Annotated in this window: 70 protein-coding genes, 2 rRNA genes and 2 other annotated features (2 of these 74 cut by a window edge); all 72 genes read left to right on the top strand. The window is 45.5% G+C overall.

The features are described 5' to 3' along the window. Window positions 1-827: ribosomal RNA gene (locus LG330_RS00590) — 23S ribosomal RNA — on the top strand; it begins 2,100 nt to the left of the window's first position. Between the two features lie 185 nt (window positions 828-1,012). Beyond that, window positions 1,013-1,128: ribosomal RNA gene (gene rrf / locus LG330_RS00595) — 5S ribosomal RNA — on the top strand. Between the two features lie 458 nt (window positions 1,129-1,586). Beyond that, window positions 1,587-2,048: a CtsR family transcriptional regulator gene (locus tag LG330_RS00600; protein WP_404406698.1), complete on the top strand. Its 462-nt coding sequence runs from the start codon at window positions 1,587-1,589 to the stop codon at window positions 2,046-2,048. Window positions 2,049-2,066: 18 nt separating this feature from the next. Further along, window positions 2,067-2,615, top strand: coding sequence for a UvrB/UvrC motif-containing protein (locus tag LG330_RS00605; protein ID WP_404406700.1), 549 nt, complete (start codon window positions 2,067-2,069; stop codon window positions 2,613-2,615). Continuing rightward, window positions 2,605-3,684 carry a protein arginine kinase gene (locus LG330_RS00610; protein ID WP_404406702.1) on the top strand — a complete coding sequence of 360 codons (1,080 nt, stop codon included), beginning with the start codon at window positions 2,605-2,607 and terminating at the stop codon, window positions 3,682-3,684. Before LG330_RS00605 ends, LG330_RS00610 begins: the two co-directional genes overlap by 11 nt. Beyond that, window positions 3,681-6,119, top strand: a complete 2,439-nt coding sequence (clpC, locus tag LG330_RS00615; RefSeq protein ID WP_404406704.1) for an ATP-dependent protease ATP-binding subunit ClpC — start codon at window positions 3,681-3,683, stop codon at window positions 6,117-6,119. Before LG330_RS00610 ends, clpC begins: the two co-directional genes overlap by 4 nt. Before the next feature lie 62 nt (window positions 6,120-6,181). After that, window positions 6,182-7,558 (top strand): DNA repair protein RadA, encoded by a 1,377-nt coding sequence (gene radA / locus LG330_RS00620; RefSeq protein WP_404406706.1) that lies wholly within the window; start codon window positions 6,182-6,184, stop codon window positions 7,556-7,558. 3 nt (window positions 7,559-7,561) lie between these two features. Beyond that, window positions 7,562-8,626, top strand: a complete 1,065-nt coding sequence (gene disA, locus LG330_RS00625; protein ID WP_404406708.1) for a DNA integrity scanning diadenylate cyclase DisA — start codon at window positions 7,562-7,564, stop codon at window positions 8,624-8,626. A gap of 131 nt (window positions 8,627-8,757) precedes the next feature. Beyond that, on the top strand, window positions 8,758-9,858 hold the full coding sequence (locus LG330_RS00630) for a PIN/TRAM domain-containing protein (protein ID WP_404406710.1): 1,101 nt from the start codon (window positions 8,758-8,760) through the stop codon (window positions 9,856-9,858). 12 nt (window positions 9,859-9,870) lie between these two features. After that, window positions 9,871-10,551 (top strand): 2-C-methyl-D-erythritol 4-phosphate cytidylyltransferase, encoded by a 681-nt coding sequence (ispD, locus tag LG330_RS00635; protein WP_404406712.1) that lies wholly within the window; start codon window positions 9,871-9,873, stop codon window positions 10,549-10,551. A 15-nt stretch (window positions 10,552-10,566) separates the two neighbouring features. After that, the gene (gene ispF, locus LG330_RS00640; RefSeq protein ID WP_404406714.1) at window positions 10,567-11,043 is read left to right on the top strand and encodes a 2-C-methyl-D-erythritol 2,4-cyclodiphosphate synthase; all 477 of its coding nucleotides are present in this window, start codon (window positions 10,567-10,569) and stop codon (window positions 11,041-11,043) included. A 244-nt stretch (window positions 11,044-11,287) separates the two neighbouring features. Next, window positions 11,288-12,745: a glutamate--tRNA ligase gene (gene gltX, locus LG330_RS00645; protein ID WP_404406716.1), complete on the top strand. Its 1,458-nt coding sequence runs from the start codon at window positions 11,288-11,290 to the stop codon at window positions 12,743-12,745. Window positions 12,746-12,814: 69 nt separating this feature from the next. Next, window positions 12,815-13,033 (top strand) — a binding site (T-box leader). Between the two features lie 97 nt (window positions 13,034-13,130). Continuing rightward, window positions 13,131-13,781 (top strand): serine O-acetyltransferase, encoded by a 651-nt coding sequence (gene cysE / locus LG330_RS00650; protein ID WP_404406718.1) that lies wholly within the window; start codon window positions 13,131-13,133, stop codon window positions 13,779-13,781. Further along, window positions 13,778-15,175, top strand: a complete 1,398-nt coding sequence (gene cysS / locus LG330_RS00655) for a cysteine--tRNA ligase (protein ID WP_404406720.1) — start codon at window positions 13,778-13,780, stop codon at window positions 15,173-15,175. The genes cysE and cysS overlap by 4 nt, the downstream gene beginning before the upstream one ends. Before the next feature lie 2 nt (window positions 15,176-15,177). Next, a complete protein-coding gene (locus LG330_RS00660; protein WP_404406722.1) occupies window positions 15,178-15,603 on the top strand; it encodes a Mini-ribonuclease 3 in 426 nt (141 codons plus the stop codon). Beyond that, the gene (gene rlmB, locus LG330_RS00665) at window positions 15,600-16,343 is read left to right on the top strand and encodes a 23S rRNA (guanosine(2251)-2'-O)-methyltransferase RlmB (RefSeq protein WP_404406724.1); all 744 of its coding nucleotides are present in this window, start codon (window positions 15,600-15,602) and stop codon (window positions 16,341-16,343) included. The genes LG330_RS00660 and rlmB overlap by 4 nt, the downstream gene beginning before the upstream one ends. Before the next feature lie 6 nt (window positions 16,344-16,349). Continuing rightward, window positions 16,350-16,862 carry an NYN domain-containing protein gene (locus LG330_RS00670; RefSeq protein ID WP_404406726.1) on the top strand — a complete coding sequence of 171 codons (513 nt, stop codon included), beginning with the start codon at window positions 16,350-16,352 and terminating at the stop codon, window positions 16,860-16,862. 4 nt (window positions 16,863-16,866) lie between these two features. Then, window positions 16,867-17,583, top strand: coding sequence for an RNA polymerase sporulation sigma factor SigH (sigH, locus tag LG330_RS00675; RefSeq protein ID WP_404406728.1), 717 nt, complete (start codon window positions 16,867-16,869; stop codon window positions 17,581-17,583). 77 nt (window positions 17,584-17,660) lie between these two features. Further along, a complete protein-coding gene (gene rpmG, locus LG330_RS00680) occupies window positions 17,661-17,810 on the top strand; it encodes a 50S ribosomal protein L33 (RefSeq protein ID WP_082028954.1) in 150 nt (49 codons plus the stop codon). 56 nt (window positions 17,811-17,866) lie between these two features. Beyond that, window positions 17,867-18,046, top strand: coding sequence for a preprotein translocase subunit SecE (gene secE / locus LG330_RS00685; protein WP_039806247.1), 180 nt, complete (start codon window positions 17,867-17,869; stop codon window positions 18,044-18,046). Between the two features lie 309 nt (window positions 18,047-18,355). Further along, window positions 18,356-18,892: a transcription termination/antitermination protein NusG gene (gene nusG / locus LG330_RS00690; RefSeq protein WP_404406731.1), complete on the top strand. Its 537-nt coding sequence runs from the start codon at window positions 18,356-18,358 to the stop codon at window positions 18,890-18,892. Window positions 18,893-19,338: 446 nt separating this feature from the next. Continuing rightward, the gene (gene rplK / locus LG330_RS00695; RefSeq protein ID WP_166786850.1) at window positions 19,339-19,764 is read left to right on the top strand and encodes a 50S ribosomal protein L11; all 426 of its coding nucleotides are present in this window, start codon (window positions 19,339-19,341) and stop codon (window positions 19,762-19,764) included. A gap of 103 nt (window positions 19,765-19,867) precedes the next feature. Further along, on the top strand, window positions 19,868-20,566 hold the full coding sequence (gene rplA, locus LG330_RS00700; RefSeq protein WP_404406733.1) for a 50S ribosomal protein L1: 699 nt from the start codon (window positions 19,868-19,870) through the stop codon (window positions 20,564-20,566). A 58-nt stretch (window positions 20,567-20,624) separates the two neighbouring features. Next, window positions 20,625-20,771, top strand: a sequence feature (ribosomal protein L10 leader region). A gap of 46 nt (window positions 20,772-20,817) precedes the next feature. After that, window positions 20,818-21,318, top strand: a complete 501-nt coding sequence (gene rplJ / locus LG330_RS00705) for a 50S ribosomal protein L10 (RefSeq protein WP_404406735.1) — start codon at window positions 20,818-20,820, stop codon at window positions 21,316-21,318. A gap of 66 nt (window positions 21,319-21,384) precedes the next feature. Beyond that, window positions 21,385-21,747, top strand: coding sequence for a 50S ribosomal protein L7/L12 (gene rplL / locus LG330_RS00710; RefSeq protein WP_404406737.1), 363 nt, complete (start codon window positions 21,385-21,387; stop codon window positions 21,745-21,747). A 73-nt stretch (window positions 21,748-21,820) separates the two neighbouring features. Further along, on the top strand, window positions 21,821-22,423 hold the full coding sequence (locus tag LG330_RS00715; RefSeq protein ID WP_404406739.1) for a class I SAM-dependent methyltransferase: 603 nt from the start codon (window positions 21,821-21,823) through the stop codon (window positions 22,421-22,423). A gap of 222 nt (window positions 22,424-22,645) precedes the next feature. Then, on the top strand, window positions 22,646-26,206 hold the full coding sequence (rpoB, locus tag LG330_RS00720; protein WP_404406741.1) for a DNA-directed RNA polymerase subunit beta: 3,561 nt from the start codon (window positions 22,646-22,648) through the stop codon (window positions 26,204-26,206). Window positions 26,207-26,266: 60 nt separating this feature from the next. Continuing rightward, window positions 26,267-29,866 (top strand): DNA-directed RNA polymerase subunit beta', encoded by a 3,600-nt coding sequence (rpoC, locus tag LG330_RS00725; RefSeq protein WP_404406743.1) that lies wholly within the window; start codon window positions 26,267-26,269, stop codon window positions 29,864-29,866. Window positions 29,867-30,237: 371 nt separating this feature from the next. Then, window positions 30,238-30,486, top strand: a complete 249-nt coding sequence (locus LG330_RS00730) for a 50S ribosomal protein L7ae-like protein (protein WP_039806264.1) — start codon at window positions 30,238-30,240, stop codon at window positions 30,484-30,486. A 100-nt stretch (window positions 30,487-30,586) separates the two neighbouring features. After that, window positions 30,587-31,006, top strand: a complete 420-nt coding sequence (gene rpsL, locus LG330_RS00735) for a 30S ribosomal protein S12 (RefSeq protein ID WP_039806265.1) — start codon at window positions 30,587-30,589, stop codon at window positions 31,004-31,006. Between the two features lie 47 nt (window positions 31,007-31,053). Beyond that, window positions 31,054-31,524: a 30S ribosomal protein S7 gene (rpsG, locus tag LG330_RS00740; RefSeq protein ID WP_039806267.1), complete on the top strand. Its 471-nt coding sequence runs from the start codon at window positions 31,054-31,056 to the stop codon at window positions 31,522-31,524. Window positions 31,525-31,575: 51 nt separating this feature from the next. After that, complete coding sequence (gene fusA, locus LG330_RS00745) at window positions 31,576-33,654, top strand: elongation factor G (RefSeq protein WP_404406746.1); 2,079 nt, start codon at window positions 31,576-31,578, stop codon at window positions 33,652-33,654. A gap of 132 nt (window positions 33,655-33,786) precedes the next feature. Then, window positions 33,787-34,977, top strand: a complete 1,191-nt coding sequence (tuf, locus tag LG330_RS00750) for an elongation factor Tu (protein WP_404406748.1) — start codon at window positions 33,787-33,789, stop codon at window positions 34,975-34,977. 363 nt (window positions 34,978-35,340) lie between these two features. Next, complete coding sequence (locus tag LG330_RS00755) at window positions 35,341-35,805, top strand: hypothetical protein (protein ID WP_404406750.1); 465 nt, start codon at window positions 35,341-35,343, stop codon at window positions 35,803-35,805. 253 nt (window positions 35,806-36,058) lie between these two features. After that, window positions 36,059-36,367 carry a 30S ribosomal protein S10 gene (rpsJ, locus tag LG330_RS00760; protein ID WP_039806276.1) on the top strand — a complete coding sequence of 103 codons (309 nt, stop codon included), beginning with the start codon at window positions 36,059-36,061 and terminating at the stop codon, window positions 36,365-36,367. Between the two features lie 43 nt (window positions 36,368-36,410). Next, window positions 36,411-37,040, top strand: coding sequence for a 50S ribosomal protein L3 (gene rplC, locus LG330_RS00765; protein ID WP_404406752.1), 630 nt, complete (start codon window positions 36,411-36,413; stop codon window positions 37,038-37,040). 30 nt (window positions 37,041-37,070) lie between these two features. Beyond that, window positions 37,071-37,694 carry a 50S ribosomal protein L4 gene (rplD, locus tag LG330_RS00770; RefSeq protein ID WP_404406754.1) on the top strand — a complete coding sequence of 208 codons (624 nt, stop codon included), beginning with the start codon at window positions 37,071-37,073 and terminating at the stop codon, window positions 37,692-37,694. Beyond that, window positions 37,694-37,978 (top strand): 50S ribosomal protein L23, encoded by a 285-nt coding sequence (gene rplW / locus LG330_RS00775; protein WP_374098234.1) that lies wholly within the window; start codon window positions 37,694-37,696, stop codon window positions 37,976-37,978. Before rplD ends, rplW begins: the two co-directional genes overlap by 1 nt. 34 nt (window positions 37,979-38,012) lie before the next feature. Continuing rightward, the gene (rplB, locus tag LG330_RS00780) at window positions 38,013-38,843 is read left to right on the top strand and encodes a 50S ribosomal protein L2 (protein ID WP_041120838.1); all 831 of its coding nucleotides are present in this window, start codon (window positions 38,013-38,015) and stop codon (window positions 38,841-38,843) included. 60 nt (window positions 38,844-38,903) lie between these two features. After that, window positions 38,904-39,182: a 30S ribosomal protein S19 gene (gene rpsS, locus LG330_RS00785; protein ID WP_039806285.1), complete on the top strand. Its 279-nt coding sequence runs from the start codon at window positions 38,904-38,906 to the stop codon at window positions 39,180-39,182. A 19-nt stretch (window positions 39,183-39,201) separates the two neighbouring features. Beyond that, on the top strand, window positions 39,202-39,543 hold the full coding sequence (gene rplV / locus LG330_RS00790; RefSeq protein ID WP_039806287.1) for a 50S ribosomal protein L22: 342 nt from the start codon (window positions 39,202-39,204) through the stop codon (window positions 39,541-39,543). Window positions 39,544-39,546: 3 nt separating this feature from the next. Further along, window positions 39,547-40,209 (top strand): 30S ribosomal protein S3, encoded by a 663-nt coding sequence (gene rpsC, locus LG330_RS00795; RefSeq protein ID WP_404406757.1) that lies wholly within the window; start codon window positions 39,547-39,549, stop codon window positions 40,207-40,209. A gap of 2 nt (window positions 40,210-40,211) precedes the next feature. Next, a complete protein-coding gene (gene rplP / locus LG330_RS00800) occupies window positions 40,212-40,646 on the top strand; it encodes a 50S ribosomal protein L16 (RefSeq protein WP_404406759.1) in 435 nt (144 codons plus the stop codon). Then, window positions 40,636-40,836, top strand: a complete 201-nt coding sequence (gene rpmC / locus LG330_RS00805) for a 50S ribosomal protein L29 (RefSeq protein WP_039806292.1) — start codon at window positions 40,636-40,638, stop codon at window positions 40,834-40,836. Before rplP ends, rpmC begins: the two co-directional genes overlap by 11 nt. Before the next feature lie 22 nt (window positions 40,837-40,858). Beyond that, a complete protein-coding gene (rpsQ, locus tag LG330_RS00810) occupies window positions 40,859-41,122 on the top strand; it encodes a 30S ribosomal protein S17 (RefSeq protein ID WP_039806294.1) in 264 nt (87 codons plus the stop codon). Between the two features lie 41 nt (window positions 41,123-41,163). Next, on the top strand, window positions 41,164-41,532 hold the full coding sequence (rplN, locus tag LG330_RS00815) for a 50S ribosomal protein L14 (RefSeq protein WP_039806296.1): 369 nt from the start codon (window positions 41,164-41,166) through the stop codon (window positions 41,530-41,532). A gap of 37 nt (window positions 41,533-41,569) precedes the next feature. Then, on the top strand, window positions 41,570-41,881 hold the full coding sequence (gene rplX / locus LG330_RS00820; RefSeq protein WP_404406762.1) for a 50S ribosomal protein L24: 312 nt from the start codon (window positions 41,570-41,572) through the stop codon (window positions 41,879-41,881). A gap of 26 nt (window positions 41,882-41,907) precedes the next feature. Beyond that, window positions 41,908-42,447, top strand: coding sequence for a 50S ribosomal protein L5 (gene rplE / locus LG330_RS00825; RefSeq protein ID WP_404406764.1), 540 nt, complete (start codon window positions 41,908-41,910; stop codon window positions 42,445-42,447). A gap of 24 nt (window positions 42,448-42,471) precedes the next feature. Beyond that, window positions 42,472-42,657, top strand: a complete 186-nt coding sequence (gene rpsN / locus LG330_RS00830) for a 30S ribosomal protein S14 (protein WP_036787751.1) — start codon at window positions 42,472-42,474, stop codon at window positions 42,655-42,657. Window positions 42,658-42,687: 30 nt separating this feature from the next. After that, window positions 42,688-43,086 carry a 30S ribosomal protein S8 gene (gene rpsH, locus LG330_RS00835; protein WP_039806304.1) on the top strand — a complete coding sequence of 133 codons (399 nt, stop codon included), beginning with the start codon at window positions 42,688-42,690 and terminating at the stop codon, window positions 43,084-43,086. A gap of 31 nt (window positions 43,087-43,117) precedes the next feature. Beyond that, window positions 43,118-43,654: a 50S ribosomal protein L6 gene (gene rplF, locus LG330_RS00840; protein WP_404406767.1), complete on the top strand. Its 537-nt coding sequence runs from the start codon at window positions 43,118-43,120 to the stop codon at window positions 43,652-43,654. Window positions 43,655-43,687: 33 nt separating this feature from the next. Further along, the gene (gene rplR / locus LG330_RS00845; RefSeq protein ID WP_404406769.1) at window positions 43,688-44,044 is read left to right on the top strand and encodes a 50S ribosomal protein L18; all 357 of its coding nucleotides are present in this window, start codon (window positions 43,688-43,690) and stop codon (window positions 44,042-44,044) included. 23 nt (window positions 44,045-44,067) lie between these two features. Then, window positions 44,068-44,568: a 30S ribosomal protein S5 gene (rpsE, locus tag LG330_RS00850; RefSeq protein ID WP_404406771.1), complete on the top strand. Its 501-nt coding sequence runs from the start codon at window positions 44,068-44,070 to the stop codon at window positions 44,566-44,568. Window positions 44,569-44,581: 13 nt separating this feature from the next. After that, window positions 44,582-44,764, top strand: a complete 183-nt coding sequence (gene rpmD / locus LG330_RS00855; protein ID WP_039806311.1) for a 50S ribosomal protein L30 — start codon at window positions 44,582-44,584, stop codon at window positions 44,762-44,764. Window positions 44,765-44,794: 30 nt separating this feature from the next. Next, window positions 44,795-45,235 (top strand): 50S ribosomal protein L15, encoded by a 441-nt coding sequence (rplO, locus tag LG330_RS00860; protein ID WP_134382727.1) that lies wholly within the window; start codon window positions 44,795-44,797, stop codon window positions 45,233-45,235. Next, window positions 45,235-46,536, top strand: coding sequence for a preprotein translocase subunit SecY (secY, locus tag LG330_RS00865; protein WP_404406774.1), 1,302 nt, complete (start codon window positions 45,235-45,237; stop codon window positions 46,534-46,536). The genes rplO and secY overlap by 1 nt, the downstream gene beginning before the upstream one ends. Before the next feature lie 56 nt (window positions 46,537-46,592). Then, on the top strand, window positions 46,593-47,243 hold the full coding sequence (locus LG330_RS00870) for an adenylate kinase (RefSeq protein ID WP_374098240.1): 651 nt from the start codon (window positions 46,593-46,595) through the stop codon (window positions 47,241-47,243). Next, complete coding sequence (gene map / locus LG330_RS00875) at window positions 47,243-47,989, top strand: type I methionyl aminopeptidase (protein WP_404406776.1); 747 nt, start codon at window positions 47,243-47,245, stop codon at window positions 47,987-47,989. The genes LG330_RS00870 and map overlap by 1 nt, the downstream gene beginning before the upstream one ends. Window positions 47,990-48,044: 55 nt before the next feature. After that, the gene (locus LG330_RS00880) at window positions 48,045-48,290 is read left to right on the top strand and encodes an RNA-binding protein (protein ID WP_404406778.1); all 246 of its coding nucleotides are present in this window, start codon (window positions 48,045-48,047) and stop codon (window positions 48,288-48,290) included. 27 nt (window positions 48,291-48,317) lie between these two features. Then, the gene (infA, locus tag LG330_RS00885) at window positions 48,318-48,536 is read left to right on the top strand and encodes a translation initiation factor IF-1 (RefSeq protein WP_039806323.1); all 219 of its coding nucleotides are present in this window, start codon (window positions 48,318-48,320) and stop codon (window positions 48,534-48,536) included. A gap of 38 nt (window positions 48,537-48,574) precedes the next feature. Beyond that, entirely contained in the window at window positions 48,575-48,688 is a 114-nt protein-coding gene (gene rpmJ / locus LG330_RS00890; protein ID WP_003156543.1) for a 50S ribosomal protein L36, read from the top strand. A 23-nt stretch (window positions 48,689-48,711) separates the two neighbouring features. Further along, window positions 48,712-49,077, top strand: coding sequence for a 30S ribosomal protein S13 (gene rpsM / locus LG330_RS00895; protein WP_039806325.1), 366 nt, complete (start codon window positions 48,712-48,714; stop codon window positions 49,075-49,077). Window positions 49,078-49,103: 26 nt separating this feature from the next. Then, entirely contained in the window at window positions 49,104-49,493 is a 390-nt protein-coding gene (rpsK, locus tag LG330_RS00900) for a 30S ribosomal protein S11 (RefSeq protein ID WP_039806328.1), read from the top strand. A gap of 161 nt (window positions 49,494-49,654) precedes the next feature. Beyond that, complete coding sequence (locus LG330_RS00905; RefSeq protein WP_404406781.1) at window positions 49,655-50,599, top strand: DNA-directed RNA polymerase subunit alpha; 945 nt, start codon at window positions 49,655-49,657, stop codon at window positions 50,597-50,599. Window positions 50,600-50,641: 42 nt separating this feature from the next. Beyond that, entirely contained in the window at window positions 50,642-51,022 is a 381-nt protein-coding gene (gene rplQ, locus LG330_RS00910) for a 50S ribosomal protein L17 (RefSeq protein WP_039806331.1), read from the top strand. A 611-nt stretch (window positions 51,023-51,633) separates the two neighbouring features. After that, the gene (locus LG330_RS00915; RefSeq protein ID WP_404406783.1) at window positions 51,634-52,470 is read left to right on the top strand and encodes an energy-coupling factor ABC transporter ATP-binding protein; all 837 of its coding nucleotides are present in this window, start codon (window positions 51,634-51,636) and stop codon (window positions 52,468-52,470) included. Then, the gene (locus tag LG330_RS00920; protein WP_404406785.1) at window positions 52,446-53,306 is read left to right on the top strand and encodes an energy-coupling factor ABC transporter ATP-binding protein; all 861 of its coding nucleotides are present in this window, start codon (window positions 52,446-52,448) and stop codon (window positions 53,304-53,306) included. The genes LG330_RS00915 and LG330_RS00920 overlap by 25 nt, the downstream gene beginning before the upstream one ends. After that, window positions 53,303-54,106, top strand: coding sequence for an energy-coupling factor transporter transmembrane component T family protein (locus LG330_RS00925; protein WP_404406787.1), 804 nt, complete (start codon window positions 53,303-53,305; stop codon window positions 54,104-54,106). The genes LG330_RS00920 and LG330_RS00925 overlap by 4 nt, the downstream gene beginning before the upstream one ends. Before the next feature lie 12 nt (window positions 54,107-54,118). Next, entirely contained in the window at window positions 54,119-54,853 is a 735-nt protein-coding gene (truA, locus tag LG330_RS00930; protein ID WP_404406789.1) for a tRNA pseudouridine(38-40) synthase TruA, read from the top strand. Window positions 54,854-55,268: 415 nt separating this feature from the next. After that, window positions 55,269-55,706, top strand: a complete 438-nt coding sequence (gene rplM / locus LG330_RS00935; RefSeq protein ID WP_041120856.1) for a 50S ribosomal protein L13 — start codon at window positions 55,269-55,271, stop codon at window positions 55,704-55,706. Window positions 55,707-55,731: 25 nt separating this feature from the next. After that, window positions 55,732-56,124: a 30S ribosomal protein S9 gene (gene rpsI, locus LG330_RS00940; protein WP_041120857.1), complete on the top strand. Its 393-nt coding sequence runs from the start codon at window positions 55,732-55,734 to the stop codon at window positions 56,122-56,124. Window positions 56,125-56,378: 254 nt separating this feature from the next. Next, window positions 56,379-56,528, top strand: the start of a protein-coding gene (gene cwlD, locus LG330_RS00945) for an N-acetylmuramoyl-L-alanine amidase CwlD (protein WP_404406791.1). 549 nt of this gene lie beyond the right edge of the window; the window shows 150 of its 699 coding nt (coding positions 1-150); the start codon lies at window positions 56,379-56,381; its stop codon lies beyond the right edge, outside the window.

Genomic DNA, 56,528 nt, shown 5'->3' on the forward strand with positions numbered 1-56,528 from the left:
AGCTTTACTGCAGCCTGATATTGAATTTTGGCACAGCTTGTACAGGATAGGTAGGAGCCTTGGAAACCGGAGCGCCAGCTTCGGTGGAGGCATTGGTGGGATACTACCCCCGCTGTGTTGAACTTCTAACCCGCACCCGTAATCCGGGTGGGAGACAGTGTCAGGCAGGCAGTTTGACTGGGGCGGTCGCCTCCTAAAGAGTAACGGAGGCGCCCAAAGGTTCCCTCAGAATGGTTGGAAATCATTCGAAGAGTGTAAAGGCATAAGGGAGCTTGACTGCGAGACCTACAAGTCGAGCAGGGTCGAAAGACGGGCTTAGTGATCCGGTGGTTCCGCATGGAAGGGCCATCGCTCAACGGATAAAAGCTACCCCGGGGATAACAGGCTTATCTCCCCCAAGAGTCCACATCGACGGGGAGGTTTGGCACCTCGATGTCGGCTCATCGCATCCTGGGGCTGTAGTCGGTCCCAAGGGTTGGGCTGTTCGCCCATTAAAGCGGTACGCGAGCTGGGTTCAGAACGTCGTGAGACAGTTCGGTCCCTATCCGTCGTGGGCGCAGGAAATTTGAGAGGAGCTGTCCTTAGTACGAGAGGACCGGGATGGACGCACCGCTGGTGTACCAGTTGTCATGCCAATGGCATCGCTGGGTAGCTATGTGCGGACGGGATAAGTGCTGAAAGCATCTAAGCATGAAGCCCCCCTCAAGATGAGATTTCCCACACGCAAGTGGTAAGATCCCTGAAAGATGATCAGGTAGATAGGTTCGAGGTGGAAGCATGGTGACATGTGCAGCTGACGAATACTAATCGATCGAGGACTTAACCAATATAAGAAAGTGGAAGCGACTGGTCAGCTTTGAGAGCTGGTGGAATCCTGAATGGATGAGACGTCAGTCTCAAACAGGCAGGGTGAAGCAGCCGAAAAGCTAGGAGCTGAAACTGGACTAGGTTGATTCTCGGAATCCCTTACTTTGATGAACGTATCCAGTTTTGAAGGCGCGAGCCTTTATAGTCTAGTGATGATAGCGAAGAGGTCACACCCGTTCCCATGCCGAACACGGAAGTTAAGCTCTTCAGCGCCGATGGTAGTTGGGGGTTTCCCCCTGTGAGAGTAGGACGTCGCTAGGCAAACTGAGTCTTCCCCTGAGTGGGAAGGCTTTTTTTGTCTTTAAAAAGTCCTAAAGGCATCTCGCGCAAAGAACTGGAATCTCAAGGGCATCCAGTGCAAAATGCCAAGATACCAAGGGCATTTAAGGCAAAAAGATACGACCGAAAATCAGTTGAATGTGATTTGAAATTTACAGTATGTGACCCGAAAATGCCGATGGGCCAGTGGATGTGACTTGGAAATCCCTGAATTTGACCCGAGATGTAGAGAACCCGACCTCAATTTCCCCAAATGTAATCGGAAAAGCCCGTCTGCCCACTAGCCCGCATCTACGCCATCCGCCCGTCATCGCTCATCCCTCTATACCAAATCCTCCATTACATAAAAGGTATCCCAGCTCCTCAATTGCACATAAACTGAACTATGTTGTATAATCATAGTCAAAGATAGTCAAAGTCAAGGTGAGGGAGGTGGCAATGTGAAAAATATTTCTGATGTGATTGAAAACTATTTGAAAGAGGTTTTGGAGAAGAGTGGGAGTGAAATAGTGGAAATAAAGCGCAGTGAGATTGCTGAGCGTTTCCAGTGCGTGCCCTCTCAGATCAATTATGTGATGAAAACCCGATTTACGATTGAAAGTGGCTACGTTGTGGAGAGTAAGCGTGGCGGCGGAGGGTATATACGTATTATAAAAGTAAAAAGTGATGATCATGCGCATTTGATTGATCAGATTCTCGATATTCTTCAGCCAATTGTTTCACAGGCTGCTGCTGAGAGTGTAGTGTTCCGGTTAATTGATGAAGAAGTGATTTCCAAACGGGAAGCAAAGCTGATGCTGAGTGCGATGGACCGGTCTACGCTGAATGTGCCTTTGCCTTTAAGGGATGAGGTAAGAGGACGGATTCTGACGGCTATGCTGACTGTTTTAAAATATCAATAAGGTCGCGGGGTGATGAATATGATGTGTGAGCAATGCCAGGAGCGGCCTGCTGCTGTTCATTTAAAAAATGTGGTGAACGGTAAGAAGTCGGAGATTCATTTGTGTGAGGTGTGTGCCCAGGATAAGGGTGAAGCGTTCATGAATGATGATGGTGCATTTTCGTTTAATCATTTACTTGCAGGGCTGTTGAATGTGTCACCTGTGATGAAGCAGAGTCAGCCTCAGCAGCAGAAGCGTCGGACGGTTGAGTGTAGTGGCTGTCAGATGACGTTTGATCAGTTTTTAAAGATTGGAAAGTTTGGCTGTCCGCAGTGTTATGAATCATTCGGAGATCAGCTGCCGCCTATTTTAAAAAGGCTGCATAGCGGTAATACTGTTCATCAGGGGAAGCTTCCTGAGCGTCAGGGCGGTACGATTCATATGAAGCGGAAAGTAACGGAGCTGCGTTCAGATCTGAAAGCTTTAATTGAGCAGGAAGAGTTTGAGCAGGCGGCTGAGATTCGTGATCAGATCCGTTCACTTGAAGCTGAGATTCGTGATGAAGGGGGCAGTACTGATGAGTCTTGAGAAGTTTTTAAGTCAGGCGGTCAGTTCCTGGATGAATGAGGATGGTCCCTATTCAGAAATAGTGCTGTCTACACGAATCAGACTGGCACGGAATCATCATCAGTATGCGTTCCCGACCGTATTCACAAAAGAGGAAGCTGAGTGGACGGCTGAAGCGGTTGGTGCTGCAGTTCAGCAGGCAGGGTATCCGCTTGAGGAGCTTAAAATGGAGGATCTGCAGGGACTTGAAAAGAGAGTGCTTGTAGAAAAGCACTTAATCAGTCCGAATCTGGCAGAGGATTCAGGCTCATCTTCTGTGTGGCTGTCAGATGATGAGGATATCAGCCTGATGGTCAATGAAGAGGATCATTTGCGTATCCAGTGTCTGTTTCCGGGGCTTCAGCTGAAGGAGGCACTGCGAAAAGCGCTTGAGATAGATGATGCGATTGAGCGGGATTTTGATTATGCATTTGATGAGAAGTTCGGGTATTTGACGACCTGCCCGACAAATGTTGGGACGGGGTTGCGTGCATCTGTTATGATGCATTTACCAGGCTTAATGATGACGCACCAGATGAACCGGATTATTCCTGCGATTGGACAATTTGGTCTTGTAGCAAGAGGGATTTACGGTGAAGGTAGCGAAGCTTTAGGTAACATCTTTCAGATCTCCAACCAGACGACACTCGGTAAGTCAGAAGAAGATATTACTGAGGACCTGCTGCACGTGGTAGATCAGATTATTGCCCAGGAGAAGTCAGCCAGGGAAGCGCTGGTCAAATCATCAGGGATTCAGCTTGAAGACAGGGTGTTCCGGTCTTATGGAACACTGCGTTACAGCCGCGTGATTGAGTCTAAGGAAGCGGCACAGTGCCTGTCGGATGTTCGTCTTGGCATTGATCTGGGATTTATTGAAAATGTGTCGAGAAGCATTTTAAATGAGCTGATGATTTTGACGCAGCCAGGATTTTTACAGCAGTATGCAGGAGGTTTCCTGCGTCCTGTGGAAAGAGATATCAGGCGGGCTTCGCTGATCCGCGAGCGTCTGGAGATGGATGTAAGTAAAGATAAAGGAGGATCAGACATATGATGTTTGGACGATTTACAGAGAGAGCACAAAAAGTATTAGCATTGGCACAGGAAGAGGCGATCCGTCTTTCCCATTCAAATATCGGTACTGAGCATATCCTTCTTGGCCTCGTTCGTGAAGGAGAGGGCATTGCAGCGAAAGCACTGCAGACGCTTAATTTGAGCACAACGAAAATTCAGGAAGAAGTTGAAGAGTTAATTGGTAAAGGGACAGAACAGTCACCGAGCGTTCACTATACACCGAGAGCAAAGAAAGTCATTGAGCTTTCAATGGATGAGGCACGTAAGCTTGGTCACTCTTATGTAGGAACTGAACATATTCTGCTTGGTCTAATCCGCGAAGGTGAAGGCGTGGCAGCGCGCGTACTGAATAATTTAGGTGTAAGCCTGAATAAAGCACGCCAGCAGGTACTTCAGCTTCTTGGCAGCAACGAAGCAGGCGGTCAGCAGGCTTCAAATGCAAGTGCAAATACACCAACACTTGACGGGCTGGCACGTGACCTCACAGTCATTGCACGTGAAGGAAGCCTTGACCCGGTCATTGGCCGAAGCAAGGAAATCCAGCGTGTCATTGAAGTATTAAGCCGTCGTACGAAGAATAACCCGGTACTGATCGGGGAGCCTGGCGTCGGTAAAACAGCAATTGCTGAAGGACTGGCACAGCAGATCGTACAAAATGAAGTGCCGGAAATCCTGCGTGATAAGCGCGTCATGACACTTGATATGGGTACAGTTGTTGCGGGTACAAAATACCGCGGTGAATTTGAAGACCGTCTGAAAAAAGTGATGGATGAAATTCGCCAGGCAGGTAACGTGATTCTGTTTATCGATGAGCTTCATACGCTGATTGGTGCAGGTGGAGCAGAGGGTGCGATTGATGCATCCAACATTCTGAAGCCGTCTCTTGCACGTGGTGAGCTGCAGTGTATCGGTGCGACAACACTTGATGAGTACCGTAAGTATATTGAAAAGGATGCAGCCCTTGAGCGTCGTTTCCAGCCGATTCAGGTGGATGAGCCGACAGCTGAAGAGTCAGTGCTGATCTTAAAAGGACTGCGTGACCGTTATGAAGCGCACCACCGTGTATCGATCACGGATGCAGCGATTGAAGCAGCGGTAAAAATGTCAGACCGTTATATTTCTGACCGCTTCCTGCCGGATAAGGCGATTGATTTAATTGATGAGGCAGGCTCAAAAGTACGTCTGCGTTCATATACCACACCTCCGAATCTGAAGGAGCTTGAAGCGAAGCTTGAAGGTATCCGTAAAGAAAAGGATGCAGCGGTTCAGAGCCAGGAGTTTGAAAAAGCAGCTTCTCTTCGTGATTCAGAGCAGAAGACGAAAGAAAAGCTTGAAGAAACGAAGAAAGAATGGAAAGAAAAGCAGGGTCAGGAAAATACTGAAGTGACGGTAGAAGATATCGCACACGTTGTGTCTACATGGACGGGTGTACCGGTATCTCGCCTTGCAGAAACTGAAACGCAGAAACTTCTGCACCTTGAGGAATCACTTCACGGCCGCGTCATTGGTCAGGAAGATGCAGTAACAGCGATTGCGAAAGCAGTACGACGTGCACGTGCAGGGCTGAAGGATCCGAAGCGCCCGATTGGTTCATTCATTTTCCTTGGACCTACGGGTGTCGGTAAAACAGAGCTTGCCCGCGCACTTGCTGAATCAATGTTCGGTGAAGAGGATGCGATGATTCGTATTGATATGTCAGAGTATATGGAAAAGCACTCGACTTCACGTCTTGTCGGTTCACCTCCAGGTTATGTGGGATATGAAGAAGGCGGCCAGCTGACTGAAAAAGTCCGCCGTAAGCCTTACTCAGTCGTGCTGCTTGATGAAATTGAAAAAGCGCACCCTGATGTATTCAACATCCTGCTGCAGGTACTTGAGGATGGACGCCTGACGGACTCTAAGGGTCGGACAGTTGATTTCCGTAACGTTGTCCTGATCATGACTTCGAACGTTGGTGCAAGCGCACTGAAGCAGAACCGTCATGTAGGGTTTGCGGTACAGGATTCCAATCAGGATTATAAGGATATGAAGGGCAAAGTGCTTGAAGAGTTAAAGCGTGCGTTCCGTCCTGAATTCCTGAACAGAATTGATGAAACAATCGTCTTCCATTCGCTTGAGAAGAATCATCTGAATCAGATTGTTTCACTGATGGCAGGCGAGCTGGTGAAGCGTCTGAAAGAAAAAGACATTGAACTTGTCATTACTGATGCGGCAAAAGAGAAAATTTCAGATGAAGGGTTCGATCCGGAATATGGTGCGCGTCCACTGCGTCGTGCGATTCAAAAGCATATTGAGGACCGTCTCTCTGAAGAGCTGTTAAAAGGTAATGTGCTTGAAGGCTATAAGGTGGAAATTGATTATAAAGACGGGGAGTTTACCGTTTCCCGTAAAGAAGAAGCGGATGTAACGCAATAATGTCAGAAGGTGCACGTGTGAATGGCAGTCACGTGCACCTTTTTTTAACGGAGGGAACAAGTTTGGCAAAAAAGAAATCCAAGTTTATGTGTAACTCATGCGGGTATGAATCTGCTAAATGGATGGGTAAATGTCCGGGCTGCGGTGAGTGGAACACAATGGTGGAGGATGTGACGATTACCGGTAAACAGCCGAGAAAATCGTTCACGCATACGCCGGAAGGCAGCCAGTCCAAGGCGACGCCGCTGATTAAAGTAGAAACGCATGAAGAAACTCGCGTCTTGACAAAGATGCAGGAATTGAACCGTGTTCTTGGTGGCGGTGTGGTGCCGGGCTCAATGGTACTGATCGGGGGAGATCCCGGAATCGGTAAATCTACGCTCTTACTTCAGGTATCATCACAGCTTGCAGAGACGAAAAATAAAGTGCTGTATATCTCAGGTGAGGAATCAATTAAGCAGACGAAGCTTCGCGCTGACCGTCTGAGTGTCACATCTGAAGAGCTGATGATTTATGCAGAAACAAATCTCGAGTCGATACACCACTCCATTGAGCAGGTATCCCCTGATATTGTTATCATCGATTCAATTCAGACCGTCTACCACCCGGAAGTCACATCAGCACCCGGAAGCGTTACGCAGGTACGTGAATGTACAGCAGAGCTGATGCGGATTGCCAAAACGAAAAACATTGCGATTTTCCTCGTTGGGCACGTCACGAAAGAAGGATCAATTGCCGGTCCGAGAATTTTAGAACATATGGTGGATACTGTCCTCTATTTTGAAGGGGAACGTCACCATACGTACAGAATTCTGCGCGCTGTGAAAAACCGTTTCGGTTCAACAAATGAAATGGGTATTTTTGAAATGCGTGAAGAAGGCTTAAGAGAGGTCGGTAACCCGTCAGAGATCTTCCTTGAAGAACGCTCTCAGGGGGCAGCAGGATCAACCGTTGTGGCATCAATGGAAGGAACGCGGCCGATTCTTGTTGAAATTCAGGCGCTTGTGACACCGACCAGCTTTAACAATCCAAGAAGAATGGCGACCGGGATCGATCAGAACCGCGTGTCTCTTTTAATGGCTGTACTTGAAAAGCGTGTCGGTCTGATGCTGCAGACGCAGGATGCCTATCTGAAAGTAGCGGGTGGTGTGAAGCTGGACGAGCCGGCAGTTGACCTGGCTGTTCTCGTTAGTATTGCATCAAGCTACCGTGACGAGCCGCCAAAGCCGTTTGACTGTATGATCGGTGAGGTTGGGCTGACAGGTGAAGTGCGCCGCGTCTCAAGAATTGAGCAGCGCGTACAGGAAGCGGCAAAGCTTGGGTTTAAGCGCGTCATTATTCCTGAAAACAATATCGGGGGATGGACATTCCCTGAAGGTATTGAAGTCATCGGCGTATCAAATGTAGCAGAAGCACTGAAGAAAACACTGGAGGGATAAACCATGGATAATCGGAGAAGAAAGCGTCCGTCAGCTGATATTATTCAGCTTGTGGCACCGGGAACACCTTTTAGAGAGGGCATTGATAATGTTCTTCGTGCCGGGACAGGCGGCCTGATTGTAGTTGGTTGTAACGATAAGATGAAGCCGCTTGTAGACGGGGGCTTTCAGATCCATTGCCCATTTTCCCCGACATATCTGTATGAGCTTGCAAAGATGGACGGCGCGATTATTTTAAATGAAGCAGGGAGTAAGATTCTGATTGCCAACGCGCAGCTGAATCCGAGCCCGATGATTCCTTCGTCAGAAACAGGCATGCGTCACCGGACAGCAGAGCGGGTCGCAAGAGAGACAGATTCTCTCGTTATTGCAATTTCTCAAAGACGTAATGTCATTACACTGTATAAAGGAACTTACCGCTATGCGTTGAAGGAAATCGCGGTGATCCTTGCAAAAGCAAACCAGGCGCTGCAGACGCTTGAAAAATACCGCACTGTGCTCGATCAGAGTCTGTCTCATTTAACGCTGCTTGAGTATGAGGAAGCTGTGACGTATAACGATGTGTTACAGGTGATTCACCGTTTTGAAATGGTGATCCGGATTAAGAATGAGCTGCTGCTTTATTTAAATGAACTTGGTTCTGAAGGCAGGCTGGTGCGCCTGCAGCTGAATGAACTGCTTGCCGATCTTGAGAAAGAGGCAGTGATGGTCATTCGCGATTATGCCTGCAACGATCACGCTGCGGCGCAGGGGATGTATGATACCTTTGCTGAAGCGGTCACATCAGAGGTGATGGATGATGAAAAGATTATGAAACTGCTCGGTCATCCATCTTCTACTGAGTATGAAAGTCAGGCGGAGCCAAGAGGGTATCGTGTGCTGAATAAAATTCCGAGGCTCCCGCTTACCATTATAGAAAATATCATTGGGGATTTTGGGACGCTTGATAAGCTGAAGCAGGCAACAATAGAAGAACTTGATGATGTGGACGGAATTGGCGGCATTCGTGCCAGGAAAATAAAAGAAGGACTGAAATCGGTCAGAGAGCAGTCTTTAGCAGACCACTAACAAAAAATGGTTTGTAAGCATTTGCGTTGTGTGATATGATATTTCGTTTTGTTTAAATTGACTTGTTTATTATTCTCATGCTACTCTTTTCACAAGCTTGATAGAAAATTTTCATCTGAGGAGGTGAAGGGATGCTAAAACGAATTATTCAAATCTGTTTCCTGATCGTTGGCGGAACATTAGGCGTATTTTTATTACCTGAATTAGTACTTATACCTTTTAATCTTGATTATGCACTTTTAAACAACCCTTATGTAACCGCGATTTTAGGAGCCATCATTTTTTATGCTGTCACATTCTGGGCCATTAAGTATGTCGTCAATTTTATCAAATGGGCTGAGGATTCACTTATTAAGGCGCCGGTCACTGATATTTTATTTGGTGCACTCGGTCTAATTATCGGTCTGATTACCGCTTTCCTTCTGGGGGTGGCGGTTAATGACATTGAGATTCCGATTATTAATACAGTTGTCCCGATTCTCTTAACGTTAATCCTTGGTTACCTTGGCTTCCAGGTTGGTTTTACGAAAAGGGATGAACTCGTTCATTTATTTTCAAGAGGTAATTCCTCCAAAAAATTTGAAGAGTCAGCTGCACAGGAAGTCAGTGATCTACCGGCTTCAAAGCGTCATAAGATCCTGGATACAAGCGTGATTATTGACGGGCGGATTGCTGATATTTGTCAGACAGGCTTTTTGGACGGGGAGATTGTCATTCCTCAATTTGTCCTTGGTGAACTGCAGCATATTGCTGATTCATCTGATGCACTGAAACGTAACAGAGGACGCAGAGGGCTTGATATTTTAAAAAGAATCCAGCGTGATATTCCGATTCAGGTCACGATTTATGAAGGTGACTTCGAGGAGATTCAGGAAGTCGACAGCAAACTGGTGAAGCTTGCAAAAGTACTGAATGGGATTGTCGTTACGAATGATTTTAACTTAAACAAAGTATGTGAGCTGCAGGATGTGCAGGTATTAAATATTAACGATTTAGCTAATGCGGTGAAGCCGGTTGTACTGCCGGGTGAAGTGCTGAACGTGCAGATGATTAAAGATGGAAAAGAGCAGAATCAGGGAATTGCCTATCTTGATGACGGCACAATGATTGTCGTTGAAGATGGCAAGAACTTTATCGGCAAGCAGATCGATGTGATTGTCACAAGTGTGCTTCAGACATCTGCAGGCCGCATGATTTTTGCGAAGCCGAAGTCTTATGAGAAAGCATTGTAAAAGGAGTCTTACATGAATTATGAAGTAGTCATTCCGGCAGCGGGCCGGGGGAAACGGATGGGAGCGGATCGCAATAAGCTCCTCCTTGAACTAAACGGAGTTCCGGTGATAATTCATACGCTGCGCATTTTTGAAAAGGATCCTTTGTGCAGCGGGGTGATTCTTGTGATTCATCCTGATGATCATGGAACACTCGGGAAGCTCCTAAAGCAATATCGGATTGAAAAAGTCACACATATGGTGCGTGGCGGGGAAGAGCGTCAGCACAGTGTATATGAAGGGTTAAAAGCAGCAGCGGCTGACATTGTCATGGTTCATGACGGTGCGCGGCCCTTTATCAAGCAGGACGTGATTCACCGTCTGGCTGAAGCAGCTGCATCAGATGGCGGTGCGATCGCAGCCGTTCCTGTAAAAGATACGATTAAAAAAGTACAAAATGGTCTGGTAACAGAGACAGTCGAGCGATCAAGCCTGTGGTCAGTGCAGACCCCGCAGGCTTTTCAGCTTGATATCCTGATGAGTGCACACCAGGAAGCAGTCCGTACCGGTTTTCTTGGAACGGATGAAGCGTCACTGGTTGAAAAAACCGGTGGAAAAGTAGCGGTCATTGAATCAGATTATGATAATATAAAGCTGACAACAAAAGAAGATCTCGTTTTTGCTGAAGCCATTTTAGCTAAAAGCGATCAATAGAGAGGGGAAACTGCCATGTTTCGCATTGGACAGGGATACGATGTCCATCAGCTTGCAGAGAACCGTCCGCTGATTATCGGCGGAGTAACCATTCCTTATGAAAAAGGACTGCTCGGACATTCGGACGCAGATGTACTGCTTCACGTTGTCGCAGATGCAGCACTTGGTGCAATCGGTGAAGGTGATATCGGACGACACTTCCCGGATACAGATCCGGAATTTAAAGATGCCGACTCTAAAAAACTGCTCCAGCACGTCTGGGGGATTGTCAGAGAAAACGGCTATCGATTAGGCAATATCGACTGCACGATTATCGCGCAACAGCCAAAAATGGCACCTCATATCGGAGACATGCGCGCAGTCATTGCAGAACTGCTTGAAGCATCAGAAACCCAGGTCAACGTAAAAGCAACCACAACCGAAAAACTCGGCTTCGAAGGCCGCGAAGAAGGCATCGCCGCTCAGGCAGTGATCCTTTTACAGAGGACCTGATCAGTAGAACTTGCTAGAGTCGTTATGCATACGAAAATGGTATAGAACATGACTTTATAAAGCATACACTTTGTACATGCACAGCGGTGATCGCAGTGGAAGGCGGCGACTCCTGTGGCAGGAAGGGACAGGTGAGACAGAGCATGGCGCAGCCTGCTGGATCACCGCCCGGCCACGGAAAGCGTCCGCCTGAAACGTAGATCTAACGCCAATCTATTAAGTAATCATTTCTAGGAGGATTTCTATGTCTACAGACATTCGCGTACGTTACGCACCAAGCCCGACAGGACACCTGCATATCGGGAACGCAAGAGCAGCACTATTCAACTACCTATTCGCAAGAAGCCATAACGGAACATTCATCATCCGTGTGGAAGATACAGATACGAAGCGTAACATCGAAGGCGGAGAAGAATCTCAGCTTGAGTATCTGAAGTGGCTTGGTATTGACTGGGATGAAAGCATTGATGTCGGAGGAGACTACGGTCCATACCGCCAGTCAGAGCGTAATGACCTCTACAAAAAGCATTATGATGACCTGCTTGAGCGCGGACTTGCATATAAGTGCTACTGCACAGAAGAAGAGCTTGAAGCAGAGCGTGAAGGACAGATCGCACGCAGCGAGATGCCGCGTTACAGCGGAAAGTGCCGTAACCTGACAGATGACGAGCGTGCAGCGCTTGAAGCAGAAGGACGCAAGCCAAGTATCCGTTTCGCGGTACCACAAGGCAAAACGTATACGTTCAATGATATCGTAAAAGATGACGTGTCATTTGAAAGTGATGGCATCGGTGACTTCGTTATTGTGAAAAAAGACGGAATTCCGACGTATAACTTCGCAGTGGCAGTGGATGATCACTACATGAAAATCTCCCACGTACTTCGCGGGGATGACCACATTTCAAATACACCGAAACAGCTGATGATCTATGAAGCGTTTGGCTGGGAGATTCCGAAGTTTGGTCATACGACATTGATTGTCAATGAGGACCGTAAAAAGCTGAGTAAGCGAGACGGTTCAATCATTCAGTTTATCGAGCAGTATAAAGATCTTGGCTATCAGCCGGATGCGTTATTTAACTTTATTGCACTGCTTGGCTGGTCTCCAAAAGGTGAGGATGAGCTATTTTCTAAAGAAGAGCTGATCGAACGTTTTGACGCTGACCGCCTGTCGAAATCACCGGCAGTATTTGACACGAAAAAGCTTGAGTGGATGAATAATCAATATATGAAGAATCTTGACCTTGATGAAGTCGTTGCGCTTTCGACACCTCACCTTGAAGAAGCGGGTAAGATCCCGAAAGACCGCACACCTGAACAGGAAGAGTGGGTGCGTAAGCTTGTCGGACTTTATCAGGAGCAGATGAGCTATGGTGCTGAGATTGTGGCACTGTCAGAGCTGTTCTTTAAAGATGAGATTGCTTATGACGAGGAAGCGAGTGCAGTGCTTGCTGAAGAGCAGGTGCCTGAAGTAATGGCAGAGCTCAGCCGTCAGCTTGAAGCACTTGAAAACTTTGAAGCAGCAGAAATTAAAAAAGCAATTAAGGCTGTACAAAAGGAAACGGGACATAAAGGCAAAAAGTTATTTATGCCAATCCGTGTAGCAGCAACTGGCCAGACGCACGGACCGGACCTGCCGAGCGCGATTGAAGTGTTAGGTAAAGAAAAAGTACTTGCACGTTTGAGTAAGCTGACTGATTAACATTTTAAAAAGAATGGTATATAGTATGTCTATAGAAAAATTTTCAACAGCTCATCTGACATTTGATATATGAAAGCTTTGAGAGGGAGAAGTAGGAAAAACAGAAGCTCAGGAAGAGAGAACCGCCATAGGCTGAAAGCGGTTTGGGCTGAATGTTTTCTGAAATGCACCCTTGAGCCTTTTGCTGAAAATTGATGTAGGCAACAGCGGTTCAGGCCGTTATCCTGGTTAAGTTGGGGACAGCAATGTCTCAAACAGAGTGGAACCGCGCAAAAAAGCGTCTCTGTCATTTGACAGAGACGCTTTTTCTATTTTAAAACAGCTAATTCTTATCGTATTAGTTGGATTTATACGAGAATCGGCTAAAATGAAAGGAGTGAATGATATGTTCAAGAGAATTCGTGAAGATATAGATACGGTATTTGACCAGGACCCTGCAGCCCGCTCCGCTTTTGAAATCGTCTTAACTTATTCCGGGCTCCATGCAATTTGGGCTTACCGGATTGCGCATTGGTTTTATAAGCGAAAAATGTTCTTTATTGCGCGAGCCATATCGCAATTAGCGAAAGTGCTGACAGGTATTGAAATTCACCCCGCAGCCAAGATCGGCCGCCGATTCTTCATTGATCACGGAATGGGAGTAGTCATTGGCGAAACGTGTGAAATCGGGAATAACGTGACGGTTTTTCAGGGCGTCACATTAGGTGGTACCGGTAAGGAAAAGGGTAAGCGCCATCCGACACTTGAAGATAACGTACTGATTGCAACAGGTGCGAAGGTGCTTGGTTCGATTATCGTCGGAGAAAACTCAAAAGTCGGTGCAGGCTCTGTCGTATTAAAGGACGTACCTGCCAATTCGACTGTTGTCGGTATCCCTGGCAAGGTCGTCATCAGAGATGGCAAAAAGGTCCGCAGAGATCTTGATCACCAGGATATGCCAGATCCAATCTGGGAAAGGATCAGAACACTTGAAACAGAGCTGGCTTTTGTCAAAGATCAGCTGAAGAAAGAACGTGAAAGGAGCTCACAGCCATGAGCATTCAGATGTATAACACAGTAACCAGACAAAAAGAACCGTTTAAACCGCTTGAAGAAGGAAAAGTATCAATGTATGTATGCGGTCCGACGGTTTATAACTATATTCATATCGGTAACGCCCGTCCGCCAATCGTATTCGATACGGTGAGACGTCATTTGGAATACAGAGGCTACGACGTGAATTACGTCTCTAACTTTACAGACGTGGATGACAAGTTAATCCGCGCAGCGAATGAGCTTGGTGAAGAAGTACCTGCAGTGGCAGAACGATTCATTGATGCGTACTTCGAGGATGTTGGTGCACTTGGGTGCGCACGCGGTACTGCTCATCCGCGTGTTACTGAAAATATTGATCTGATCATTGAGTTTATTGAGTCACTCATTGAAAAGGATTTTGCTTATGAGTCAGGCGGCGACGTCTACTACCGCACAAGAAAGTTCAATGGGTATGGTAAGCTGTCCCATCAGTCGATTGATGAACTGCGTATTGGCGCTAGAATCGAGTCTGATGAGCGTAAAGAAGACGAGCTGGACTTCGTTTTATGGAAAGCGGCGAAAGAAGGAGAAATCTCATGGGAAAGCCCATGGGGAGAAGGACGCCCAGGCTGGCATATTGAGTGCTCAGCGATGGCGAGAAAATATCTCGGGGATACAATCGATATCCATGCAGGCGGTCAGGACCTTGCTTTCCCTCACCATGAAAATGAAATTGCCCAGTCAGAAGCATTAACTGGCAAACCTTTTGCGAACTACTGGCTGCATAACGGGTATATTAATATTGATAATGAAAAAATGTCGAAGTCGCTCGGTAACTTTGTGCTTGTGCATGACATTTTAAAAGAAGCAGATCCGCAGGTGCTGAGATTCTTCATGCTGTCGGTTCATTACCGTCACCCGATTAACTACAACCGCGAGCTGCTTGAAGCGGCGGGAGCGGGACTGGACAGAATCCGCACTGCTTACGAAAACCTGAAGCACCGCAGAAATTCAAGCTCAGGTTTAACTGACAATGATGCAGAATGGATTGAAAAGGCTGCCGCTAAAAAGGACGCATTTATTAAAGAAATGGATGACGACTTTAACACAGCGAATGCGATTTCGGTTTTATTCGACCTTTCAAGTGAAGCGAACCTGTATTTAAGAGAAAAGAATACATCAGTTGAAGTGATCGATGCATTTACAGATACACTGAAAGAGCTGACAGGCGTACTTGGTCTTGAATTAAAGGAGCAGGAAATGCTTGATGAAGAGATTGACGAATTGATCAGAAAGCGTGAAGCGGCACGTAAAGATCGTGACTTTGCAACAGCAGATGCCATTCGTGATCAGTTAAAAGACATGAATATTATTTTAGAGGATACAAAACAGGGTATCCGCTGGAGAAGAGGGTAACAATGGATTACTCATCTTCTTCACTGGATCCAAAACAGCTGAATGCATTGGCGCTTGCCTACATGGGAGATGGGGTCTACGAGCAGTACGTGAGACACCATCTTCTCATGATCGGTACGATTCGTCCGAACGCGCTTCAGCGGGAAGCAATCCGCTATGTATCAGCAAAAGCGCAGGCGCAGGTGATCCACAGAATGTTCGAGATGGAGCTGTTTTCCGAAGAGGAGATGGCGATTATCCGCCGCGGACGCAATGCAAAGTCCGGCAGTATCCCGAAAAACACAGATGTGGCAACCTACCGTTACAGTACAGCATTTGAAGCCGTGATTGGCTATTTATATTTAACAGACCGTAAAGAACGGATGGAAGAGATTATCGTTAAAGCGATCTCGATGATCGCGGAGGAGCAGAAAGGAGCGGGGCGATGAGTGAAGAGTTTATTGGCGGGAAGAACCCGGTGCTTGAAGCACTGAGAGCCGGAAGAGAAATCAATAAAATCTGGATTGGTGAAGGTTCGCAAAAAGGACAGATGCAGCAGGTCATCCAGCTCGCAAAAGAAGCGAATGTACTCGTTCAGTTCGTACCGAAAAAGAAAATCGATCAGCTGATGGATGGTCAGCACCAGGGAGTTGTCGCATCAATTGCGGCATATGAATACGCAGAATTGGATGATGTATTCGCGCTTGCTGAGAAAAAGGGTGAGGATCCTTTTATCATGATCCTGGACGAGCTTGAGGACCCGCATAATCTTGGTTCAATTATGAGAACAGCCGATGCAGTCGGCGTTCACGGCATCATTATTCCAAAGCGCCGTGCAGTAGGGCTGACAGCAACTGTCGCGAAGGCTTCTACAGGTGCGATTGAGCATGTGCCGGTTGTACGTGTGACGAACCTTTCGCGCACGCTTGATGAGTTGAAGGATAAAGGGCTCTGGATTGCCGGAACAGATGCAAAAGGCAGTGACGATTACCGCCGCTTTGACGGCACAATGCCTGTAGGCCTGATTATCGGTAGTGAAGGTAAAGGAATGAGCAGAATCCTCCGTGATAAGTGTGATTTTCTTATCCACCTTCCGATGAGTGGACATGTCACATCACTGAACGCATCGGTTGCTGCAAGTATCTTAATGTATGAAATCTACCGTTGCCGTCATCCCCTGGAAGGATGATCTGCGATGAAAAATGTACTGCTCGTCGATGGCTATAACATTATAGGCGCCTGGCCTGAACTGACTGAGTTAAAAAGCCATGACCTTGGCTCTGCACGGGACAGGCTGATTGAAATGATGGCAGAGTATCAGGGCTATACAGGTTATCCAGTCATTATCGTCTTTGACGCGCAGTTTGTCGAAGGCATGTCTAAGAAAATGTACAATTACCGCGTGGAAATCATTTTCACTCGGAAAAATGAAACAGCTGATGAGCGGATCGAGAAGCTTGCGATTGAATTAAATGATATTCAGACGCAGGTGATCGTAGCGACAAGCGACTTTACTGAGCAATGGGCTATTTTTGGCCAGGGTGCACTCAGAAAGTCTGCCCGCGAACTTTTAATTGAAGTGAAACAGATCGAAAAGAAAATTTCCAAAAAGATCGAGAAAAACCAATCAGCACGCCCTGTATCAAAGATTCCGATCAGTGATGAAGTCGCCGAAATATTCGAAAAATGGAGGCGCGGCGGTAAATGAGCGGTTGACGCTTAAAAATTCTGTAAAGTATAATATTTCTATCTATTTGTTTCACAGAGGCGGGGGGATCCTTTTGAACGCACACACTCAGACAGCAGGAAACGTATTCAGTGGAATGGAAGACGATAAAATTATCGAACAGATTCACAGTGGAAATAGTGACGCACTAGATTTTCTGATCAATAAGTATCGCCGTTTTGTCCGGGTGAAAGCCCGTTCTTATTTTCTGATTGGCGCTGACAAAGAGGATATTATACAGGAAGGGATGATCGGACTTTATAAAGCAATCCGCGATTATAAAGGCGAAAAGCTCACTTCCTTTAAAGCGTTTGCAGAACTGTGTATTACCCGTCAGATCATTACAGCAATCAAGACAGCAACCCGTCAAAAGCATATTCCGCTCAATTCCTACGTGTCACTCGACAAACCGATTTATGATGAGGAATCAGACCGGACGCTGATGGATATCATCTCACCTGCAAAACAGACTGATCCTGAAGCCCTTGTGATTCACCGGGAAGAATTCAGCAAAATAGAAGGTAAAGTAGCTGAGCTCCTGAGCGACCTTGAAAGACAGGTGCTTTCTCTGTACCTGGATGGGCAGTCCTACCAGGAGATCTCAGAGGAGCTGGACCGTCATGTGAAATCAATTGATAATGCACTCCAGCGCGTGAAAAGAAAATTAGAGCGCTATCTGGAGGCCCGGGAATTGACTTTCTAGCCGGAATGTTATATTGACATGGCTTCCATAGAGTGTTATTTTTTAAAGGATGCACATCCTGAAAAGGAATGAACATTATGACTAAAAAGACAATCCTTGCCTGCACAGAATGCGGATCCCGTAACTATACGGTCCCTTCTAATGGCAGCAGGCAGACCGATAGATTAGAAGTTAAAAAATTTTGCCGCTACTGTAATGCTCATACTGTCCATAAGCAGACGGTATGATGGCCTGCCCCCGGCGCAGGCTGTTTGAAATAACACTGGTTGGAGGGTACGTCATCATGAGTAAAATCAGCAACTTCTTTCGAAATGTTGCTTCCGAAATGCGAAAGGTCAGCTGGCCGAGACGTAAGGAACTTACAAAGTACACTGTTACAGTTCTGACAACAGTTATCTTTGTTGCAGTATTCTTTTTCGTCATCGACATGGGTATTGATGCGATCATTAACTGGATTCTATAATCCGCTTTCTTTTCGCACCTGAAGAGCATTTCGTGTACAATAGCAGGAGACATGTCAAAGCCCGTTTAACGGGTTTTTTCATTGTTTAAAATGAATTTTGGAACCTATGACGGACAGATAGATAAGTGTTATGAACGCTTTGTTAAAGTCAATTGTTGTTTTTGCACAGCTGGTGATTGAAGTGGAAGGGGGCGACTCCTGCGGGCTCACCGCCCGGCCTCGGAAAGCGTCCCCTGAAACGGAAATCAACAGATAACTTCAGCAAAGTATATGAAAAAGGCAGCTGCCTAAAAAAGGAGGAATTTCTTCGTGGAAAAGAATTGGTATGTGGTTCACACGTATTCAGGTTATGAGAATAAAGTGAAAATGAACCTTGAGAAACGAGTAGAGACAATGGGAATGCAGGATAAGATCTTCCGCGTTGTCGTACCTGAAGAGGAAGAAACTGAAATTAAAGACGGTAAAGCAAAAACAGTGAAGCGTAAAACATTCCCTGGTTATGTACTTGTGGAAATCGTGATGACAGATGATTCATGGTACGTCGTGCGTAACACGCCAGGCGTAACAGGATTCGTAGGATCATCAGGCGGCGGCGCAAAGCCGACACCACTTCTTCCTGAAGAAGTAACACAGCTGCTCAAGCAAATGGGCATGCAGGAACGCACAATTGATGTAGACTTCGAACTTGGCGAAAACGTCACAGTCAACGAAGGACCATTCGCTAACTTTGCAGGTGTCATCGAAGATATTGACGCTGACAAAGGAAAAGTCAAAGTACTCGTCAACATGTTCGGCCGTGAAACACCAGTCGAACTCGAATTCACACAGATTACAAAACTGGATTAATAAGTGTTATAGCGGTTTTGAATTGATTGGTGAAAACAGACTTTGTTAAAAGAGGTTGATAAAACCCATCTGTGTATCTGCACAGCTGATGATCGGAGCGTAAGGCGGCGACTCCTGCGGCGGAAAGGGACAGGTGAGACCATACGGCGAAGCCGGAGGGGCTCACCGCCCGGCCGCGGAAAGCGTCCGCCTGAAGCGGAGATCATCAGCCCGCCTTAACAAAGCCCGGCCCAAAGAAAAACCGCTTATTTCACCAATTTCCTTAAAATATAAAAAGAACGTCTTGAATTATGATTTGAAAGATGGTAACATCTTTTAAGTCAGTATGTCTCAATAGAGAGACTGAACTAACATTTTATATTCTTTATATAAAAGAATCAGTTTTGAGTGGGAGGGCAAAAACAAAAGCCCTATTACCACATCACGGACTTAAGGAGGTGTGTCTCGTGGCTAAAAAAGTTATTAAAATGGTAAAGCTTCAAATCCCTGCTGGGAAAGCTAATCCAGCTCCGCCGGTAGGTCCTGCACTAGGTCAGGCTGGTGTTAACATTATGGGATTCTGTAAAGAGTTTAACGCTCGTACAGCTGATCAGGCTGGTCTTATCATCCCTGTTGAAATCACGGTTTTTGAAGACCGTTCATTTACATTCGTTACTAAAACTCCGCCAGCTGCAGTTCTTCTGAAGAAAGCAGCAGGAATCGAGTCAGGTTCTGGTGAACCAAACCGCAACAAAGTAGCGGCTGTCAAGCGTGACAAGGTACGTGAAATCGCGGAAACAAAAATGCCTGACCTTAACGCAGCTGATGTTGAATCAGCAATGCGTATGGTTGAAGGTACGGCTCGAAGCATGGGGATTACGATTGAAGACTAATTGATGTTTTGTCTTGGACAGGTTGCGAAGCTGAAGAACTTTCACTCGCAACCTTTATTCGTGGGAGGTTATTCCGCTAAAACCACATTAGGAGGAACTTAAAATGGCTAAAAAAGGTAAAAAGTATCAAGAAGCTGCAAAGCTTGTTGACCGTTCAGTAAACTATTCAGTAACTGAAGCAATTGAGCTTGCGCAAAAGACAAGCACTGTAAAATTCGATGCAACTGTGGAAGCAGCATTCCGCCTTGGTATCGACACTCGTAAAAACGACCAGCAGATCCGTGGCGCAGTAGTGCTTCCAAACGGAACTGGTAAAACGCAAAGCGTTCTTGTTTTCGCTAAAGGCGAAAAAGCAAAAGAAGCTGAAGCGGCTGGTGCAGACTACGTTGGAGAAAGCGACCTTGTACAAAAAATTCAGGGCGGCTGGTTTGATTTTGACGTAATCGTTGCAACACCTGACATGATGGGTGAAGTTGGTAAACTAGGACGTGTTCTTGGACCAAAAGGCCTTATGCCAAACCCTAAAACAGGCACAGTTACATTTGACGTTGAAAAAGCTGTAAATGAAATCAAGGCTGGTAAAGTTGAATACCGCGCTGAAAAGTCTGGTATCATTCACGTGCCAATCGGTAAAGTTTCATTTGATCAGGAAAAGCTTGTTGAAAACTTCAACGCAATCTTTGATGTTGTCCAGAAGGCAAAGCCAGCTTCATCTAAGGGAACTTACATGAAGTCAGTAGCTGTAACAACTACTATGGGCCCTGGAATCAAAGTTGACCCATCTTCTGTAACAGTAAAATAATTAACAAACGTTATTGACATAACAGGAGAACATCTGCTATGATGTTCTCTGTTGTGAAATTATATATTCATTTGTACCGTAGACAGCAGGTGTCCTGAGTGACTTAATTCCCTGCCGAGGTCATGACGATTAAAAGAACTTTCTTTTACTTGAAATGATACGCCTCTATGTCTACTTTCCGGCATAGAGGCTTTTTTATGATCGGAACGGTATAAGTGACGCCTACAGCAAATATTACAGGAGGTGTTAGGATGAGCAGTGTTATCGAGCAAAAGAAACAACTTGTAACAGAAATCCAGGAAAAATTTCAATCAAGCGCATCATCAGTGATTGTTGATTACCGCGGACTATCTGTTGCAGAAGTAACTGAGCTTCGTAAACAGCTTCGTGAAGCAGGTGTTGAGTTCAAGGTGTACAAAAACTCAATGACTCGCCGTGCTGCAGAAGCTGCTGGTCTTGAAGGTCTTGAAGAAAGCCTTACGGGTCCTAATGCAATCGCATTTTCTGCTGAAGATGTTGTTGCACCAGCGAAGATTCTTAACAACTTTGCGAAAGACCATGAAGCACTTGAACTTAAAGCAGGTGTGATCGAAGGAACTGTTGCTTCACTTGAACAAGTGAAAGCTCTTGCAGAACTTCCATCACGCGAAGGCCTACTTTCTATGCTTCTTAGCGTTCTTACTGCGCCAATGCGCGGATTCGCAGTTGCAACTCAAGCAGTTGCAGATCAAAAAGAAGAACAGGGCGCATAATTCCCTGTTAGCCGGATAGCGATATCCAAACCAAAAACTAAACATTCCACAAGGAGGAACTATATCATGACTAAAGAACAAATGATCGAAGCAATCAAAGAAATGACAGTTCTTGAACTGAACGACCTAGTAAAAGCAATCGAAGAAGAATTCGGCGTATCTGCTGCTGCTCCTGTAGCTGTAGCTGGTGGCGGAGCTGGAGAAGCTGCTGCTGAGCAAACTGAATTCGATGTTGTTCTTACTGAAGCTGGAGCTCAGAAGATCAAGGTTATCAAAGTGGTTCGTGAAATCACTGGTCTTGGCCTGAAAGAAGCTAAAGAAATGGTAGACAACACGCCTAAAGCTGTTAAAGAAGGCGCTTCTAAAGAAGAGGCTGAAGAGCTTAAAGCTAAACTTGAAGAAGTTGGCGCTGGCGTAGAAGTTAAGTAATTTTGTCCTAAGAGAAAGTCCGCTTGAAATATAGCGGGCTTTTTTTATCGAAAAGAAGGGTGGGGTGGTCGTCGTGTCGGATCATTATTACTCAAAGAAACCCGGAGTGGAAAGTAAACCGAGCTGGTGGGACTTTACGCTGCGCGGTCATAAGTTAAAGTTTAAAACTGATCAGGGTGTATTCTCAAAAAATGAAGTAGATTTCGGTTCAAGGGTGCTAATTGAAGCGTTCAAAGAGCCAGATGTCGCCGGTCCGGTGCTTGACGTCGGCTGTGGCTACGGTCCGATCGGTTTGACGCTTGCCAGAGAAATGTCTGACAGAAAGATTCATATGGTGGATGTCAATGAACGGGCGCTTGAATTAGCAAAAGAAAATGCGGAGCAGAATCATATTCGCAATATCTCAATTTATGAAAGTGATTGCCTTGATCAGGTTGAAGAGCAATCCTTTGCAGCAATTCTGACAAACCCGCCGATCCGTGCAGGGAAGCAGACTGTTCACCGGATTTTTGAACAGAGTGCAGAGAAGGTTCTACCTGGCGGGACGATGTGGGTAGTCATTCAGAAAAAGCAGGGAGCTCCATCTGCCAGAGCGAAGCTTGAAGCGTTATTTTCAACTGTCGAAGTTGCAGATAAGCAAAAAGGATACTTTATCTTCAAAGCGAAAAAAGATTGACCGCCTATAGTGGTTGTGTTACTATTATAAGATGTAAAAATATTAATATCAGTAAGTATGTCCATTTTGTATAAATGGACTGTCTTTTGGGTAAAATGGTTTAAATAAAGTTTTAAAGAATAGAAAATGTGGAGATTTCCCGTTTTCTATTTGTGTTATGTTCGTTTTTTCTATTTATAGGGATAACGGACGCTAAAATGCTTGATTTGAGGGGTGAATCAGTTGACAGGTCAACTAGTTCAGTATGGACGACACCGCCAGCGCAGAAGCTATGCGCGTATTAGTGAGGTGCTGGATTTACCGAATCTGATAGAGATTCAGACAGCTTCTTACGATTGGTTTTTAGAAGAAGGATTACGTGAAATGTTCCGCGATATTTCGCCGATCGAAGATTTCACAGGAAACTTGTCACTTGAGTTTATCGATTACAGCCTTGGTGAGCCAAAGTATTCTGTTGACGAATCAAAGGAGCGCGACGTGACTTATTCTGCGCCGCTTCGTGTAAAGGTACGTCTATTAAATAAAGATACTGGCGAAGTAAAAGACCAGGATGTATTTATGGGAGACTTCCCGCTGATGACAGAGACAGGCACCTTCATTATTAATGGAGCAGAGCGTGTTATCGTTTCTCAGCTTGTTCGTTCTCCAAGCGTATATTTCCATGGGAAAATGGATAAAAACGGGAAGCGTGGCTTTGGCGCAACGGTTATTCCAAACCGTGGTGCTTGGCTTGAGTACGAAACGGATGCAAAAGACGTTGTTCACGTCCGTATCGACCGTACACGTAAACTTCCTGTAACTGTATTGCTGCGTGCACTTGGTTTTGGTTCTGATCAGGAGATTATTGACCTGATTGGTGATAACGAGTATATCCGCAATACGCTGGAAAAAGACAATACCGAAAGTGTTGAAAAAGCGCTTCTGGAAATCTATGAGCGTCTGCGCCCGGGTGAACCCCCGACTGTAGAAAATGCTAAGAGTCTTCTGGAATCACGTTTCTTTGACCCTAAGCGTTATGATCTGGCTAATGTAGGCCGTTATAAAATGAATAAAAAGCTTCATATTAAGAATCGTCTTTTCGGACAGGTCCTTGCTGAAACACTTGCTGACCCTGAAACTGGCGAGATCTTAGCTGAAAAAGGAACAATGCTTGACCGTCGTAACCTTGATAAGCTGATTCCTAACCTTGAAAACGGAGTAGGCTTCATTACTTACAACCATGTAGGCGGAGTTGTTGAAGAAGATTTAACACTTCAGACAATTAAAATTCAGGTACCTAACTCAGAAGAAGGTCAGGAAATCAATGTAATCAGTAATGCTTATGTTGACGACAGTGTGAAGAATATTACGATTGCTGATATCGTTTCTTCTATCAGTTACTTCTTCAACCTGCTGCACGGCGTAGGCTTAACAGATGATATTGACCACCTTGGTAACCGTCGTCTGCGTTCAGTAGGGGAGCTTCTGCAGAACCAATTCCGTATTGGTCTGTCACGCATGGAGCGTGTGGTTCGTGAAAGAATGTCAATTCAGGATACAAATACAATCACGCCTCAGCAGCTGATTAACATCCGTCCTGTTATTGCTTCTATTAAAGAATTCTTTGGAAGCTCTCAGCTTTCACAGTTCATGGATCAGACAAACCCGCTTGCAGAACTGACGCACAAACGTCGTCTGTCTGCACTTGGGCCTGGTGGTTTAACACGTGAACGCGCAGGCTTTGAAGTGCGTGACGTTCACTACTCCCACTATGGCCGTATGTGTCCGATCGAAACGCCTGAGGGTCCGAACATCGGGCTGATCAACTCATTGTCAAGCTTTGCGAAGGTAAATCGTTTCGGATTCATCGAAACACCTTACCGCCGCGTTGACCCTGAGACAGGCAGAGTAACAGAACAAATCGATTATCTGACTGCTGATGAAGAGGATAATTATGTTGTGGCACAGGCGAATGCGCGCCTTGGCGATGATGGCTCATTCCTTGATGAAGAAGTTGTATCCCGTTTCCGCGGTGAGAACACTGTCTTCAAGCGTGACCGCATTGACTACATGGACGTATCACCTAAGCAGGTCGTATCTGCTGCGACAGCATGTATCCCGTTCCTTGAAAACGATGACTCGAACCGTGCGTTAATGGGAGCGAACATGCAGCGTCAGGCAGTTCCACTGATGAATCCGGAAGCACCTTTTGTAGGTACAGGAATGGAACACGTTTCTGCGAAGGATTCAGGGGCTGCTGTGATTAATAAGCACGAAGGAATCGTCGAGCGCGTACAGGCTAATCAGATTTGGGTACGCCGCTTAACAGATGTCGACGGTAACGAGACAGAAGGCGATCTTGATAAATACAGACTGCAGAAATTCATCCGTTCAAATCAGGGTACATGCTACAACCAGCGTCCAATCGTTGCTGTAGGTGACCGTGTTGAAAAAGGTGAGATTCTTGCAGACGGACCATCGATGGAAGCAGGAGAACTTGCGCTTGGACGTAACGTACTTGTCGGCTTCATGACATGGGATGGCTTTAACTACGAGGATGCTGTCATCATGAGTGAGCGCCTTGTAAAAGACGACGTATACACATCTATTCATATTGAAGAATATGAATCAGAGTCACGTGATACAAAGCTTGGACCTGAAGAAATCACGCGTGATATTCCGAACGTAGGTGAGGATGCACTTCGCAACCTTGACGACCGTGGAATTATCCGTGTGGGTGCTGAAGTAAAAGACGGTGATATTCTTGTTGGTAAAGTAACGCCTAAAGGTGTAACTGAGCTGACTGCTGAAGAACGTCTGCTTCACGCAATCTTCGGTGAAAAAGCGCGTGAAGTACGTGATACGTCACTTCGTGTACCACACGGAGCAGGCGGAATCATCCTTGACGTTAAAATCTTTAACCGTGAAGACGGAGATGAGCTGCCTCCTGGTGTAAACCAGCTGGTACGTGCTTATATCGTGCAGAAGAGAAAGATTTCTGTAGGGGATAAGATGGCCGGACGTCACGGTAACAAAGGTGTTATCTCGCGTATTCTTCCAGAAGAGGATATGCCATACCTTCCAGACGGTACGCCAATTGATATCATGTTAAATCCACTGGGTGTACCATCTCGTATGAACATCGGTCAGGTTCTTGAGATGCACATGGGAATGGCTGCCCGCGCAATGGGTATCCATATCGCAACACCAGTATTTGACGGTGCCAATGAGGAAGACGTTTGGGAAACAATCGCAGAATCAGGTATGTCACGTGATGGTAAAACTGTTCTTTATGATGGGAGAACTGGTGACCCATTCGACAACCGTGTATCGGTCGGCGTCATGTATATGATCAAGCTTGCGCACATGGTTGATGACAAACTTCACGCACGTTCAACTGGACCATACTCACTTGTTACACAGCAGCCACTGGGCGGTAAAGCACAGTTTGGCGGACAGCGTTTTGGTGAGATGGAGGTTTGGGCACTTGAAGCATACGGTGCCGCTTATACACTTCAGGAAATTCTAACTGTCAAATCAGATGACGTTGTCGGACGTGTGAAAACGTACGAAGCGATCGTAAAAGGCGACAGCGTTCCGGAGCCGGGCGTTCCTGAATCATTTAAAGTATTAATCAAAGAACTTCAGAGTCTTGGTATGGATGTGAAAATGCTATCTGCCAATGACGAAGAAATCGAAATGCGCGACCTTGATGACGATGACGACATCCATCAGGCTGATGCATTAAACATTGCGCCGGAAACAGAAGCACCAGCTTCTCAAACTGTCGGCACGAAAGAATAGTTGTGACACTGGGAATCAACAAAAGGGTGAAACCTTTAAACGAAAAGGGAGGTAGGCTCCTTGATAGATGTTAATAACTTTGAATATATGAAAATTGGTTTAGCCTCACCTGACAAGATCCGCTCTTGGTCATTTGGTGAAGTGAAAAAGCCTGAAACGATTAACTATCGTACACTTAAGCCTGAAAAAGACGGTCTTTTCTGCGAGCGAATCTTCGGCCCGCAGAAAGACTGGGAATGTCACTGCGGTAAATACAAGCGCGTCCGTTACAAGGGCGTCGTTTGTGACCGCTGTGGTGTTGAAGTAACACGTGCAAAAGTCCGTCGTGAACGTATGGGTCACATCGAGCTTGCAGCACCTGTATCTCACATCTGGTACTTCAAAGGCATTCCAAGCCGCATGGGACTTGTTCTTGACATGTCACCACGTGCGCTTGAAGAAGTAATCTACTTTGCTTCATATGTAGTAACTGAAGCGGGAGACACTGCACTTGAAAAGAAACAGCTTCTATCAGAAAAGGAATACCGTGCGTACCGTGAAAAGTTCAGCGGCAAATTCCAGGCTGCAATGGGAGCTGAAGCAATCCGCAAGCTTCTTCAGGATTTAGATCTTGATAAAGAAGCGGAATCACTGAAAGAAGAATTGAAAACTGCTCAGGGGCAGCGTCGTACACGTGCGATTAAGCGTCTTGAAGTAGTAGAATCATTCCGTAACTCAGGCAACCTTCCTGACTGGATGATTCTTGATGTACTGCCTGTAATCCCGCCGGAACTTCGTCCGATGGTTCAGCTTGATGGTGGACGTTTCGCCACATCTGACCTGAATGACCTGTACCGCCGTGTGATCAATCGTAACAACCGTCTGAAGCGTCTATTGGACCTTGGTGCACCAAGCATCATCGTACAAAACGAGAAGCGTATGCTACAGGAAGCTGTAGATGCACTGATCGATAATGGCCGTCGCGGTCGTCCGGTTACAGGACCAGGTAACCGTCCATTGAAATCTCTTTCTCATATGCTGAAAGGGAAGCAGGGGCGTTTCCGTCAGAACCTTCTTGGTAAGCGTGTTGACTACTCAGGCCGTTCAGTTATCGTAGTTGGACCTAGCTTGAAAATGTATCAGTGCGGACTGCCGAAGGAAATGGCACTTGAACTATTCAAGCCTTTCGTCATGAAAGAGCTTGTTGAGCGCGGACTTGCGCATAATATTAAGAGTGCAAAACGTAAGATTGAACGTGTCCATGATGAAGTTTGGGACGTACTTGAAGATGTAATCAAGGAGCATCCGGTTCTTCTTAACCGAGCACCTACACTTCACCGTCTTGGTATCCAGGCATTCGAACCAACATTGGTTGAAGGCCGTGCGATCCGTCTTCACCCGCTCGTATGTACAGCTTATAACGCTGACTTTGACGGTGACCAGATGGCGGTTCACGTACCACTATCATCTGAAGCTCAGGCTGAAGCGCGTCTTCTTATGCTTGCTGCACAGAACATCCTTAATCCGAAGGACGGAAAGCCAGTTGTTACACCGTCTCAGGATATGGTACTTGGTAACTACTACCTGACACTAGAGCGTAAAGATGGTGTGGGTGAAGGTTCAGTATTCCACGATGCGGATGAAGTCCTTCTTGCATACCAGAATGGGTATGTTCACCTGCACACACGTATTGCGATCCATGCAGGCGCAGTAAACAAACCATCGTTTACGGAAGAACAAAGTAAGAAGCTGCTTCTGACAACTGTCGGAAAAGTGATCTTTAATGAAATTCTTCCTGAAGAGTTCGCTTATATTAATGAGCCGACAATGGAGAACCTTGAGGTAAATACACCTGATAAGTACTTCGTTGACCCGACGACTAATGTAAAAGAATACTTCAAATCAGCTGAGCTTGTAACACCGTTTAAGAAAGGGTTCCTTGGAAGCATCATTGCTGAAGTCTTCAAGCGATTCCACTTAACGGATACATCTAAAATGCTTGATAGCATGAAGAATCTTGGATTTAAGCACTCAACGCGTGCTGGTATCACAATTGGTATTGCTGATATCGTGGTACTTCCTGAAAAGCAGGAAATCCTTGACGATGCACAGCTGAAAGTAGATAAAGTCCAGAAGCAATTCCGTCGTGGTCTGATTACAGAAGAGGAACGCTATGAGCGTGTCATCTCAATCTGGTCAGCAGCGAAGGATGTTATCCAGGACAAGCTGATGCTTACACTCGACAGTCTGAATCCAATCTACATGATGAGTGATTCAGGTGCCCGTGGTAACGCATCTAACTTTACACAGCTTGCCGGTATGCGTGGTCTGATGGCCAACCCGGCTGGACGTATCATCGAGCTTCCGATCAAGTCAAGTTTCCGTGAAGGTCTGACAGTACTTGAGTACTTCATCTCTACACACGGTGCACGGAAAGGTCTTGCCGATACAGCACTGAAGACTGCCGATTCAGGTTACCTGACTCGCCGACTTGTAGACGTAGCACAGGATGTGATCGTCCGCGAAGAGGATTGCGGAACTGACCGTGGTCTACGCGTAAGCTCACTGAAAGATGGAACAGAAGTCATCGAAGCGCTTGAAGAGCGTCTAGAAGGCCGTTATTCAAACCAGACAGTCAAGCATCCTAAGACTGGAGAAATCTTTGTAAAACGCAACGAGTTGATTACAGAAGATATTGCCCGTCAGATTATTGACGCTGGTATCGAAGAAGTATCAATTCGTTCTGCATTCACTTGTAACACGCGTCATGGCGTATGTGAGAAGTGTTATGGTAAGAACCTTGCGACTGGTGAAAAAGTTGAAGTCGGCGAAGCAGTCGGTATCATCGCAGCCCAGTCAATCGGTGAGCCGGGTACACAGCTTACAATGCGTACATTCCACACAGGTGGTGTAGCAGGAGATGATATCACACAAGGTCTTCCGCGTATCCAGGAAATTTTCGAAGCGCGTAACCCGAAAGGTCAGGCTACGATTTCTGAAATTGATGGTGTCGTAACTGAGATCACAGAAGGTAAAGACCGTCAGCAGGATATTACAGTGAAAGGTGAAGTAGAAACAAAGACTTATTCTGCTCCTTACACTGCACGTCTGAAAGTAGCGGTTGATGATGTCATCGAACGCGGTCAGGTTCTGACAGAAGGTTCAATCGACCCGAAAGAACTGATCAAAATCCGTGACGTCTCTGCAGTTCAGGAATATCTGCTGAAAGAAGTACAAAAAGTATACCGTATGCAGGGTGTTGAAATCGGTGATAAGCACGTTGAAGTCATGGTTCGCCAGATGCTTCGCAAAGTACGTGTCATTGAAGCCGGAGAAACAGAACTGCTGCCAGGTTCACTGCTTGATGTACATCAGTTCATGGAAGCAAATCACCAGGTTCTGCTTGATGGTAAGCAACCGGCAACAGGCCGCCCGCTTATCCTGGGGATCACAAAAGCATCTCTTGAAACAGAATCATTCCTTTCAGCTGCATCATTCCAGGAAACAACTCGTGTCCTGACAGACGCAGCAATCAAAGGAAAGCGTGACGAGCTCCTTGGTCTGAAAGAAAATGTTATTATCGGTAAACTTGTTCCAGCCGGAACGGGTATGCAGCGCTATCGCCAGGCTGAGATCGAAAATGAAGACATTCCAAAGGAAGAACCAGTTTCCGTGGAATAATTCACAGCCTGTGAAAGCAAAAAGGTGGCGCCCTATGTGGCGTCACCTTTTTTCATCTATTATATTATGGAAATGTGCAATTGTTTTTTATAAAATACTAGCGGTTGATTGTAGTGGGGGACGGAGACTCCCGCCCCAGGAAGGGACAGGTGAGACCGTGTATGCGAAGCATGCAGGGGCTCACCGCCCGGGGCAGGAAAGCGGAGTCCCCCACGAAAATCAATAGCGGCTACAGGAAACCAGCTGATTCTCGCTAATATTTATAAAGACCCCGCAATTATTTACAAACGTTGTTGACAACCTATCAATGAGATGATAATATATTCAAGGTTGCTACTAATTAACAACCTGTTACTTTGGAGGATATGATTATGTCTTATGAAAAAGTATCACAGGCTAAACACATCGTTGTAGGATCCAAACAAGTTGTAAAGGCACTCAAAGCAGGGTCAGTCAGGGAAGTCATCGTTGCAGACGATGTCGACTCTCATGTTGTTGACCGGGTGCTACTCACCGCTGAAGAGATGAACGTAAACGTAACCCATGTGGATTCAATGAAGAAGCTGGGCAAAGCGTGCGGGATCGAGGTTGGTGCTGCTGCGGTAGCCATTACTATGTAAACATGTTTTTGCAGCAGAAGTTGCAAAGACTTTGTTTTTACCCTAAAATGAACCACCTGGATGTGTGGGCTTAAAATATTGAAGAAGGGAGGACATAAACATGCCTACTATTAACCAATTAGTGCGTAAGCCACGTCAATCAAAGAGCTCTAAGTCAGATTCACCGGCACTTAACAAAGGTTACAACAGCTTCAAGAAAAAAGCGACTAACCTTTCATCACCACAAAAGCGTGGTGTTTGTACTCGTGTTGGTACAATGACACCGAAGAAGCCGAACTCGGCACTTCGTAAATACGCTCGTGTGCGTCTTACTAACCAAATCGAGGTTACAGCATATATTCCTGGTATCGGGCACAACCTTCAAGAGCACAGTGTTGTTCTTATCCGTGGAGGACGTGTAAAGGATTTACCAGGGGTACGTTACCACATCGTACGTGGTGCGCTTGATACTGCTGGTGTAGATGGACGCCGTCAAGGACGTTCACTATACGGTACTAAGAGACCAAAACCACAAAAGTAATCGATATAATATAAAGAAGTTATTTTCCTATGAAAGGAGGAAATCACATGCCTCGTAAAGGTGCAGTTGCAAAACGTGATGTTTTACCGGATCCGATTCATAACTCGAAGCTGGTAACTCGTCTTGTAAACAAAATCATGATTGACGGAAAGAAAGGTACAGCTCAGCGTATCCTATATTCTGCTTTCGATATCGTTCAAGAACGTTCTGGGAAAGATGCTCTAGAAGTATTTGACCAGGCGCTTAAGAACATCATGCCAGTTCTTGAAGTACGTGCTCGTCGTGTCGGCGGAGCGAACTATCAGGTACCGGTTGAGGTGCGTCCAGAACGTCGTACTACACTTGGACTTCGCTGGTTAGTAAACTATGCGCGTCTTCGTGGAGAAAAGACGATGGAAGAGCGTCTTGCTAATGAAATTCTTGATGCAGCAAATAACACTGGCGCTTCAGTTAAGAAGCGTGAAGATATGCATAAAATGGCTGAAGCCAACAAAGCGTTTGCTCACTACCGCTGGTAAGATTCAGCATTTTATCAAACAAATCTCATTTAGTAGGAAGGAGAAAGACCAATGCCTAGAGAGTTCTCCTTAAAAAACACTCGTAATATCGGTATCATGGCTCACATCGATGCCGGTAAGACGACTGCTACGGAGCGTATCCTTTACTACACAGGCCGTATCCACAAGATCGGTGAAACGCACGAAGGTGCATCACAGATGGACTGGATGGAGCAGGAGCAGGAGCGTGGGATCACGATCACATCTGCTGCAACAACTGCTTCATGGAAGGGCCACCGTGTAAACATCATTGATACACCAGGACACGTAGACTTCACAGTAGAAGTTGAACGTTCACTGCGTGTACTTGATGGTGCTGTAGGTGTACTTGATGCCCAGTCGGGTGTTGAGCCGCAGACAGAAACTGTATGGCGTCAGGCCACAACATATGGTGTTCCTCGTATCGTATTCGTTAATAAAATGGATAAGATCGGGGCAGACTTCCTTTATTCTGTAGGAACACTTCACGACCGTCTTCAGGCTAATGCACATCCAATTCAACTGCCAATCGGTGCGGAAGATGAATTCGAAGGAATCATCGACCTTGTTGAAAATGTTGCATACTTCTATGAAGATGATCTTGGTACTCGTACCGAGCAGCGTGAAATTCCTGAAGAATACAAGGAACAGGCTGAAGAATACCGCGGAAAGCTAATTGAAGCGGCAGCAGATCTTGATGAAGATCTGATGATGAAATATCTTGAAGGTGAAGAAATCACAGTGGACGAGCTTAAAGCTGCAATCCGTAAAGGAACTTGTGACGTTGAATTCTATCCAGTAATCTGTGGTTCTGCTTTCAAAAACAAAGGCGTTCAGCTCCTGCTTGATGCAGTACTTGACTACCTTCCGTCACCACTTGATGTTAAGCCGATCACAGGACACATTCCTGAGTCAGAAGAAGAAATTGTTCGTCCTGCTAGCGACGAAGAGCCATTCTCTGCGCTTGCATTTAAAGTTATGACAGACCCTTATGTAGGTAAGCTTACATTCTTCCGTGTTTATTCTGGTGTGCTCCAGTCTGGATCATACGTACAGAATGCAACGAAAGGTAAGCGTGAGCGCGTAGGACGTATCCTGCAGATGCACGCTAACTCTCGTGAAGAAATTTCGGAAGTGTTTGCTGGAGATATCGCTGCTGCAGTTGGTCTTAAAGACACAACTACAGGGGACACACTATGTGACGAAAAGAGTCTTGTAATTCTTGAGTCTATGGAATTCCCTGAGCCGGTTATCTCTGTTGCGATCGAACCTAAGTCTAAAGCTGACCAGGACAAGATGTCTCAGGCGCTTCAGAAGCTTCAGGAAGAAGATCCAACATTCCACGCGCACACTGACCAGGAAACTGGCCAGACGATCATCGCAGGTATGGGTGAGCTTCACCTTGATATCCTTGTTGACCGTATGAAGCGTGAATTCAAAGTAGAAGCTAACGTGGGTGCTCCTCAGGTATCTTATCGTGAAACATTCCGCGGCTCTGCACAAGTTGAAGGGAAGTTCGTCCGCCAGTCTGGTGGTCGCGGACAGTTCGGTCACGTTAAGATCGAATTCTCTCCTAACGAAGAAGGAGCAGGCTTTGAATTTGAAAACGGCATCGTTGGGGGATCTGTACCACGTGAATACATTCCGGCTGTTCAGCAGGGTCTAGAAGACTCTCTTGACAACGGTGTACTTGCTGGTTACCCTCTAATCGACATCAAAGCGAGACTATACGATGGTTCATACCATGACGTTGACTCCTCTGAGATGGCGTTTAAGATTGCCGCATCTATGGCACTTAAAAATGCAGTTTCTAAGTGTAACCCGGTTCTTCTTGAGCCGCTAATGCGCGTAGAAGTTATGATCCCTGAAGAATACATGGGAGACATCATGGGAGACATTACAGCTCGCCGTGGACGCGTAGAAGGTATGTCTGCTCGCGGTAACACACAAATCGTTAAAGCATTTGTACCGCTTGCTGAAATGTTCGGTTACGCAACTTCACTTCGTTCTAACACGCAGGGACGTGGAACATTCTCAATGTTCTTCGATCACTACGAGGAAGTACCGAAGTCTGTGAGTGAAGAAATCATCAAAAAAAATAAAGGTGAATAATTGATTTCACCCTTACAATAAAGTATAACTACTTATGTAAGCTATGGTGACTCCTGGGACAGCTGTCTCAGGTTAAACCATATTTAAAAATAAAACTAATTAACTTTAATTATTTTAAGGAGGAATTCCGTAATGGCTAAGGAAAAATTCGACCGTTCGAAAACCCATGCTAATATTGGTACAATCGGACACGTTGACCATGGTAAAACAACTCTAACTGCTGCAATCACAACTGTACTTCACAAGAAATATGGTCGTGGATCTGCAATGGCATACGATCAAATCGATGGTGCTCCAGAAGAGCGCGAGCGCGGAATCACAATCTCAACTGCACACGTTGAGTACGAAACTGACTCACGTCACTATGCACACGTTGACTGCCCAGGACACGCTGACTATGTTAAGAACATGATCACTGGTGCTGCACAAATGGACGGCGGTATTCTTGTAGTATCTGCTGCTGATGGCCCAATGCCACAGACTCGTGAGCACATCCTTCTTTCTCGTCAGGTAGGTGTACCTTACCTTGTTGTATTCATGAACAAGTGTGACATGGTAGACGACGAAGAACTACTTGAACTAGTTGAAATGGAAATCCGTGACCTTCTTTCTGAGTACGATTTCCCTGGCGACGACATTCCAGTAATCAAAGGTTCTGCACTTAAAGCTCTTGAAGGAGAAGCTGAGTGGGAAGAGAAAATCTTCGAACTTATGGAAGCTGTAGACAGCTACATTCCAACTCCTGAGCGTGACACTGAAAAGCCATTCATGATGCCAGTTGAGGATGTATTCTCAATCACTGGTCGTGGTACAGTTGCTACTGGACGTGTTGAGCGAGGACAAGTTAAAGTTGGTGACGAAGTAGAAATCATCGGTCTTTCTGAAGAGCCGAAGAAAACTACTGTTACTGGTGTTGAAATGTTCCGTAAGCTTCTTGACTATGCAGAAGCTGGCGACAACATTGGCGCACTTCTTCGTGGGGTTTCTCGCGACGACATCAACCGTGGACAGGTTCTTGCTAAGCCAGGAACAATCACTCCACACACAAACTTCAAAGCTGAAGTTTATGTTCTATCAAAAGAAGAAGGTGGACGTCACACTCCATTCTTCACTAACTACCGCCCACAGTTCTACTTCCGTACTACGGACGTAACTGGCGTATGTAACCTTCCTGATGGAGTAGAAATGGTTATGCCTGGCGACAACATCGAAATGACTGTTGAGCTAATCTCTCCTATCGCAATCGAAGAAGGAACTAAGTTCTCTATTCGTGAAGGTGGACGTACAGTAGGCGCTGGCGTTGTAGCTTCTATCCAGAAGTAATTTCTGCCTGCGTAGATCCTGCATCCTTATGGGTGCAGGATTTTTTTGGTGCGGTGAAATTGATATATCGATATGAGCATACGGCTCAGCTGATAGAAATATAATTGATTCACGCCAGGAGATAATTGAATCAACAACATCCTTATTTGAATCAAAACGATCATTAATTGTATAAGCTCCCGGCATGATTGAACTTTTATATGTTAATTGATTCACCACTCACCTTTATTGGCTCACCTCTTTAATTATTTGATTCACTCTTCACAAAAATTGGCTCAACGTAAAATTTTCCCCACACCGACCAAATCCGCTACACTACTATAGTAGAAACACAACAATCCAACATCAAAAGGAGTACCCGACATGCAGCCATTCCATCTCTGGCTATCAGTCTATGACAGGCAGACTAAAAAACCGAATCGCAAAATCCAGCCGATTCTTCCGATTGTTATAAATGCTTACCAGGCGTCACTTAGCAATGTGGCCATCAATCAAAAAACAATCGTCAGTCTCACTGAAAAATCTCATCTCCATGAGCAATACATCTCTCAACTAAAACAATGGGAGAGAGAAGAGTACTTCACAATAGAAGAAAGACGATTCGGTCAAATGATCTCTAGAATCTTTCACTTAGACCAAAAAGCTTTAGCTGCCTTCCAAATCTTAAAAGAATATCAGGACCGGCTCGATCTGCACATGCCAACAAATGAGGATCTGCACTATCAGACATACTCTGCATTACTCAACACCAGAGAACAGCGAGGGGAGTCAAATCACCCCTGGGCAGAAGCAGCCTCGCAGCTAATTATTAAACATCAAAACCAATGAATTTTCTGCATATTCCCTTACCACTTGAAAGACAGCTGGATCGGTCTTATAATAGACAAAGTGTATTCGGAAAGTAATTTTGCAACAGGGGTTGCACAAATAAAATATTTTCTGTATAATATCTAATGTTGGTCTTTGACTTGCGATGATGCAGGAGGTTGCCGACACACCCGGCCGCTTTGCCATGGCTCGTGTGTGGGAAATTTCTGCGGAGAATGTCTATTCCTAAATAGGCGATAAAGGAGGGAAAATAATGGCAAAACAAAAAATCCGTATCCGTTTGAAAGCATATGATCACAGAATTCTGGATCAGTCTGCTGAGAAGATTGTAGAAACTGCAAAACGTTCAGGTGCTAGTGTTTCGGGTCCAATCCCGCTTCCTACTGAAAAGTCTGTTTACACAATTCTTCGTGCGGTCCACAAATATAAGGATGCTCGTGAGCAGTTTGAAATGCGCACACATAAGCGTCTAGTAGACATTGTGAACCCAACACCACAAACGGTAGATGCGCTTATGCGTCTTGATTTACCGTCTGGCGTTGACATCGAAATCAAACTTTAATCAACAAAAAATAAATTACTAAACATTATAGGAGGTGTGACTAATGACCAAAGGAATCTTAGGTAGAAAGATTGGAATGACTCAGGTTTTTGCTGAGAACGGCGATCTTATCCCAGTAACAGTAATCGAAGCTACTCCAAACGTAGTTCTTCAAAAGAAAGCTGTTGATACTGACGGATACGAATCAATCCAGATCGGTTTTGAAGACAAGCGCGAAAAGCTTGCTAACAAACCATCTAAAGGACATGCCGCTAAAGCTGAAACGGCTCCTAAGCGCTTCGTCCGTGAAATCCGCGGTATTGAGCTTGGTGAGTATGAGGTTGGTCAAGAAGTCAAGGTTGATATTTTCGCAGAAGGCGATGTAGTAGATGTAACAGGAGTATCGAAGGGTAAAGGTTTTCAGGGTGCAATCAAGCGTCACAACCAATCCCGCGGACCGATGACTCACGGTTCTCGTTACCACCGTCGTCCTGGTTCAATGGGTCCTGTTGATCCAAACCGCGTATTCAAAGGTAAATTACTACCTGGACGCATGGGCGGAGAAAAGATTACAGTTCAGAACCTTTCAATCGTAAAGGTTGATACTGAGCGTAACCTACTTCTTGTTAAAGGGAACGTTCCTGGCCCTAACAAGACACTTATCACAGTAAAAAGCGCGATTAAAGCGAAATAATAAACGTTAATCGGAAAGGAGGAAACAGGAATGCCTAAAGTATCCGTATTTAAACAGGATGGTTCACAAGCTGGTGATATCGAGCTTAACGAATCCATCTTCGGCATTGAGCCAAACAACGCAGTGATGTTCGAAACTGTACTGATGCAGCGTGCTGCACAGCGTCAGGGAACTCACAAAGTAAAAAATCGTTCTGAAGTAGCCGGCGGTGGTCGTAAGCCATGGCGTCAGAAGGGAACTGGACGTGCCCGTCAAGGTTCGATCCGTTCACCACAATGGCGTGGCGGTGGAGTCGTATTCGGCCCAACACCTCGCAGCTATAGCTATAAGCTTCCTAAAAAAGTTCGTCGTCTGGCGATCAAATCAGCTCTTTCAAGTAAAGTTGCTGAAGAAAACATCTTAGTTCTAGAGGCGCTTTCATTCGAATCGCCAAAAACAAAGGAATTTGCTTCAGTATTAAGCAGCCTTTCACTAGACAAGAAGGTCCTAGTAGTGACTGAAGGTCTTGACGAAAACGTTGCTCTATCTGGACGTAACATTCCAGGCGTAACAGTTATTTCTGCTACTGGCGTCAACGTACTTGATGTACTTGGCCACGATAAAGTGGTTATGACGAAAGGTGCAGTTCAAAAAGTAGAGGAGGTGCTTGCATAATGGATGCTCGCGATATTATTAAGCGCCCCGTAATTACTGAGCGTTCTTCAGACCTTATGGGTGAGAAGAAGTACACGTTCGAAGTCGACACTCGTGCGAACAAAACACAAGTGAAAGACGCAATCCAGGAAATCTTTGGTGTGGATGTTGAGAAAGTAAACATCATGAACTACAAAGGTAAATTCAAGCGCATGGGACGTTACACTGGTTATACTAACAAGCGTCGCAAAGCAATTGTAACCCTGACAGAAGATAGCAAAGAAATCGAATTTTTTGAGGTTTAATATAAACCGATAAATAGAAGAGGAGGGAACAGACATGGCGATTAAAAAGTACAAACCTACCTCTAATGGTCGTCGCGGCATGACAGCTTCTGACTTTGCTGAAATTACAACAAGCAAGCCGGAAAAATCACTTCTTGCGCCTATTAAGCGTAAAGGTGGCCGTAACAACCAGGGTAAGTTAACAGTTCGTCATCAAGGTGGAGGCCATAAGCGCCAATACCGTGTCATCGATTTCGCTCGTACGAAAGATGGCATTCCAGGACGCGTTGCTACGATCGAATACGATCCAAACCGTTCAGCAAACATTGCACTAATCAACTACGTTGATGGTGAGAAGCGTTATATCCTAGCTCCTAAAGGACTAGTAGTAGGCATGGAAATCATGTCAGGTCCTGAAGCGGACATCAAAACAGGTAACGCACTTCCACTAGTAAACATCCCAGTGGGTACTGTTATTCACAACATCGAGCTTAAGCCTGGTAAAGGTGGTCAGCTAGTACGTTCAGCTGGTACATCTGCACAGGTTTTAGGTAAAGAAGGTAAATACGTTCTTGTACGTCTTAACTCAGGCGAAACACGTATGATCCTTGCAACTTGCCGTGCGACTGTAGGACAAGTTGGTAACGAACAGCACGAACTAATCAACATTGGTAAAGCAGGACGTTCACGCTGGTTAGGCAAGCGCCCAACTGTACGTGGTTCTGTAATGAACCCGAATGATCACCCACACGGTGGTGGTGAAGGTAAAGCGCCAATCGGTCGTAAATCACCAATGTCACCATGGGGTAAACCAACTCTTGGTTACAAGACTCGTAAGAAGACAAACAAGTCCGATAAGTTTATCGTACGTCGTCGTAAAAAATAACGGGATTGAGCTACGGTTCATCAAACGGGCCGTAGGGCAATCACGAAGGGAGGTTCCAATATGGGTCGCAGCTTGAAAAAAGGACCTTTTGTGGACGATCATCTAATGTCAAAAGTTGAGAAGCTTAATGAAACAGACAAGAAGCAGGTTGTTAAAACTTGGTCTCGTCGTTCTACAATCTTCCCTAACTTCATCGGTCATACAATTGCAGTATACGATGGACGCAAACACGTACCGGTTTACGTGACAGAAGACATGGTTGGTCATAAACTAGGTGAATTCGCACCAAGCCGTACGTATAAAGGTCACGCAAGTGACGATAAGAAAACAAGACGCTAATTGAGAGGAGGCTATCCTAATGCAAGCAAAAGCTGTTGCAAACACAGTTCGTATTGCTCCTCGTAAAGTACGCCTAGTAGCAGATTTAATCCGCGGTAAGCAGGTTGGCGAAGCGGTGGCTATCTTAAACCACACACCACGCGCTGCATCACCAGTGATCGAGAAAGTATTAAAATCTGCTGTAGCGAACGCTGAGCATAATTACGACATGGACATCAACAACCTTGTGATTTCTGAAGCATATGTTAACGAAGGACCAACACTTAAACGTTTCCGTCCTCGTGCACAAGGTCGTGCAAGTGCTATTAATAAACGTACAAGCCACATTACAATCGTGGTATCTGAAAAGAAGGAGGGATAACACGTGGGTCAAAAAGTACATCCAATAGGACTCCGTATCGGAATCATCCGTGACTGGGAATCAAAATGGTTCGCAGGCAAAGACTACGCAGACTTACTTCATGAAGACCTTAAAGTACGTGACTACATCGAAGGTCGTCTGAAAGAAGCATCTGTATCAAAAGTAGAAATCGAACGTGCGGCTAACCGCATTAACATCACAATTCACACTGCTAAGCCAGGTATGGTTATCGGTAAAGGTGGTACTGAAGTCGAAGCACTTCGTAAAGACCTTACTAAGATCACTGGCAAGCGAGTTCACATCAACATCGTTGAAATCAAACGCGCTGATCTTGATGCAAAACTTGTAGGTGAAAACATTGCACGTCAACTGGAAAACCGTGTGTCATTCCGTCGTGCTCAAAAGCAATCAATCCAACGCACAATGCGTGCTGGCGCTAAAGGGATCAAAACGCAAGTGTCTGGTCGTCTAGGCGGAGCAGACATCGCGCGTGCTGAACATTACAGTGAAGGTACTGTTCCACTGCATACTCTTCGTGCTGACATCGATTACGCTCACGTTGAAGCGGATACTACGTATGGTAAGCTCGGAGTTAAAGTATGGATCTACCGTGGAGAAGTTCTTCCTACCAAGAACCACAAGAAATCCGAGGAAGGAGGAAACTAATCATGTTATTACCTAAACGCGTTAAATATCGTCGTGTACACCGTGGAAAGATGCGCGGACAGGCAAAAGGCGGTACTGAAGTAAGCTTTGGTGAATACGGCCTGCAAGCTCTTGAAGCTAGCTGGATCACTAACCGTCAGATCGAGTCTGCTCGTATCGCGATGACACGTTACATGAAACGTGGCGGTAAAGTATGGATTAAAATCTTCCCACACAAGCCTTACACTAAGAAACCTCTAGAAGTCCGAATGGGTTCCGGTAAAGGGGCACCAGAAGGATGGGTAGCAGTTGTAAAGCCGGGTAAGATTATGTTCGAAATCGCCGGAGTATCAGAAGAGGTTGCTCGTGAAGCACTTCGTCTTGCATCTCACAAACTTCCGATTAAGACTAAGTTTGTAAAACGAGAAGAAATTGGTGGTGAATCAAATGAAAGCTAATGAAATTCGTGACCTAACCACTGCTGAAATTGAACAAAAAGTAAAATCTTTGAAGGAAGAGCTATTTAACCTTCGTTTCCAACTGGCTACAGGTCAACTTGAAAACACAGCTCGCATCCGTCAAGTACGAAAAGCCATTGCTCGCATGAAAACCGTGATTCGTGAAAGAGAAATTGGCGCTAACAACTGATAACTGAGAGGAGGTTTGCAGCATGAGTGAACGCAATCAGCGTAAAGTTTACACTGGCCGTGTTGTTTCGGACAAAATGGACAAAACAATCACAGTGCTTGTTGAAACGCAAAAGAAACATTCACTTTATGGCAAACGAGTAAAGTACTCTAAGAAGTACAAAGCTCACGATGAACAAAACCAAGCCAAAACTGGCGACATTGTTCGTATTATGGAAACTCGTCCGCTTTCAGCAACAAAACGTTTCCGTCTAGTGGAAGTCGTAGAAGAAGCGGTTATTATCTAATATATTGTTCGGAAATGTAATTCCGAAGGGAGGTAACCTACATGATTCAACAGGAATCACGTTTAAAAGTAGCTGATAACTCTGGTGCACGTGAAGTGTTAACCATTAAAGTTCTTGGAGGTTCAGGCCGCAAGACTGCTAATATTGGTGATGTGATCGTTTGTACAGTGAAACAAGCAACACCAGGAGGCGTTGTTAAAAAGGGTGAAGTTGTAAGAGCGGTAATCGTTCGTACAAAGAGCGGCGTTCGTCGTAAAGATGGTACGTACATCAAGTTCGATGAGAATGCTTGTGTCATCATCCGTGACGACAAAGGCCCTCGTGGAACTCGTATCTTCGGACCGGTTGCTCGTGAGCTTCGTGACAGCAACTTCATGAAGATTGTTTCTCTAGCACCAGAAGTTCTTTAATTGATAATCAACCACCGTATCAAGGAGGTGCGACAGGATGCACGTTAAAAAAGGCGATAAAGTTATGGTTATTTCCGGTAAAGACAAAGGCAAGACAGGTACAATTCTTGCTACTTCTCCGAAAACTGACCGCGTAATTGTTGAAGGTGTGAACATCGTCAAGAAACATTCAAAACCTTCACAGATGAATCCACAAGGTGGAATCTCTAACATGGAAGCAGCGATTCACGTATCAAACGTGATGCTGATCGATCCGAAAACAAACGAACCAACTCGTGTTGGTTACAAAGTTGAGGACGGTAAAAAAGTACGTATTGCTAAAAAATCAGGTGAATCTTTAGATAAATAGTTAATGAAGAGGGGAGGTACTCAAGCATGAACCGCCTAAAAGAAAAGTTCAATAATGAAATCACACCTGCTCTAGTTAAGAAGTTCGATTACACTTCTGTAATGCAGGTGCCAAAAATCGATAAAATCGTAATCAACATGGGTGTTGGTGAAGCAGTACAAAACACTAAATCACTAGATACAGCTGTAGAGGAGCTTACAACAATCACTGGTCAAAAGCCTTTGATTACAAAAGCTAAGAAATCTATCGCAGGCTTCCGTCTTCGTGAAGGTATGCCAATCGGTGCGAAAGTAACACTTCGCGGCGAGCGTATGTATGACTTCCTAGACAAGCTAATCTCTGTATCACTTCCACGTGTACGTGACTTCCGCGGGGTATCTAAAAAGTCTTTCGACGGTCGCGGTAACTACACTCTTGGAGTTAAAGAACAGCTTATCTTCCCAGAGATCGATTATGACAAAGTGAACAAAGTACGTGGCATGGACATCGTAATTGTAACGACAGCTAACTCAGACGAAGAGTCTCGTGAGCTTCTGACACAATTCGGCATGCCATTCCAAAAGTAATCTCTATAAAAGGGAGGCATAAACGTGGCTAAAAAATCAATGATTGCGAAACAACAGCGCAAGCAAAAATTTAAAGTACAAGAGTATACACGTTGCGAACGTTGCGGACGTCCACACTCAGTACTACGCAAATTCAAGCTTTGCCGTATTTGTTTCCGTGAACTAGCATACAAGGGTCAAATTCCTGGCGTTAAGAAAGCCAGCTGGTAATACCCGATTTTGGGAAGGAGGTAAATTAATATGACAATGACAGATCCAATCGCAGATCTTCTGACACGCATCCGTAATGCGAATCAGGTACGTCACGAGAAGCTAGAGGTTCCTGCTTCTAACATGAAAAAAGAAATCGCAGAAATCCTTAAGCGTGAAGGTTTCATCCGTGACGTTGAATATATCGAGGACAGCAAGCAGGGTATCATTCGCATCTTCCTTAAGTATGGTGCAAACAATGAGCGTGTTATCACTGGCCTTAAGCGTATTTCAAAACCAGGTCTTCGTGTCTACGCAAAAGCTGATGAGCTTCCACGCGTACTAAACGGCCTTGGAATTGCAATCGTATCTACTTCAACTGGCGTTGTAACTGACAAAGAAGCTCGCGCTAAACAAGTGGGCGGAGAAGTTCTAGCATACGTCTGGTAATATTTTTTAATCGAAAGAGAGGTGCAACAAAATGTCTCGTGTAGGAAAAAAACCAATTGAGGTACCTTCTGACGTAACATTAACTTTTGACGGTTCACATGTTACTGCTAAAGGACCTAAAGGTGAACTTTCATTCACTTTTAACTCAGAAATGAAATTCGAGCAGGAAGGCAGCACACTTACAGTTGTCCGTCCTTCTGATTCAAAAGAACACCGTACAATCCACGGTACTACTCGTGCGATCTTAAACAACATGATCCAGGGTGTAGCAACAGGATTCGAACGTAGCCTTGAGCTTATCGGGGTTGGATATCGTGCACAGAAACAAGGTAACAAACTTGTTCTTAACGTAGGATACTCACACCCAGTTGAGATCACACCGGAAGAAGGAATCGAAATTGAAGTTCCTTCAAACACAAAGGTTACAATCAAAGGTGCTAGCAAAGAGCGCGTAGGCGCACTAGCTGCAAACATCCGTGACGTTCGTCCTCCAGAGCCTTACAAAGGTAAAGGAATCCGTTACGAAGGCGAATATGTTCGTCGTAAAGAAGGTAAAACAGGTAAATAATGCCGCTTAGGCGCATGAAAGGAGTGACCTTGATTGATTACTAAAGTTGACAAGAATGCGGTACGTAAAAAACGTCATGCACGTGTTCGTACAACGATCACGGGAACTGAATCTCGTCCGCGTTTGAATGTTTACCGTTCAAACAAGCACATCTACGCTCAGCTTATCGATGATACAAATGGCGTAACATTAGCTGCAGCATCTTCTAAAGAGCTTGGACTTGAAGGTGGCGGAAACGTCGAGGCTGCACAAAAAGTGGGCGAAGCAATCGCTACACGCGCAGTAGAAAAAGGAATGAAATCAGTCGTATTTGACCGTGGAGGATATCTTTACCACGGCCGCGTGAAAGCTCTTGCTGAAGCTGCACGTGAAAACGGACTTGAATTTTAATAGAAAAAGGAGGGACAATCCAGATGCGTCGCATTGATCCAAACAAACTTGAACTTGAAGAACGCGTAGTTACGATTAACCGTGTCGCTAAGGTTGTTAAAGGTGGCCGCCGCTTCCGTTTCTCTGCTCTAGTAGTAGTAGGAGACAAGAATGGCCATGTAGGTTTCGGTACAGGTAAAGCCCAAGAGGTTCCTGATGCGATCCGTAAAGCAATCGAAGACGCGAAGAAAAATCTGATTGAAGTACCAATGGTTGAAGGAACTACTCCTCATCTTGTTACAGGCCGCTTCGGAGCAGGCTCAATCTTAATCAAACCAGCATCTCCTGGTACAGGAATCATCGCTGGTGGACCAGTTCGTGCGGTACTTGAACTTGCAGGTGTCCACGACATTCTTTCAAAATCACTAGGTTCTAACACACCAATCAACATGGTTCGCGCCACTCTTGACGGCCTTAAGCAGCTTAAGCGTGCAGAAGACGTTGCTAAGCTACGTGGTAAGTCAGTGGAAGAACTGTTAGGATAAGGAGGGATAAGTGATGGCAAATAAACTAGCAATTACCCTCACTCGCAGCGTGATCGGACGCAGTAAAGATCAGCGTGCAACAGTTCAGGCTCTTGGTCTTCGTAAGACTAACCAGACTGTTGAACAGCAGGATAACGAAGCTATTCGCGGAATGATCAATAAAGTGTCTCACCTGGTATCAGTTAAAGAAATCTAATTTCATGTTTATCAACAAGGAGGTGCCACTATGAAACTTCATGAGTTAAAACCTGCAGAAGGATCTCGCAAAGAGCGCAATCGCGTTGGCCGCGGAATCGGTTCTGGTAATGGTAAAACTTCAGGTAAAGGTCACAAAGGTCAAAACGCCCGTTCAGGCGGAGGCGTAAGACCAGGCTTTGAAGGTGGACAGAACCCATTAGCACGTCGTCTTCCAAAGCGTGGATTCACAAACATCCACCGCAAGGAATTTGCGATTGTTAATCTGGACACACTTAACCGTTTTGACGAAGGTACGGAAGTAACTCCGGAACTTCTAATCGAAACTGGAGTAGTAAGCAAAGAATTAGCAGGAATCAAGATCCTTGCTAAAGGTAACGTAGAGAAGAAGCTGACTGTTAAAGCTCACAAATTCTCTTCTGCTGCTAAAGAAGCAATTGAAGCTGCCGGCGGAACAACTGAGGTGGTTTAATGTTTCGGACAATCTCCAATTTTATGCGCGTGGGTGATATAAGAAATAAAATTATTTTCACCCTTTTAATGTTGGTGGTCTTTAGGATCGGAACTTTCATTCCAGTTCCGGGTGTAGATGCACAAGTTCTTCAGGCACAGGATGAAATGGCCGGCCTGATTGGATTTATGAATACATTCGGTGGTGGAGCATTAATCAACTTCTCGATCCTGGCGATGGGCATCATGCCGTACATCACGGCCTCCATCATTGTTCAGCTTTTGCAAATGGACGTTGTACCGAAATTTGCTGAGTGGTCCAAACAGGGAGATGTTGGACGTCGTAAGCTGACTCAGTTTACTCGTTACTTTACGATTGTACTGGCATTTATCCAGGCAATCGGAATGTCTTATGGCTTTAATCGTATGTATGGCGGATCACTGATCCCTGATACATCGGTTACAACGTACATGCTAATCGCAGTCGTACTGACAGCCGGGACAGCCTTTTTAATGTGGTTAGGAGAGCAGATCACAGCAAAAGGTGTTGGAAATGGTATTTCCATCATCATCTTTGCAGGTATCGTGGCCGCTATTCCTAATGGCGTTAATCAGTTATATGCACAACAGATTGAAGGTGCGGGGGAACAGCTTTTCCTGAACATCGTCATTCTGGTATTACTGGCACTTGCGGTTGTAGCAATCACTGTTGGCGTTATCTTCGTTCAACAGGCATTGCGTAAAATCCCGGTTCAGTATGCAAAGCGTGTAGGTGGCAAGAATGCACCGGCAACGGGCGGACAGTCATCACACATTCCATTGAAAGTGAATGCTGCAGGGGTAATTCCGGTTATCTTCGCGATTTCCTTTATAATTACACCGCAGACACTCGTAACTTTCTTTGGCCAGAACAACATTACAACAACGATTCAGGAAGTGTTTGATTACACACAGCCAATCGGTATGACGATTTACGTTGCACTGATCGTTGCGTTCACGTATTTCTACGCATTCATTCAGGTGAATCCGGAGAATATGGCAGAAAACCTTAAAAAACAAGGTGGTTATATCCCAGGGATCCGACCTGGACAGGCGACTCAGGATTACCTGACAAGCGTTCTTTACCGTTTAACTTTCGTAGGAGCGATTTTCCTTTCAGTAATTTCAATCCTGCCAATCTTCTTCATTAATCTTGCAGGTCTTCCACAATCGGTTCAAATCGGCGGTACAAGCCTATTGATCGTTGTAGGGGTTGCGCTTGAGACAATGAAGCAGCTTGAAGCACAGCTGGTAAAACGGAACTATAAAGGGTTCATGAGATAATCACATGGTTTTGGGGTGAGAGCCCTGAAGCCCATCGTAAATGAGGGGGCTTACTTGTGAATATTGTTTTAATGGGATTACCTGGTGCCGGTAAAGGCACACAGGCTGAAAGAATTATTGAAAAATATAATATTCCTCATATATCAACAGGGGATATGTTCCGTGCAGCAATTAAGAACGGAACCGAACTTGGATTGAAGGCAAAATCGTACATGGATCAGGGTGACCTGGTACCGGACGAAGTAACGATCGGTATTGTTCGTGAACGATTAAGCAATGACGATTGCCAAGAAGGGTTTCTGTTAGATGGATTCCCGAGAACAGTGGCACAGGCCGATGCGCTTGATGCATTACTCAAAGACCTTGGCAAAGAACTTGACTATGTTCTAAACATTAAGGTGGAAAAAGAAGAACTGATGACGCGTCTTACCGGCCGTTGGATTTGTAAGACCTGCGGTGCGACGTATCACACAGTATTCAACCCTCCTGCAGTAGAAGGTAAATGTGATAAAGACGGTGGAGAGCTTTACCAGCGTGAAGATGACAAACCTGAAACTGTTAAAAATCGTTTAGATGTTAATATGAAGCAAACTCAGCCGCTTCTTGACTTCTACAGTCAAAAAGGCGTGCTCAGAGACATTGACGGCCAGCAGGATATCAATAAGGTATTCACTGACGTTGATGAATTGCTTGGGGGCCTTCGCTAATGATCATTTGCAAGACTCCTCGCGAGATTGAGATCATGCGCGAAGCAGGCAAGATCGTTGCGTTAACCCATCAGGAGCTGCAAAAGCATATAGCGCCTGGAATCACAACGAAGGAACTTGATGAGATTGCTGACCGGTTCATCCGTCAGCATGACGCGGTTCCATCCTTCAAAGGATACAACGGTTTTAGCGGAAGCATTTGTGCCTCTGTAAATGAAGAACTCGTACATGGGATCCCAGGTAACCGAAAGCTTGAGGACGGCGACATTATCAGTATTGATATTGGCGCAAAGTACAAAGGCTATCACGGTGACTCAGCCTGGACTTATCCAGTAGGGGAGATTCCACTAGAGACACAGAAGCTGCTTGAAGTCACGGAAGAGTCACTCTACCGTGGCTTGGAAGAAGCGAAACCGGGTGTTCGTCTATCGAACATCTCTCATGCTGTTCAAACGTATGCTGAAGAAAACGGTTTTTCAATCGTACGGGAGTATGTGGGGCACGGTGTAGGGCAAGACTTACATGAGGCACCGCAAATTCCTCATTTTGGTCCGCCTGATAAGGGACCTCGCCTGAAGCCCGGCATGGTACTAGCGGTTGAACCGATGGTGAATGCAGGAAGTCGCTACGTCAAGACACTTGCTGATAACTGGACAGTCGTAACAGTTGATGGTAAAATGTGTGCGCACTTTGAACACACGATTGCGATCACGGAAGAAGGTTACGAAATCCTGACAAGAACCTGATTGAAGGTGATCCTTTTTGTTTGAATCCGATTCGCCCCCCGGGATAGGGCAAATTGTGCAGGTGAACAAGGGCCGCGATACTGGAGTATATGCGGTTGTCATTCATCGGTTAGATGAAAAGTTTGTTTTGATTGCGGACGGTGAAAACCGGAAGTTTGACCGGCCCAAAAAGAAAAACATCCATCATTTGACTTCATGCGACTATGTATCCCCTGAAGTTCAAAATAGTATATCCGAAACAGGGCGTGTGACAAACGGAAAGCTGCGTCATGCAGTACAGACATTTGTCAGCACTCTGTAAGATTGATAAAGAAGGGAGATTTGTTCGATGGCGAAAGACGATGTTATCGAAATTGAAGGCACCGTTGCTGAAACTTTGCCTAATGCAATGTTTAAGGTAGAATTAGAAAATGGTCACACTGTGCTTGCACACGTGTCAGGCAAAATTCGTATGCACTTCATTCGAATCCTGCCAGGCGACAGAGTAACTGTGGAGTTATCTCCATACGATCTGACTCGCGGCCGTATCACTTACCGTTACAAATAATCTTTTGCACTCCGAACCACTAAGGAGGTTTAGATAAGATGAAAGTCAGACCATCTGTTAAGCCAATCTGCGAAAAGTGTAAAGTCATCCGCAGAAAAGGTAAAGTAATGGTGATTTGCGAAAATCCTAAACACAAACAAAAACAAGGCTAATAATGAAGGAGGTGCTCATGTAAATGGCACGTATTGCTGGAGTAGATATCCCTCGCGATAAGCGCGTTGTGATTTCTCTAACGTATATCTTTGGTATCGGTAAATCAACTGCAAGTCAAATCCTTAAAGATGCTGGTGTTTCTGAAGACACTCGCGTTCGTGATCTGACTGAAGATGAACTTAATAAAATCCGTGAAATCCTGGACAGCTACAAAGTGGAAGGTGACCTTCGTCGTGAAACGTCACTTAACATTAAGCGTCTAATGGAAATCGGTTCATACCGTGGTCTTCGCCACCGTCGTGGTCTTCCTGTAAGAGGACAGCACACGAAAAATAACGCACGTACTCGTAAAGGTCCTCGTAAGACTGTAGCGAACAAGAAAAAATAATTAGGTAAAGGAGGTTACTTCCTACAATGGCACGTAAACAACAAACTCGTAAGCGTCGTGTGAAAAAGAATATCGAAGCTGGTATTGCACACATCCGCTCAACTTTTAACAATACAATCGTGATGATTACAGATACGCAGGGTAATGCAATTGCATGGTCAAGTGCTGGTGCACTAGGTTTCCGCGGATCTCGTAAGTCTACTCCATTCGCAGCGCAAATGGCTGCTGAAACAGCAGCTAAAGCTTCAATGGAACACGGACTAAGAACTCTAGAAGTAACAGTAAAAGGTCCTGGTGCAGGTCGTGAAGCGGCTATCCGCGCACTACAAGCTGCAGGTCTTGACGTAACAGCAATCAAAGACGTAACGCCAGTACCTCATAATGGCTGCCGCCCGCCAAAGCGTCGCCGTGTTTAATTTTTCTGTATAAGATCGGCTGATTCTGGTTTATACTGGAAGAGGCGTTTCCTTCTTACAGAAAAGATAGATCCAGTTGTAAAGCACAATGGGAACCGTAAACATGGGGAATTTCGGAATACATTCCGGGATTTCGACGTTTTGAAGGAGGGTAAATTTGAATGATCGAAATTGAAAAGCCAAAAATCGAAACGGTTGAGATCAGCGATGATGCCAAGTACGGAAAATTCGTTGTAGAGCCACTTGAGCGTGGGTATGGTACAACATTGGGTAACTCCTTGCGTCGTATCCTATTATCTTCACTTCCTGGTGCAGCAGTAACATCAATTCAGATTGATAGCGTACTGCACGAATTTTCAACGATCGAAGGCGTCGTAGAAGATGTCACAACAGTTGTAATGAATATCAAGAAACTGGCATTGAAGATCTATTCAGATGAAGAAAAAACATTGGAAATCGATGTTCAGGGTGATGGACAGGTAACTGCGGCCGATATTACTCATGACAGTGATGTAGAGATTCTTAACCCGGATCTATATATCGCAACTGTGGGCAAAAACGGTCACCTTCGCATGCGTTTAACTGCATCAAGAGGACGCGGATACACACCAGCAGACCAGAACAAGCGTGAAGATTTACCAATTGGAGTGATTCCGGTTGATTCAATCTACACACCTGTTTCCCGTGTGAACTATCAGGTTGAAAACACTCGTGTTGGTCAGCTGACGAACTTCGATAAGCTTTCACTTGATGTCTGGACAGACGGAAGCATTGGCCCGAAAGAAGCTATTGCTCTAGGTGCTAAGATTCTGACTGAACACCTTAATATTTTCGTTGGATTAACGAACGAAGCACAGCATGCAGAAATCATGGTAGAAAAAGAAGAAGATCAGAAAGAGAAAGTATTGGAGATGACAATCGAAGAACTTGATCTGTCTGTTCGCTCTTACAACTGCCTGAAGCGTGCAGGAATCAACACAGTCCAGGAACTGGCTAATAAGTCAGAAGAGGATATGATGAAAGTGCGTAACCTTGGACGTAAATCCCTTGAAGAAGTTAAGGCTAAATTAGATGAACTTGGGTTAGGCCTTCGCAAAGAAGACTAATTGACCGATAGAACAGAATTTTAATAAAGGAGGGAACCCTTCATGGCTTACAGAAAGTTAGGACGTACAAGCTCTCAGCGTAAAGCACTTCTTCGTGACCTTACAACTGACCTTATCGTCAACGAACGTATTGAAACAACTGAAGCTCGCGCGAAAGAACTTCGCTCAACAGTAGAAAAAATGATCACACTTGGTAAACGTGGTGACCTGCACGCACGTCGTCAGGCAGCTGCTTTCATCCGTCGCGATCAGGCAACTGTTAAGAACGAAGAAGGCGAAGAGTCTACAGTCTATGCTCTTCAAAAACTTTTCAACGATGTAGCACCTCGTTACACTGAACGTCAAGGTGGATACACTCGTATCATGAAAGTTGGTCCTCGTCGCGGAGACGGCGCACCAATGGTAATCATCGAATTAGTATAATTCAGATTACACACTGAGAGGGCGGAGCCTAACTGCTCTCGCCCTCTTTGTTTAATGATTCATACGACACGCAAAAAGCAGAGCGCTACGATGGGCAGGTCAGCCTGTCCCGTCTAGCTCTAAGCACCTCATTCATCCATCGTCACAATGGAGACGGAAATATATAAGCCACAAACTTGCGCATTTCCTTGAATGAGGTGCGCGCTTTTTTTGTATTAAGCTATGTTAAACTCAGGGGAGAGTTTGATGGAGTTTAGTATAAAAAGTTTATTAGTGAGTAAAAACAAGAATTGACCTTCGCTCCAGGCGGATGCTTTCCACTACGATCAATTCTCTGGATATGATTTTAAATATATAGATAACAAACTCAGGTATTCTCGTATATAAGAAGTAAGCTAACTATAAATGAAAGCTCAGCTGATGATTGGAGCGTAAGGCGGCGACTCCTGCGGCAGGAAGGAGCTGGTGAGATCAAGCATGGCGAAGCCTGCGAGCTCACCGTTCCGGCCGCGGAAAGCGTCCGCCTGAAGCGGAAATCAGCAGCGATTCTTAAAAGAAAGACTCTTTAACAATTCAGCAGAGCAGAGAATAGATGAAAGGAGTTCCGGATCATGAGCAATATGATTTCACTCGAGAACATTACATTTAAATACCCCGGAACAGAAAGAGAAGTATTAAAAAATGTCTCCATTTCGATTAAAACAGGTGAGTGGACAGCAATTGTCGGCCACAACGGTTCAGGTAAATCCACGCTTGCCAAGCTGATGAACGGCCTTTACTTTCCTGAACAGGGGTCTGTCACAATCGCCGGTATCGGACTGAACAAAGATACTGTATGGGACACACGCCGCCATATTGGGATGGTATTTCAAAACCCGGATAACCAATTCGTTGGCACGACCGTTCAGGATGATGTTGCATTTGGCCTTGAGAACCATGGAATCCCTCAGGAGATCATGGTGGAGCGTGTTCAGACTGCACTGAAGCAGGTAAAGATGGATGAATTCCTGCAGCAGGAACCGCATCATTTATCAGGCGGTCAGAAGCAGCGTGTTGCCATGGCAAGTGTGCTCGCGCTCAGACCGGATATTATTATCTTAGATGAAGCGACCTCTATGCTTGACCCTACAGGACGTGCAGAGGTCATTGAACTTGTGAGAGACCTTAAGAGAGAAGAAGAGATGACCGTGCTGTCCATTACACATGACCTTGAAGAAGCTGCAAAAGCAGACCGCATCATTGTAATGAATCAGGGAGAAGTGTACAGAGAAGGAACGCCGGAGGAGATTTTCGCGCTTGGTCAGGAGCTTGTAGACCTTGGGCTTGATCTGCCGTTTCCTTTGAAAATGGCGCACGTATTAAACGAAAGAGGCATCGCACTTCAGCGAAAGCCTTTGACGGAAGAAGAGTTGGTGAATGAGTTATGGACATCATACTTGAGCAGGTAGAGTACCGCTATGCGGCGAATTCTCCATTTGAAAAAAAGGCAGTGGAGGATGTCAGCTTTAAAATCCCTGAAGGTCAGTGTACAGCGATCATTGGCCACACGGGGTCCGGTAAGTCTACGCTTTTACTGCACCTGAACGCGCTCTTAAAGCCAACTTCAGGTACGGTTCAGATTGGAGGCCGAACTGTAAAAGCCGGTCGTAAAGAGAAGGATTTAAAGCCGATCCGCGAAAAAGTTGGCATCGTTTTTCAGTTTCCTGAGCAGCAGTTATTTGAGGAAACAGTCATGAAGGATATCTGCTATGGTCCGATGAACTTTGGCGTATCCGAAGCAGAGGCGAAAAAACGTGCGGCCTTCTGGCTGAAGGAAGTGGGCATGCCTGAAGAGGTACTCGAGAAATCTCCATTTGACCTCTCAGGTGGACAAATGAGAAGGGTTGCCATTGCGGGTGTACTTGCAATGGAACCTGAAGTACTCATTTTAGATGAGCCGACTGCAGGACTGGATCCGCGCGGGCGCCGTGAAATGATGGAGATGTTCTATCGTCTGCATAAAGAGCGCGGCATCACACTCGTACTCGTTACACACAGCATGGAAGACGCTGCACGCTACGCTGATAAAGTCGTTGTCATGCATAAAGGCAGAAAAGTACATGAAGCCGCGCCGCGTGATCTCTTCAGTGACTCAGCGCGTCTGGCTGAATGGGGGCTTGGTGTTCCTGAGGTTGTGAAATTCCAGCGGATGCTTGAAGCAAAAGCCGGCAAGCCTTTTCAGAAGGTATGTCTGACGATGGATGAACTCGCTGACATGCTGAAGCAGGGAGGCGATCCATTATGATGGAGAAAATGATTTTTGGGCGCTATATCCCGGCTGATTCGATTGCACACAGGATGGATCCGCGTGCGAAACTGATTTTTGTATTTGCCTTTATTGCAATTATTTTTATAGCGAATGACGTATGGGGTTATGTTGTAGCAGCAGCATTCACTTATATAAGCATCAAACTCTCAGGGCTGTCACTCAAATTTCTGATGAGCGGCTTGAAGCCTGTCATGATTCTGATTGCTTTTACGTTTCTCTTACAGCTGTTTTTCGCGCGTGAAGGAAATATTGTATTTGAACTTGGCTTTATCAGGATTTATGAAGAGGGAATCAGACAGGCATTCTTTATTTCCATGAGATTCACACTGCTTGTTTTTATGACCTCTCTCTTAACACTGACGACTACACCAATTTCAATTACGGATGGACTCGAGAGTCTGCTGAATCCATTGAAAAAGATTAAATTCCCTGCCCACGAGCTGGCACTCATGATGTCGATTGCACTGCGCTTTATCCCGACGCTGATGGATGAGACAGATAAAATCATGAAAGCACAAATGGCGCGTGGCTCAGATATGTCGAGCGGCCCACTGAAGGATCGTATTAAAGCGATTGTGCCGCTGATGATTCCACTGTTCGTTAACGCATTTAAGCGTGCAGAGGATCTAGCAACAGCGATGGAAGTGCGTGGTTACCGAGGTGGTGAAGGCAGGACGAAGTATCGCCTTTTATTCTGGAAAGCGCGCGATACCTTTGCGCTGCTGTCACTTGTCCTGCTCGCAGCAGCCCTGGCAGCATTCCGTTTTTGGATTTAAGGAGTGAAAAGAATGCGAATTAAATGTACCGTTTCATATGACGGCTCACAGTTCTACGGTTACCAGGTACAGCCCGGACAGCGGACTGTTCAGGGGGAGATCGAACAGGCGCTAACAGGCGTCCATAAAGGAAAGTTTATCCGCATTACAGCGAGCGGCCGTACAGATGCAGGCGTACACGCAATGGGACAGGTCTTTCATTTCGATACAGACCTTCAGGTGCCCGCAGCTAAATGGCCGGTCATCCTGAATCAGAAAATCGGTGATGATGTCGCTGTATTAAGTGCTGAGGAAGTCTCTGAGACGTTTCATGCACGCTTTGAGGTAAAAACGAAGGAATACCGTTATATCGTCAATACAAGCCCTGTAGCCCTGCCATTCAGACGTCACTATGCTGTACATTATCCGTACACTGTAGATATAGAAGCCATGCGTCAGGCCGCTGCTTATTTAGAAGGGGAGCATGACTTCACAAGCTTTTCCTCTGCTAAAACAGAAGTCATGGATCGCGTACGCAATATTGAGTTTATTAAAATCGAAGCTTTCGAGGGAGAACTGATTTTCCGCGTAAAAGGAAATGGATTTCTCTACAACATGGTCCGCATTATCGCAGGGACACTACTTGAAGTCGGAAACGGCAAATATCACCCTGAAGAAGTGGTGAAGATGCTTGACGCAAAAGACCGCGGTGCGGCAGGTAAAACAGCGCCTGCTCATGGGTTGTATTTGTGGGAAGTGAATTACTGAGAGTGAAGCGATGTTCCCGCCGTCTGTTAATAAAAAATTTTAAAAAGTCCATTTTAGTTTCTGCACAGCTGATGATTGGAGTGGAAGGGGGCGACTCCAGTGGCAGGAAGGGACGTGTGAGACCAGGCATGGCGAAGCCTGCGGGCTCACCGCCCGGCCACGGAAAGCGTCCCCCTGAAGCGGAAATCTTCAGCCAACTTTGATAAAACCATCAAAAAATAAAAAAAATCACTAAAACAACTAATCCGGGTGTGACATCCTCTTGACAACGAGTGTCAAACATTATAAGATAGCCTATGGTATGTATTTCACCCTCGAGTAAGAACCCGGACCTTACGATGAGTGAAGTGTTATAAATACAACAAAACTAATGAAGCGATTCATAACGATATAATCTTATTTAGGAGGTAAACTCATGCGTACAACATTTATGGCTAAAGGCCACGAAGTAGAGCGCAAGTGGCTAATTGTAGACGCTGAAGGTCAAACTCTTGGACGTCTATCAAGCGAAGTAGCTGCGATTCTACGCGGTAAAAACAAACCGACATTCACACCTAACGTTGACACTGGTGATCACGTGATCATCATTAATGCTGATAAAATTCATCTTACAGGTAAGAAGCTGACTGACAAGATTTACTACCGTCACAGCATGCACCCAGGTGGACTTAAGCAGCGTACAGCACTAGAAATGCGCACTAAGTACCCACGTCAAATGCTGGAGCTTGCAATTAAAGGTATGCTTCCAAAGAACTCTCTTGGACGTCAGATCTTCAAAAAGCTTCACGTATATGCAGGCGCTGAGCACCCGCACCAGGCTCAAAAACCAGAAGCGTACGAACTACGCGGTTAATTTAATTTAAGAGGAGGTAACTATCTTGGCACAAGTTCAATATATCGGCACAGGCCGTCGTAAGAGCTCTACTGCTCGTGTACGTCTAGTACCTGGTAACGGAACAATCGTTATTAACGGACGCGACGTTGAAAACTATATCCCATTCGCAACTCTACGCGAAGTAATCAAGCAGCCACTTAACATTACTGAAACACTTGGAAGCTATGACATCCACGTAAATGTTAACGGTGGTGGTTACACTGGACAAGCTGGAGCAATCCGTCACGGAATCTCCCGTGCACTTCTTACTGTAGATCCAGAATTCCGCGGCTCACTTAAGCGCGCAGGTCTTCTGACTCGTGATGCTCGTATGAAAGAGCGTAAGAAGCCAGGTCTTAAAGGCGCACGTCGTGCACCTCAGTTCTCAAAGCGTTAATTTTCTTTTTCGCTTATACAAACCCTCGGGCAATTGCCTGGGGGTTTTTCTGTGTCTTCAATAACGGTGAAGTAGACTTTTCATTGAGTTATTAGTCATTATTTCATGAACATTAATAGTAATATTATGAACACCACAGTTTTTCTCATGGACAAGCCTAGAAATCTCCTGAACCTTTAACAACGACCACCACGTTATATTCTATCTTCGGCAATATCAGCATATACTCCTCTAGAAAATAAGGAGGACAGGACATGCTGAGGAGATCAATTATACTTGCAGTAATTGTGCTGCTGGTGGGCTTGGGGGCAGGTGCGCTGCTGTATGCTGTAGAGGAATGGAGCCTGCCGCTAACAGGTGAAGTAATTGTGCTCGATCCGGGTCATGGCGGTTTGGATGGTGGT

Origin of the sequence: Jeotgalibacillus malaysiensis, assembly GCF_044789845.1 — a bacterium.
Classification (GTDB): domain Bacteria; phylum Bacillota; class Bacilli; order Bacillales; family Jeotgalibacillaceae; genus Jeotgalibacillus; species Jeotgalibacillus malaysiensis_A.

Coding starts and splice junctions, on each gene's coding strand:
- LG330_RS00605 (WP_404406700.1), top strand. CDS start 2,067: ATGATGTGTGAGCAATGCCAGGAGCGGCCTGCTGCTGTTCATTTAAAA.
- LG330_RS00610 (WP_404406702.1), top strand. CDS start 2,605: ATGAGTCTTGAGAAGTTTTTAAGTCAGGCGGTCAGTTCCTGGATGAAT.
- clpC (WP_404406704.1), top strand. CDS start 3,681: ATGATGTTTGGACGATTTACAGAGAGAGCACAAAAAGTATTAGCATTG.
- disA (WP_404406708.1), top strand. CDS start 7,562: ATGGATAATCGGAGAAGAAAGCGTCCGTCAGCTGATATTATTCAGCTT.
- LG330_RS00630 (WP_404406710.1), top strand. CDS start 8,758: ATGCTAAAACGAATTATTCAAATCTGTTTCCTGATCGTTGGCGGAACA.
- ispD (WP_404406712.1), top strand. CDS start 9,871: ATGAATTATGAAGTAGTCATTCCGGCAGCGGGCCGGGGGAAACGGATG.
- ispF (WP_404406714.1), top strand. CDS start 10,567: ATGTTTCGCATTGGACAGGGATACGATGTCCATCAGCTTGCAGAGAAC.
- gltX (WP_404406716.1), top strand. CDS start 11,288: ATGTCTACAGACATTCGCGTACGTTACGCACCAAGCCCGACAGGACAC.
- cysE (WP_404406718.1), top strand. CDS start 13,131: ATGTTCAAGAGAATTCGTGAAGATATAGATACGGTATTTGACCAGGAC.
- cysS (WP_404406720.1), top strand. CDS start 13,778: ATGAGCATTCAGATGTATAACACAGTAACCAGACAAAAAGAACCGTTT.
- LG330_RS00660 (WP_404406722.1), top strand. CDS start 15,178: ATGGATTACTCATCTTCTTCACTGGATCCAAAACAGCTGAATGCATTG.
- rlmB (WP_404406724.1), top strand. CDS start 15,600: ATGAGTGAAGAGTTTATTGGCGGGAAGAACCCGGTGCTTGAAGCACTG.
- LG330_RS00670 (WP_404406726.1), top strand. CDS start 16,350: ATGAAAAATGTACTGCTCGTCGATGGCTATAACATTATAGGCGCCTGG.
- rpmG (WP_082028954.1), top strand. CDS start 17,661: ATGACTAAAAAGACAATCCTTGCCTGCACAGAATGCGGATCCCGTAAC.
- secE (WP_039806247.1), top strand. CDS start 17,867: ATGAGTAAAATCAGCAACTTCTTTCGAAATGTTGCTTCCGAAATGCGA.
- rplA (WP_404406733.1), top strand. CDS start 19,868: ATGGCTAAAAAAGGTAAAAAGTATCAAGAAGCTGCAAAGCTTGTTGAC.
- rplJ (WP_404406735.1), top strand. CDS start 20,818: ATGAGCAGTGTTATCGAGCAAAAGAAACAACTTGTAACAGAAATCCAG.
- rplL (WP_404406737.1), top strand. CDS start 21,385: ATGACTAAAGAACAAATGATCGAAGCAATCAAAGAAATGACAGTTCTT.
- LG330_RS00730 (WP_039806264.1), top strand. CDS start 30,238: ATGTCTTATGAAAAAGTATCACAGGCTAAACACATCGTTGTAGGATCC.
- rpsL (WP_039806265.1), top strand. CDS start 30,587: ATGCCTACTATTAACCAATTAGTGCGTAAGCCACGTCAATCAAAGAGC.
- rpsG (WP_039806267.1), top strand. CDS start 31,054: ATGCCTCGTAAAGGTGCAGTTGCAAAACGTGATGTTTTACCGGATCCG.
- fusA (WP_404406746.1), top strand. CDS start 31,576: ATGCCTAGAGAGTTCTCCTTAAAAAACACTCGTAATATCGGTATCATG.
- tuf (WP_404406748.1), top strand. CDS start 33,787: ATGGCTAAGGAAAAATTCGACCGTTCGAAAACCCATGCTAATATTGGT.
- LG330_RS00755 (WP_404406750.1), top strand. CDS start 35,341: ATGCAGCCATTCCATCTCTGGCTATCAGTCTATGACAGGCAGACTAAA.
- rpsJ (WP_039806276.1), top strand. CDS start 36,059: ATGGCAAAACAAAAAATCCGTATCCGTTTGAAAGCATATGATCACAGA.
- rplC (WP_404406752.1), top strand. CDS start 36,411: ATGACCAAAGGAATCTTAGGTAGAAAGATTGGAATGACTCAGGTTTTT.
- rplD (WP_404406754.1), top strand. CDS start 37,071: ATGCCTAAAGTATCCGTATTTAAACAGGATGGTTCACAAGCTGGTGAT.
- rplW (WP_374098234.1), top strand. CDS start 37,694: ATGGATGCTCGCGATATTATTAAGCGCCCCGTAATTACTGAGCGTTCT.
- rplB (WP_041120838.1), top strand. CDS start 38,013: ATGGCGATTAAAAAGTACAAACCTACCTCTAATGGTCGTCGCGGCATG.
- rpsS (WP_039806285.1), top strand. CDS start 38,904: ATGGGTCGCAGCTTGAAAAAAGGACCTTTTGTGGACGATCATCTAATG.
- rplV (WP_039806287.1), top strand. CDS start 39,202: ATGCAAGCAAAAGCTGTTGCAAACACAGTTCGTATTGCTCCTCGTAAA.
- rplP (WP_404406759.1), top strand. CDS start 40,212: ATGTTATTACCTAAACGCGTTAAATATCGTCGTGTACACCGTGGAAAG.
- rpmC (WP_039806292.1), top strand. CDS start 40,636: ATGAAAGCTAATGAAATTCGTGACCTAACCACTGCTGAAATTGAACAA.
- rpsQ (WP_039806294.1), top strand. CDS start 40,859: ATGAGTGAACGCAATCAGCGTAAAGTTTACACTGGCCGTGTTGTTTCG.
- rplN (WP_039806296.1), top strand. CDS start 41,164: ATGATTCAACAGGAATCACGTTTAAAAGTAGCTGATAACTCTGGTGCA.
- rplX (WP_404406762.1), top strand. CDS start 41,570: ATGCACGTTAAAAAAGGCGATAAAGTTATGGTTATTTCCGGTAAAGAC.
- rplE (WP_404406764.1), top strand. CDS start 41,908: ATGAACCGCCTAAAAGAAAAGTTCAATAATGAAATCACACCTGCTCTA.
- rpsH (WP_039806304.1), top strand. CDS start 42,688: ATGACAATGACAGATCCAATCGCAGATCTTCTGACACGCATCCGTAAT.
- rplF (WP_404406767.1), top strand. CDS start 43,118: ATGTCTCGTGTAGGAAAAAAACCAATTGAGGTACCTTCTGACGTAACA.
- rpsE (WP_404406771.1), top strand. CDS start 44,068: ATGCGTCGCATTGATCCAAACAAACTTGAACTTGAAGAACGCGTAGTT.
- rpmD (WP_039806311.1), top strand. CDS start 44,582: ATGGCAAATAAACTAGCAATTACCCTCACTCGCAGCGTGATCGGACGC.
- rplO (WP_134382727.1), top strand. CDS start 44,795: ATGAAACTTCATGAGTTAAAACCTGCAGAAGGATCTCGCAAAGAGCGC.
- secY (WP_404406774.1), top strand. CDS start 45,235: ATGTTTCGGACAATCTCCAATTTTATGCGCGTGGGTGATATAAGAAAT.
- map (WP_404406776.1), top strand. CDS start 47,243: ATGATCATTTGCAAGACTCCTCGCGAGATTGAGATCATGCGCGAAGCA.
- infA (WP_039806323.1), top strand. CDS start 48,318: ATGGCGAAAGACGATGTTATCGAAATTGAAGGCACCGTTGCTGAAACT.
- rpmJ (WP_003156543.1), top strand. CDS start 48,575: ATGAAAGTCAGACCATCTGTTAAGCCAATCTGCGAAAAGTGTAAAGTC.
- rpsM (WP_039806325.1), top strand. CDS start 48,712: ATGGCACGTATTGCTGGAGTAGATATCCCTCGCGATAAGCGCGTTGTG.
- rpsK (WP_039806328.1), top strand. CDS start 49,104: ATGGCACGTAAACAACAAACTCGTAAGCGTCGTGTGAAAAAGAATATC.
- LG330_RS00905 (WP_404406781.1), top strand. CDS start 49,655: ATGATCGAAATTGAAAAGCCAAAAATCGAAACGGTTGAGATCAGCGAT.
- rplQ (WP_039806331.1), top strand. CDS start 50,642: ATGGCTTACAGAAAGTTAGGACGTACAAGCTCTCAGCGTAAAGCACTT.
- LG330_RS00915 (WP_404406783.1), top strand. CDS start 51,634: ATGAGCAATATGATTTCACTCGAGAACATTACATTTAAATACCCCGGA.
- LG330_RS00920 (WP_404406785.1), top strand. CDS start 52,446: ATGGACATCATACTTGAGCAGGTAGAGTACCGCTATGCGGCGAATTCT.
- LG330_RS00925 (WP_404406787.1), top strand. CDS start 53,303: ATGATGGAGAAAATGATTTTTGGGCGCTATATCCCGGCTGATTCGATT.
- truA (WP_404406789.1), top strand. CDS start 54,119: ATGCGAATTAAATGTACCGTTTCATATGACGGCTCACAGTTCTACGGT.
- rplM (WP_041120856.1), top strand. CDS start 55,269: ATGCGTACAACATTTATGGCTAAAGGCCACGAAGTAGAGCGCAAGTGG.